The sequence below is a fragment of the Streptomyces sp. NPDC059201 genome (genome assembly GCF_042754585.1).
Classification (GTDB): domain Bacteria; phylum Actinomycetota; class Actinomycetes; order Streptomycetales; family Streptomycetaceae; genus Streptomyces.
Window position 1 is genome coordinate 1 of the sequence record NZ_JBHZBB010000007.1, and the last position, 55,643, is coordinate 55,643.

The window sequence follows — 55,643 nt, forward strand, 5'->3', positions numbered from 1 at the left end:
ATCAATCTCGCCACCGACCTCGACGACCGTACGGTCGCCGCCAGCTCCGGGCACAGTGCGAGTCGACAGGGACAGGTCCACGGATCCTCCAGCACCTTGCTATCGGGCGTTCGCCCCCTCGGATCTCCCGGGCGGAGTCGGAGAACGAATCGCCAGCCGCGATGGCATTCAATCACTTACCTACAGCCATGCACGACGCCTTGGAAGCATTGTCCGTCACGCCGGTGACACACTCGGTGCCGATGGCCAAGAATCACCACACCGCTCGACCCGCCGGGGACACGGGCAGCCGCCCCTCCCCGCACCGGGTCCTCGAACGGCTCACCTCCGGCGAGAGCCGGGCCGCGCGCATCACTCATATGGAGCACATGCCCGCCCGGACGGGCCGCCATGCCGTCTGGCCGGACCGCATCCGGTCCGAGGTGATCGCCGCCGTCCAGGAGGCCGGGATCGAGCACCCGTGGGCCCACCAGGCCGAGGCCGCCGAGCACGCCCTCGACGGCGAGTCCGTGGTGATCGCCACAGGAACCGCCTCGGGCAAGTCGCTCGCCTACCTCGCCCCCGTGCTCTCCACCCTCCTCGACGGCGCGGAGGCCGCGAACGGGCGCGGCGCGACCGCCCTCTACCTCTCCCCCACCAAGGCCCTCGCCGCCGACCAGCGCCGCGCCGTCCGGGAGCTCGCCGCCCCGCTCGGCAACCGGATCCGGCCCGCCGTCTACGACGGCGACACCCCGGTCGAGGAGCGCGAGTGGGTCCGCCAGTACGCGAACTACGTCCTCACCAACCCCGACATGCTGCACCGGGGCATCCTCCCCGCCCACCCCAGGTGGTCCTCCTTCCTGCGCTCCCTGCGCTACGTCGTCATCGACGAGTGCCACACCTACCGGGGCGTCTTCGGCTCCCACGTCGCCCAGGTCCTGCGCCGGCTGCGCCGGGTCTGTGCCCGGTACGGCTCCGATCCGGTCTTCCTCCTCGCCTCCGCCACCTCCGCCGACCCGGCCCGTGCCGCCGGGCGCCTCACCGGCCTGCCCGTCACCGAGGTCTCCGACGACGCCTCCCCGCGCGGCGAACTGGTCTTCGCCCTGTGGGAGCCGCCCCTCACCGAACTCCACGGCGAGCGCGGCGCGCCGGTCCGCCGCACCGCCACCGCCGAGACCGCCGACCTCCTCACCGACCTCACCCGGCAGGGCGTCCGCACGGTCGCCTTCGTCCGCTCCCGGCGCGGCGCCGAGCTGATCTCGGTGATCGCCCAGGAACGGCTCGCCGAGACCGACCGGGCCCTCGCCCGGCGGGTCGCCGCCTACCGGGGCGGCTATCTGCCCGAGGAGCGGCGCGCCCTGGAGCGGGCCCTGCACTCCGGCGAACTCCTCGGCCTCGCCGCCACCACCGCCCTGGAGCTGGGCGTCGACGTCTCCGGCCTCGACGCCGTCCTCATCGCCGGCTACCCCGGCACCCGGGCCTCGCTGTGGCAGCAGGCCGGCCGGGCAGGCCGCTCCGGCGAGGGCGCCCTCGCCGTCCTGATCGCCCGCGACGACCCGCTGGACACCTTCCTCGTCCACCACCCCGAGGCGATCTTCGACCAGCCGGTCGAGTCGACCGTCCTGGACCCCGACAACCCCTACGTCCTCGCCCCCCATCTCTGCGCCGCCGCCTCCGAGCTCCCGCTCACCGAGACCGACCTCGCCCTCTTTGGCCCCGCCGCGCCCGGCCTCATGCCCCAGCTGGAGGCGGCCGGGCTGCTGCGCCGGCGCACCGGCGGCTGGTACTGGACCCGTCGCGAGCGGGCCGCCGACCTCACCGACATCCGGGGCGGCGGCGGCAGCCCGGTCCGGATCGTCGAGGAGGGCACCGGCCGCCTCCTCGGCACGGTCGACGAGGCCGCCTCCCACACCGCCGTCCACCAGGGCGCCGTCCACCTCCACCAGGGCCGCACCTACCTGGTGCGGAAGCTGGACCTGGAGGACTCCGTCGCCCTCGTCGAGGAGGCCGTCCCGCCCTACTCGACCGTCGCCCGCGACACCACCTCCATCCGCGTCCTGGAGACCGACACCGAGATCCCCTGGGGCTCGGGCCGCCTCTGCTACGGCTCCGTCGAGGTCACCAACCAGGTCGTCTCCTTCCTGCGCCGCCGGCTGATCACGGGCGAGGTGCTGGGCGAGACCAAGCTCGACCTGCCGCCCCGCACCCTGCGCACCCGGGCCGTGTGGTGGACGGTCACCGAGGACCAGCTCGACGCCGCCCGGATCACCCCGGAGATCCTCGGCGGCGCCCTGCACGCCGCCGAGCACGCCTCCATCGGCATGCTGCCGCTCTTCGCCACCTGCGACCGCTGGGACATCGGCGGCGTCTCCGTCCCGCTCCACCCGGACACCCTGCTGCCGACCGTCTTCGTGTACGACGGGCACCCGGGCGGCGCCGGGTTCGCCGAGCGCGCCTTCCACACCGCCCGGACCTGGCTCACCGCCACCCGCGAGGCCATCGCCGCCTGCGAGTGCGAGGCCGGCTGCCCCTCCTGCATCCAGTCCCCCAAGTGCGGCAACGGCAACGACCCCCTCCACAAACGAGGCGCCGTCCGCCTCCTCACGGAGCTCCTGCGGGAGGCCCCCCAGGAGGCCGGGCCGGAGGAGGCAGAGGAGCCGGAGGGGGACCGGGCGGGAGGCGCCCAGCCGGGAGGGGAGCCGGCGGGGCGGGTCCCGCCCGGGAGCTGACCGTCGGGGCCCAGGGCCCCCGGACCACCCGGGCCGTCACCTCCGCCTCCGCGCCGGCCACCCCGCAGCGGACCAGTTCGGCGCCCTGCGCGGCGGCGACCCGGGCGGCCGCCGCGCACGCCGCCGCCTCGCCCCACGGGGCCCGGTCGGCCGCGGCGAGGACGGCGAGATCGGCGGCGCCGCCCGCCCGATGCCGGGCGGTCATGGCCTGTCCGAGCGCCAGCACCGCCCCGAAGACCACGCACAGGGCGCAGGCCGCGAAGGCCGTCCACACACTCGCGACGCCCCGGTCGCCCCGCCCGCGCCTCACACCGGCCCACCTCCCCCGACCGTGTCCTCGGCGAGGGCCGCGGCCCCGGCCCGCAGGGTCACGCCCAGGCCGCCCGGCCCGGGCGCGGCGGACTCCACCGTCACCCGCCACAGGTCGCCCTCCCGCGCCACCGCCACCCTGGCCCCCTCGGGCGCGGCGGCCCGGGCGGCGGCCGCCACGGCCTCGGCGGGCTCCGACCTGGCCGCCGCCCGCGCCCCGGCCCTGGCCGCGTCCACGCACCGGATCTGCGCGGCGGACGCGGCCAGCGCCCACACCAGCGCCATCGCGAAGAGCGCCAGCGCCGGCAGCACGACCGCCGCCTCGACGGTCACGGAACCCCGATCGCCCGCGCCCGGCCCCCGCGCGCCGCCCCGTCGCCAAGCCCTGCCCCGAACCCAGCGCCTGTCAGAACGGCGCATCGAGGGCCCTCGTGACCAGTGCCTCCAGGGCGCCCGAGACGGACCCGCCCGTCATGACCTTGTAGAGCACGGCGGCCACGGCGGCCGCCGTCAGCGTGCCCATCGCGTACTCGACGGTGCTCATCCCGCCGTCGGTCCGCAGCGCGGCCCGACGGGCCACCCAGAACGCCCGCAGCGCCTTCCGCGCCCGGCTGTACGTCTTTCCCGACTTCTTTCCCGACAGCTTTCCCAACGTCTTTCCCATCTCCCGTTTCCTTCCAGTCGTCGTACGCATGCGTGTCTCTCAGGGGCCGAGCAGGCCCTTCGCCAGGCCGATCACCACCGGGACCACCCCGACCACGAGGAACGCGGGCAGGAAGCAGAGCCCCACGGGCGCGCTGATCAGCACCTGGGCCCGGCGGGCCCGCGCGACGGCGGTGCGGGCGTCGGCAGCCCGCAGGACCGCCGCGTGGCGGGCCACCGCGTCCGCCGCGGGCGCCCCGGAGGCGCCGGCCCGCTCCATGCAGCGGGCGAGCCCCTCGGCCCCCGGTATCGCGCCGAACCTCCCCCACACCTCCGCTGGTTCGCCGCCGAGCCGCAGCTCGGCGGCGGTCCGCAGCAGCCGCTCCCCGAGCGGGCCGCCCATCGACCGCCCGACGGCCTCCGCCGCCTCGGCCGGCCCGGCCCCGGCCGAGGCACAGGCCGCCAACAGATCGGCCGCCGCCGGGAGTTGCCGTACCGCCTCCCGTTCCACGGCCGCCGCCCGGGAGTCCCCGGCCCGCCTCAGCCACCACCGGGCGCCGAGCACACCGCCCACGCCCGCCAGAAGCGCCGCCACCGCACCGAGGAACACCCCCGCGCAGCACACGCCTCCGACGACCGCGGCCCGCACCGAAACCGGCACCTCCCGCACCCCGTCCGCCAACCGCGCCCCGACCCGCCGCACCCCTCGCCCAGCGGGCGCCCTCCCAAGAGCCCCAGCACCCAGCAGGCCGCCGAGCCGCCGCCGGGCACCCAGCTCCCGCCGCCGCCTCCCCACCAGGCCGAGCGGGATCCGGCCAAGCAGTCGGCAGCCCAGGAGGAGTAACAGCAAGGCTGCCCACAGCAGTTCACTCCGCATCGCCGCTCCCTCCCCGCACGATTCGCGCGGCCCACCACAGTCCGGCGGCTTCCAGCACGCCTCCGAGGAGGAGGCAGGCGCCGCCGGCGGGGGTGTGGAGCATGACCCTCAGGGGTTCGGCACCGAGGGCCGCGCCCATGCCGATCCCGGCCACGGGGAGGGCCGCGAGCACCGCCACCGTGGCCCAGGCCCCGGACAGTTCGGCCCGCAGCGCCTCGCGCCGTTCGTGCTGTTCACGGAGGGCCGCGTCCAGCCGGTCGAGGCCGGCGGCCAGTCCGGCGCCGCTGTCGACGGCCACCTGCCAGCAGGCCGCCAGTCCGGCGAGCCCTTCGGCGCCCTCTCTGCGGGCTGCCTTCCGCAGCGCCTCCGGCACGTCGCCGCCGAAGCCGACGGCGGCGAGCACCCGGGCCGCCTCCGGGCCGAGGGCGTCGCTGCGGCGGGCCGCGTAGGCGAGGGCCTGGCCGGGCTGCCGGCCCGCCCTCAGCTCGCCGCCGGCAGCCTCGCACAGCGCCACCACCCGCCCGGCCAGCGCCTCGCGCGCCTTGCGCCGGGCGGCCGCCTTCAGCCGTCGCCGCACGAGCGGGACGGCCAGGGCCCCGGCGGCCAGCGGCAGCGGCGACTCCCCCAGCAGGGCGATCAGCCCGGCGGCGGGCAGGCACAGCCACTCGGGCCGCGCCCGGGCCGCCGCCCACCGGCGCGCCAGGGCCTCCCGGCCGGCGGCGCCCGTCCCGTACGCGGCTCCCTCCCGGGGGAGCAGGGCCCGTGCCCGCCGGACCGCCCTGCGGTGCCCGGCCGCCTGCCACAGGGCGGGCAGGGCGCCCAGGAGGAGGCAGAGCCCGGTGTACCGGGCGGCCGTCACGGGGCACCTCCGACGAGCGAGCGGAGCCGGGTCCAGCCGCGCTCCCGCTCGAAGCCGGCCGGGTCCCAGCGGAGCGCGGGCACCGTCCGCACCAGCCCGTCCCGGTCCCGCTCCAGGACGTGGACCTCGGCGATCCGGCGCCGCCCGTCGGAGTCCCGCACGAGGTGCAGCACGGCGGACAGGCCGGCGCCCAACTGGCTGTGCAGGGCGGCCCGGTCGAGCCCCGCGGCCGTGCCGAGCGCTTCGAGCCGGGCGGGAACGTCGGAGGCCGTGTTGGCGTGGAGCGTGCCCGAGCCGCCCTCGTGTCCTGTGTTGAGGGCCGCCAGGAGGTCGACGGCCTCGCCGCCGCGGACCTCGCCGACCACCAGCCGGTCGGGCCGCATCCGCAGGGCCTGGCGGACCAGGTCCCGGAGGGTGACGAGTCCGGCGCCCTCCTGGTTCGGCGGGCGGGCCTCCAGGCGCACCACATGGGGGTGGTCCGGGCGCAGCTCGGCCGAGTCCTCGGCGAGGACGATCCGCTCCCGCTCGCCGACCAGGCCGAGCAGGGCGGCGAGGAGTGTCGTCTTGCCCGTGCCGGTGCCTCCGCTGACCAGGTACGACACCCGGGCCTCGATCAGCGCGCGCAGGATCTGGTCGCCGCCGGGCGGCACCGTGCCCGCGGCGGTCAGCTCCTCCAGGGTGAAGGCCCGGGGGCGCAGTACCCGCAGGGAGAGGCAGGTGGAGCCGACGGCGACCGGTGGGAGGACGGCGTGCATGCGGGTGCCGTCGGGCAGCCGCGCGTCCACCCAGGGCCGGGCGTCGTCGAGGCGGCGCCCGGCGACCGCGGCGAGCCGCTGGGCGAGCCTCCGCACGGCGGCGGCGTCGGCGAAGACGACGGGCGCCCGCTCCAGTCCGGCGCCCCGGTCGACCCACACCCGGTCGGGCGCCGAGACCAGGACATCGGTGACGTCGGGGTCGGCCAGCAGGCTCTCCAGAGGCCCTGCGCCGGTCAGTTCGCACCGCAGCTCCTCTGCGGCTCCCAGCACCTCGGCGTCCCCGAGGAGGCGCCCCTGGGCGCGCAGGGCGGCCGCCACGCGGGCCGGGGTCGGCTCGGCGCCGCTCGCCGCGAGCCGCTGCCGGACGGCGTCGAGCAGTCCGGCTCCGCCCGCCCTGGTGGCCGGGCCGCCGTCGCGCGGGGCGGTCGCCGCCCCGGTGTCCACCGTGCCCGTCCCGGTCATGCGGCACCCCCGGCCGGCAGCGCGTGCTGCCAGAAGGCGGCGCAGAAGCGGCCGAGCGGGCCCCGGGGCTCGGCGCCCGGTGGGGTACCCGCGTCCTGGTCCGTCACGATGCCGGGGTCGTAGGGGAGTTCGCCGGCGAGCGGCAGTCGCAGGGCGTCGGCGACCCAGCGCTCGTCGAGCCCCGCCGCGTACGGCCCCCGGACCACGGCCCGCAGGTCGCGGACGACCATGGAGAGGATGCCGGTGATCCGGTGGGCGGCCGCGACCGCCCGCAGTTCGCCGGGGACGACGAGGAGTCCGAGGTCGAGCTGGGCCAGGGCCTCGGCCCCGGCCTCGTCGACGGCGCGCGGCAGGTCGACCACGACGACCCCGCCCCTACGGCGGGCCGCGGCGAGCACGGAGCGGACCGCGTCGGGCGGCACTGTGCCGGTGGGCTCCCGGCCCCAGCTGAGCACCCGCACGCCCCGGGCGGCGGGCAGCGACTCCTCCAGGGCTCCGCCGGCCAGCCGCCCCTTGGAGGCGGCGAAGTCGCCCCACCGCCTGCCCTGTTCCCGCTCGGCGCCGAGGAGGACGTCGAGCCCTCCGCCGAGCGGGTCGGCGTCGACGAGCAGGGTCCGCCGTCCGGTGCGGGCGGCGGCGAGCGCGAGCCCGCAGGCGAGGGTGGAGGCCCCGGCCCCGCCGCGCCCGCCGACGACGCCGACGGTCAGCGCGGTCCGGCCGACCCCTTCGGCGGCGTCGGCGATCCGCTCGACGAGCAGGGACTCGGCGCCCGGCAGCCGGAGCACGCTGTCCGCGCCGAGTTCGACGGCGAGCCGCCACACGTCCGGATCGTCCTGGGAGCGCCCGACGAGGACGACCCCGGGCCGGCGCACGGCGCCCCGGCAGCGGGCCGCCGCGTCCTCCCCGACCAGGACGAGCGGGGGATCGCTCCAGCTCCCCCTGCGCTCGGGCACCCGGTGGTGCACCTCCGGCTCGACGCCGGCCGCGGCGCAGAGCCGCAGCAGGTCGTCGAGGAGGACGAGGTCCTCGGTGACGATCAGCGGGCCGGGCCCGCGCGCTCCTTCCCCGCCCCGTGCCGCGTCCTCGTGGTCCGATCCCCCCGTGCGGGAAGCCGTCGGCTCCTGCATGGCGCACACCCCTCTCGTGATTCCCGTCGGCCGCGAACTTCGCGCCGGGAATCACCGTGAGGCCGTACGGGAAATCGTGCCAAGCCCACCGAAAAACTGTGGACAATCCACCGCCTGTGAATAACTCGACCACCCTCGCGAGGGCTGCCCGGAACGCAGTCCGCCGGTTACGCTGGGTGACGAATCGAGGGATCGCCGTGCCGGAGGCAGCCGGACGAGCGGCGACACGAGAGAGGGGAGCGAGCGATGGCTCAGCGCGCGAAAACGGCTCCGGACATGCGACGACCCCCGCCGGGGGGGAGAGCGGGGGTCGTCTCTCCGGCCGACTCGGGGGGGGGGAGGAGCCGGACCGGGTTAGCACGGTCGCGAACGATCCGTGACTTCCATGGTGTACCCGAGAGCCTTCTCAAGCAAACCCACGCGCCCGAGCGTACGCCGAATGGCGGGCACCTATGCTCAGCGTTGTGGAAAACCACTCCTTGCCGCGCACAGCCGCCTTCTTTGACCTGGACAAGACGGTCATTGCGAAGTCCTCGACGCTGACCTTCAGCAAGTCCTTCTACCGGGGCGGGCTGATCAGCCGCCGCGCCGCCCTGCGGACGGCCTACATCCAGTTCGTGTTCCTCGTCGGCGGTGCCGATCACGACCAGATGGAGCGGATGCGCGAATACCTTTCCGCGCTCTGCAAAGGCTGGAACGTGGCCCAGGTCAGGGAACTCGTCGCCGAGACCCTGCACGACCTGATCGACCCGATCATCTACGACGAGGCCGCCTCGCTCATCGAGGAGCACCACGCCGCCGGCCGCGACGTCGTGATCGTGTCCACCTCCGGTGCCGAGGTGGTCGAGCCGATCGGGGAGATGCTCGGGGCGGACCGAGTCGTCGCCACCCGGATGGTGGTCGGCGAGGACGGGTGCTTCACCGGGGAGGTGGAGTACTACGCCTACGGCCCGACGAAGGCCGAGGCGGTCCGCGAGCTGGCGAAGTCGGAGGGGTACGACCTCTCCCGCTGCTACGCCTACAGCGACTCGGCGACCGACATCCCCATGCTGGAGGCGGTCGGGCACCCGTACGCGGTCAACCCGGACCGGACGCTGCGCCGCGAGGCGGTCGCCCGGGAGTGGCCGGTGCTGGTGTTCGACCGGCCGGTGCGGCTCAAGCAGCGGCTGCCGGCGTTCCGGATGCCTCCCCGTCCGACGCTCATGGCCGCGGCGGCCGTGGGCGCGGCGGCGGCCACCGCCGGGCTGGTCTGGTACGCCACCCGCCGGCGGCACCGGGCCGCCGCGGCGGCCGTCCTCGCCGGGCACTGACGACTCGTCCCGGTTTCAGCCGATCCGGAAAGAGCGCAAAGAAGCGGAGCCACCACTTTCGCTTACCGGCTGACAGGAGTAGAAAGGAATCAGGCCCGCGAGACCTGGGACATCCGAGAGGATCACCTGTTGAGCATCAAGGCCCCACGGACCTGACGCACAAAAACCTGGCACCCACGCGACGTCGACCCGTCGATTACGGGCCAGCCGCACCAGGCGAAGGGCAAAGCAACCCCGCCTGATGGGCACATATCGAGGACGCTTGGTAACTGGGTGGACGTGCCAGCGGCGGTACCGATCATTGGTACCGCCGCAACCCATGTAGGGGGGTGTCCTCAGGCCGCGCCGCGCTGGAGCGCCTCGCAGACCGCCGTCGACTCCCGGACACCGAGTTCCACCGAGCGCCCGCAGTGCGCGATCCACGCGCCGACGCCCTCCGGGGTGCCGGTGAGGTACCCCTCGAAGGCGGCCAGGTAGGCGGCCCGCCCCTGCTCCGCGTGGCCGACCTCGGCCGGGCAGACGCCCTTCGGGTCGAGACCGCTCCCCTCCAGCACGATCCGCTCCGCGGCCCGGGCGACCAGGCCGTTGCGCGAGGTGAAGGGGCGCAGGGCGAGCAGTTCGGCGTGGACCACCGCGGAGACGACCAGCGCGGGGGCCTCGCTGCCCGCGACGACCAGGTCGGCGAGGCCGTCGAGGCGGGCGGCGACCTCGTCGGGGCTCGGCAGCGGGGCCTCGATCAGCGGCTCGGCCACGGTTTCGCCGGCCTGGCGCGGGCGGCCCACCGAGTCCTCCTGCTCGCCCGCGGCGACCAGGTGCAGCCGGGCCAGGACCCGGAGCGGCGACTGGCGCCAGATGGAGAGCAGCTCGCCCGCCTCGGCGCTCAGGCGCAGGGCGGCGCCGACGGTGCGGGCCTCCGGGTCGGCGCTGAAGTCGGTCCGGCGGCGGACCTCCTCCAGGGCCCAGTCGGCACCGGCCAGCGCGGCCGAGCCGCGGGCGCCGCGGAGTGCGGCCTCGTGGGCGATCTCGTTGCTGCGGCGGCGCATCACACGGTGGCCGTAGACCCGGTCGACGGCCTTGCGTACGGAGTCCACCGCGTCGGCGACGCCCGGCAGGGTGGCGAGGGCGGCCAAGGGGTCAGAGGCGTGCGTACTCATAGGTAAGGAGGCTACGCGCCCCACGGACCCGCCCCACGAAGGAGTGGTCTTCTTCATAGACCTTGACCACGGGGCGCGTTCATACCACTACGCTAGGTGAACATGAAGATCGCTTTCGTTGGGAAGGGCGGCAGCGGCAAGACGACGCTGTCCTCGCTCTTCGTCCGTCACCTCGCCGCCACCGAGTCGCCGGTCGTCGCCGTCGACGCGGACATCAACCAGCACCTGGGGCCCGCGCTCGGCCTCACCGAGGCGGAGGCCGCCGCGCTGCCCGCGATGGGGGCACAGCTGCCCCTCATCAAGGAGTACCTGCGCGGCAGCAATCCGCGGATCGTCTCGGCCGAGACGATGATCAAGACGACACCGCCCGGGGAGGGTTCGCGGCTGCTGCGCGTCCGCGAGGAGAACCCGGTGTACGAGGCGTGCGCCCGGCCGGTCCGGCTCGATCCCGGCGAGGTGCGGCTGATGGCGACCGGCCCGTTCACCGAGTCGGACCTCGGCGTGGCCTGCTACCACTCGAAGGTCGGCGCGGTGGAGCTGTGCCTGAACCACCTGGTGGACGGGGCAGGCGAGTACGTGGTCGTCGACATGACGGCGGGCTCGGACTCCTTCGCCTCCGGCATGTTCACCCGCTTCGACATGACCTTCCTGGTCGCCGAGCCCACCCGCAAGGGCGTGTCGGTGTACCGCCAGTACAAGGAGTACGCGCGGGACTTCGGCGTCGCCCTGAAGGTCGTGGGCAACAAGGTGCAGGGCCCGGACGACCTGGACTTCCTGCGCCAGGAGGTCGGCGAGGACCTGCTGGTCAGCGTCGGCCACTCGGACTGGGTCCGCGCGATGGAGAAGGGCCGCCCGCCGCGCTTCGAGCAGCTGGAGCCGGAGAACCTGGGCGCGCTGCGGACCCTGCGGAAGGCGGCGGACGCCGCGTACGCCCGGCGCGACTGGCAGCGCTACACGAGCCAGATGGTCCACTTCCACCTGCGCAACGCGGAGAGCTGGGGGAACGCGAAGACCGGGGCCGACCTGGCGGCGCAGGTCGACCCCGACTTCGTCCTCGGCGAGCCCGCCGCCGCGGTGCGCTAGCCGGCGAACCCGCACGCCCCCGGGACGGCCGGTCCCCGGGGACGACGCGCCCTCGGGGGGCGGGTCGTCCCCGGGTGCCCGCGGCCCGGCGGGGCCGTCAGCTCTGGGCGGCAGGCTTGGGCGCCGCGGCGCCGGGCGCGAGGGCCGGCTGGGGGGCGAGGAACGCGGACCAGCCGCCGGCGGGGGCCTCACCGACCTGGAGGGTGCGCATCTTGGCGATGACGGCGGGGTCCTGGGCGTCGAGCCAGTCCGCGAGCTGGCGGAAGGAGACGCACTTGACGTCCTTCTGGACACAGACGGTGGCGATGGTCTCCTCGATGGCGCGCATGTAGGTGCCGCCGTTCCAGGACTCGAAGTGGTTGCCGATGACGACCGGCGCCCGGTTGCCCTTGTAGGAGCGTTCGAATGCCTGGACGAGGCCGTCGCGCATCTGGTCGCCCCAGTAGCGGTGCATGTTCGGGTCGCCCTGGGTCGTGCCGGGCGACTGGTTGACCATGAAGTTGTAGTCCATGGACAGCGTCTGGAAGGCGCGGCCGGGGACCGGGACCAGGTGCATGGACAGGTCCCAGAGGCCCTGGTCCTTCTTCGGCCAGATCTGGTCGTTGACGCCGCTGGTGTCGTAGCGGAAGCCCAGCTCGGAGGCGGCCTTCACGAAGTTCTCGCGCCCCTCAAGGCAGGGCGTGCGGGCGCCGACGAGCTCCTTGTCGTAGTCGAACGGGAGCGGCTGCTCGGCGCGCAGGCCGGCGTTGGTCTTCCAGTTCTTGACGAAGGACTTGGCCTGCCGGATCTCGCTCTTCCACTCCTCCACGGACCAGGTGCCGACGCCGCCCTCGGCGCCGCAGAAGTGCCCGTTGAAGTGGGTGCCGATCTCGTTGCCCTCCAGCCACGCGCCGCGCAGTTCGCGGACGGTGTCACGGATGCCCTCGGTGTCGTTGAAGCCGATGTCGGAGCGGCCGGCGGAGTGCTGGGGCGGGTCGTACATGGTCCGCTTCTCCTCCGGCAGGAGGTACACCCCGCTGAGGAAGTACGTCATGGTCGCGTCGTACTTCTGGCCGACCTTCCGGAAGTGCGAGAACAGCTTCTGGCTGTCCTCGCCGGCGCCGTCCCAGGAGAAGACCACGAACTGCGGCGGGGCCTCGCCGGGCGCGAGCTTCTTCCAGGTCGGCTGGTGCGGCTGGGCGCCGGTGAAGGCGGTGGAGCCGTCGCCGATCAGCCGGACGGCGCTCTCCGGAGCGGCGGCGGGCCCCTTCTTCTTCGCGGCGCCGGCCCCGGCTCCCGGCGCGCCCTCGGCCGCCGGGCCGGACGGCTCCGAACAGCCCGCCAGCCCGCCGATCAGGGCGACGGCCAGGGCAGCGGCGGCCAGCGCCTTCCTCCGGAACGTACTTCCTCGCGCGGCGGCTGACATCCGCCCACCTCTCTTCTCCGGCTTCCCCGAGTACGGACACGGGCTCTACGACCCGAGCGGCGTCAACCTCGCACCGCGACCGCCGGAGCGATGAAACGACAAGCGGCAAGACGCCATCCATTCACTGGAACCGGTGAACCATTGCCCTGTTTGCCCCGAAAATAATGCCGGAGACTTTACTCTCCATTACGATTCGTTTACTCAGAGTTGAGGTACCCGTTCGGCCCCGGAGGAGACCGGATGACCCTCTGCACCCCCGCCCCCACGCCCAACCGACCACGCGTCCAGCGGCCCCACAGCCCGCCCGGAGGCCGCCGTTTCCGCCTCGCCGGCGCGGACGTCTCCGCGTCGATCGCCGTGTTCCTGATCGCGCTGCCGCTCTCGCTCGGCATCGCCCTCGCCACCGGAGCCCCGCTCCAGGCCGGACTTGTCGCCGCCGCCGTCGGCGGTCTGGTCGCCGGCCGTCTCGGCGGCTCCCCGCTCCAGGTGAGCGGACCCGCCGCCGGCCTCACCGTCGTCACCGCCGAGCTGATCCAGCGGTACGGCTGGCGCACCACCTGCGCCATCACGGTCCTCGCCGGACTCGCCCAACTCGCGCTGTCCGCCCTGCGGGTGGCCCGCTCGGCGCTCATGGTCTCGCCCGCCATCGTGCACGGCATGGTGGCCGGCATCGGCGTCACCATCGCCCTGGCCCAGCTCCACATCGTCCTCGGCGGCATCCCGCAGAGCTCCGCCGTGGCCAACGTCCTCGGCCTGCCCGCCCAGTTGGCGGACGCCGGACCCGCCTCGCTGCTCATCAGCGGTCTGACCGTCGCCGTGCTGCTCGGCTGGCCCCGGCTGCCGGGCCGCGTCGGCGCGTGGGCCCGCAAGGCGCCCGCCGCGCTGGTCGGCGTCGGCGGCGCGACCCTGCTCGCGGTGGCCGCCGGGCTCACCGTGCCCCGCGTCGACCTCCCGTCCTGGAGCAGCCACGCGCTGCCGGGGCTGCCCGACGGGCCGGTGCTCGGCATCGCCGCGGGCGTGCTGACGATCACCCTGGTCACCAGCGTGCAGTCGCTGCTCTCGGCCGTCGCCGTCGACAAGCTCGTCGCCGCCCGCCCGGACCGGGGCCGGGGCATCCCGCGCACCGCCCTCGACCGCGAACTGGCCGGGCAGGGCGCGGCCAACATGGTCTCCGGGGCGCTCGGCGGCCTCCCGGTCGCCGGGGTCGCGGTCCGCAGCGTCGCCAACGTCTCGGCGGGCGCGGTCAGCCGCGCCTCGACCATGCTGCACGGGCTGTGGATCGTGCTGGCCGCGCTGCTGCTGGTGCCCGCCATCGACCTGATCCCGCTGGCCGCGCTGGCCGCGCTCGTCATGGTCGTCGGCATCCAGATGGTGAGCATCACCCACATCCGTACGGTCACCCGCCACCGCGAGGTCGTGGTGTACGCGGTGACCGTGGCCGGGGTCGTGCTGGTCGGCGTCCTGGAGGGCGTCGCCCTCGGCATCGCCGTCGCGGTCGCGGTCGCGATGTCCCGGCTGGCCCGCACCCGGATCACCCGGGAGGACCGCGACGGACGCCAGCTGCTGCGCGTACGCGGGCAGTTGACCTTCCTCGCGGTGCCCCGGCTGAGCCGGGCGCTGCACCAGATCCCCACGGGCTCGGAGGTGACCGTGGAGCTGGACGGCTCGTTCATGGACCACGCCGCGTACGAGGCGCTGAACGACTGGACGTCCAGCCACCGGGCCCATGGCGGCACGGTCGAACTGACCGGCCCCACCGGAGGCCGTATCACCGGCTCCCCCGCCTCCCAGGACCCCGCGGCCCACCCCGGGGCGGGCCCCGCGCCGGACCTCGCCCCGGAGACCTCGCCGCACGCCTGCTGCCGCCCCTGGACCCCCTGGCACAACCACCAGTGCGTCGAGAAGCCCGCACCACCGGTCGCTCCGGCCGAGGAGCCTCCCGTCCGGACGGGGCATCAGCTGGCGAACGGCATCGGCAAGTTCCAGCGGAACACCGCCCCGCTGGTCCGTGACGAGCTGGCCCGGCTCGCCCGGGACGGGCAGACGCCCTCGCAGCTCTTCCTCACCTGCGCCGACTCCCGGCTGGTCACCAGCATGATCACGTCCAGCGGCCCCGGCGACCTCTTCACCGTGCGCAACGTCGGCAATCTCGTGCCACTGCCCGGCGAGGAGAGCGGGGACGACTCGGTGGCGGCGGCGATCGAGTACGCGGTGGACGTGCTGCGCGTGCAGTCGATCACCGTGTGCGGCCACTCCGGCTGCGGCGCCATGCAGGCCCTGCTCGGCGCCGGACCGGACGAGCCGGCGACCCCGCTCCGCCGCTGGCTGCGGCACGGCAGACCGAGCCTGGAGCGGATGGCCAGCCGGCGTCACGCCTGGGCGCGGATCTCCGGACGGCTGCCGGCGGACGCGGTCGAGCAGCTGTGCCTCACCAACGTGGTGCAGCAGCTGGAGCACCTGCGGGCGTACGAGTCGGTGGCGCGGCGGCTCGCGGACGGCAGCCTCACCCTCCACGGGATGTACTTCCACGTGGGCGAGGCGCAGGCGTACCTGCTCTCCGGGGACGAGGTGCGCGGCTACGACGACGTCTTCGACAGCGTCCCGCCCGCGATCCTGGCGGCGGCCAGAGCCTCCTGACCCGGCCGGACCCCCTCCCGGCCGGGCCACGCCCCGGGTCCCACCCCGCGCGTCCTGAACCTTTCCCGGCGCGCGTCCGTGAGAGTGTGTGGCCCCTTCTCCCTCCGCTCGGGACGAAGGGGCCCCCGCCCGTCAAGCCATCGGCAGGCCACCGGCACGCCACTCACAGCACCTCGGACCACCTCACAGGTCTAAACCAATTCCCCGGAGACTCTTGTCACCCGGGGCCTTGGGCTGATGAGCTATGACCCGGGACACATACGCACAGAGGACGCCCTGGGAAAGGGAGATGTCGTGAGCAACGAGAGCCTGGCCAATCTGCTCCGGGAAGAGCGGCGATTCGCGCCGCCCGCCGAGCTGGCCGCGCACGCCAACGTGACGGCGGAGGCGTACGAGCAGGCCGAGACGGACAGGCTGGGCTTCTGGGCCGAGCAGGCCAAGCGCCTGACCTGGGCCACCGAGCCGACCGAGACCCTCGACTGGTCGAACCCGCCGTTCGCCAAGTGGTTCGCCGACGGCGAGCTCAACGTGGCGTACAACTGCGTCGACCGGCACGTCGAGGCCGGCCACGGCGACCGCGTCGCCATCCACTTCGAGGGCGAGCCGGGCGACAGCCGCGCGATCACCTACGCCGAGCTCAAGGACGAGGTCTCCAAGGCCGCCAACGCCCTGACCGAGCTGGGCGTCCAGAAGGGCGACCGGGTCGCGGTCTACCTGCCGATGATCCCCGAGGCCGCGATCACGATGCTGGCCTGCGCCCGCGTCGGCGCCGCCCACTCGGTCGTCTTCGGCGGCTTCTCCGCCGACGCCGTGGCCTCCCGCATCCAGGACGCCGACGCCAAGGTGGTCGTGACCGCCGACGGCGGCTACCGCCGCGGCAAGCCGTCCGCGCTCAAGCCGGCCATCGACGAGGCCGTCGCCAAGTGCCCGACGGTCGAGCACGTCCTGGTGGTCCGCCGCACCGGTCAGGACACCGCCTTCACCGAGGGCCGGGACGTGTGGTGGCACGACGTCGTCGAGCGCCAGTCCGCCGAGCACACCCCCGAGGCGTTCCCGGCCGAGCAGCCGCTCTTCATCCTGTACACGTCGGGCACGACGGGTAAGCCGAAGGGCATCCTGCACACCTCCGGCGGCTACCTCACCCAGGCCGCGTACACCCACCACGCCGTTTTCGACCTCAAGCCGGAGACCGACGTCTACTGGTGCACGGCCGACATCGGCTGGGTGACCGGCCACTCGTACATCGTCTACGGCCCGCTGGCCAACGGCGCGACGCAGGTCATGTACGAGGGCACCCCGGACACCCCCCACCAGGGCCGGGTCTTCGAGATCGTGCAGAAGTACGGCGTCACCATCCTCTACACGGCGCCGACGCTGATCCGCACGTTCATGAAGTGGGGCGACGACATCCCCGCCAAGTTCGACCTGACCAGCCTGCGCGTACTGGGCTCGGTCGGCGAGCCGATCAACCCCGAGGCGTGGATCTGGTACCGCAAGCACATCGGCGCCGACAAGTGCCCCATCGTGGACACCTGGTGGCAGACCGAGACCGGCGCCATGATGATCTCACCGCTCCCCGGCGTCACCGAGACCAAGCCGGGCTCCGCCCAGCGCCCGCTGCCGGGCATCTCCGCCACCGTCGTCGACGACGAGGCGCACGAGGTGCCGAACGGCGGCGGTGGCTACCTGGTGCTCACCGAGCCGTGGCCGTCGATGCTCCGCACCATCTGGGGCGACGACCAGCGCTTCATCGACACCTACTGGTCCCGCTTCGAGGGCCAGTACTTCGCCGGTGACGGCGCCAAGAAGGACGACGACGGCGACATCTGGCTGCTCGGCCGGGTCGACGACGTCATGCTCGTCTCCGGCCACAACATCTCGACCACCGAGGTCGAGTCGGCGCTCGTCTCCCACCCGTCGGTGGCCGAGGCGGCCGTCGTCGGCGCCGCCGACGAGACCACCGGCCAGGCGATCGTCGCCTTCGTGATCCTGCGCGGCACGGCGAGCGAGGACGAGTCCCTCGTCGCCGACCTGCGCAACCACGTGGGCGCCACGCTCGGCCCGATCGCCAAGCCCAAGCGGATCCTCCCGGTGGCCGAGCTGCCGAAGACCCGCTCCGGCAAGATCATGCGCCGCCTGCTGCGGGACGTGGCGGAGAACCGGGAGCTGGGTGACGTCACCACCCTGACCGATTCGTCTGTTATGTCGCTCATCCAGACGCAGCTGCCGGCCGCCTCCAGCGAGGACTGACAGCACCGGTCGACACGGAAAGGCCCGCCCCGAGGCCCTGGGGCGGGCCTTTCCGCGCGCCCGCCCACACGCCCACTCCCGCGCGACGAAAGCCCCATACCTCCATAAAATGATCCTCGCCGGACACGCCTCCGCACACCTCGGGCTCGTTAGGTAAAGTAAAGACCGCGTCAGGAACGCGACAGAAAGACCTAGGTGCGCCGGGAAGTCTGGTCGGCATGTGCTGTGTGCTGCCCGCCCGACCGGAGGCTTCCTCGTGTCCACCGACCGCAAGTTCCTCGGACGGCTCTCCCTCCCGGAGCGCCGCTACCTCACCGACGCCCTGCGCACCGAGACCGTCGGCGGTGTCCTGCTGCTCATCGCCGCCGTCACCGCGCTCGTCTGGGCCAACACCGCGCACGGCAGCTACGAGGCGGTCGCCGGCTTCCACATAGGCCCCGCCTCGCTCGGCCTGGACCTCTCGATCGCGCACTGGGCCGCCGACGGCCTCCTGGCGATCTTCTTCTTCGTCGCCGGCATCGAGCTCAAGCGCGAACTCGTCGCCGGCGAGCTGCGCGACCCCCGGGCCGCCGCCCTCCCCGTCATCGCGGCGATCTGCGGCATGGCCGTCCCGGCCCTCGTCTACGTCCTGGTCAACGCCGTCGGCGGCGGCTCCATGGACGGCTGGGCCGTGCCCACGGCCACCGACATCGCCTTCGCGCTCGCCGTCCTCGCCGTCATCGGCACCTCGCTGCCCTCCTCGCTGCGCGCCTTCCTCCTCACCCTCGCCGTCGTCGACGACCTCTTCGCGATCCTGATCATCGCGGTCTTCTTCACCAGCGACCTGAACTTCGTGGCCCTCGGCGGCGCCTTCGCGGGCCTCGCCCTCTTCTGGTTCCTGCTCCGCAAGGAGGTCCGCGGCTGGTACGTGTACGTCCCGCTGGCCCTGGTCGTCTGGGCGCTGATGTACAACAGCGGCGTCCACGCCACCATCGCCGGCGTCGCCATGGGCCTCATGCTCCGCTGCACCGCCCGCGAGGGCGAGGAGCACTCCCCCGGCGAGCACATCGAGCACCTGGTCCGGCCGCTCTCCGCCGGACTCGCCGTCCCCCTCTTCGCGCTCTTCTCGGCCGGCGTGGCGATGACCAGCGAGGCGCTCCGCGAGGTCTTCACCCAGCCCGTCACCCTCGGCATCGTCCTCGGCCTGGTCGTCGGCAAGGCGCTCGGCATCTTCGGCGGCACCTGGCTCGCCGCCCGCTTCACGAGGGCGGAGCTCAACCCCGAGCTGTCCTGGCCGGACGTCTTCGCCGTCGCCTCCCTCGCCGGGATCGGCTTCACCGTCTCCCTCCTCATCGGCGAACTCGCCTTCGAGGGGGACGCTGACCTCACCGCCGAGGTGAAGGCCGCCGTCCTCATGGGCTCGCTCATCGCCGCCGCGTGCGCCACCCTCCTGCTCAAGCTGCGCGTCCGGAAGTACCAGCTCCTGGTCGCCGAGGAGGACCGCGACGAGGACCAGGACGGCATCCCGGACGTGTACGAGGAGGGCACCGAGGCGTACCACCTCCGGATGGCGGAGATCCTGGAGCGGAAGGCCGCGGAACACAGGGAGCGCGCCCGACTGGCGGGGGCATCGCGCGACGGGGCCGACCGTCCGGCATGATCTGACTGGACCGTACAAGAGGAGAGGGAGAGCGATGAGCGACCCGTTCGACGGAACCGAGCGCAGCCTCGGCCAGCTGGTCGCCTCGGCGACCGCCGAGATGTCCGCACTGGTGCACGACGAGATCGCCCTGGCCAAGGCCGAGCTCCGGCAGGACGTGAAGCGCGGGGCGATCGGCGGCGGCGCCGGCATCGCCGCCATCGTGGTGCTGCTGTTCTCGCTGCCGATGCTGAGCTTCGCGCTCGCGTACGCCATCAACACCTGGACCGGCGGGCACAACGGCAACGGCGGCTGGAACCTCGTCTGGTGCTTCCTGCTGTCCTTCGCCTTCAACGTGCTGGTCGCGGGCCTCCTCGGCTTCATCGCGGTCCAGAAGTTCAAGAAGGTCAAGCCGCCGGAGAAGTCCATCGCCTCGGCCAAGCAGACGGCTGCCGTCATCCAGAACGTGAAGCCGCACCCCCGTCCGGAGGGTGTCCCCGCCGCTGAGGTGACGATGGCGAAGGCCCAGTCTGTGGCACGCTCGTCCGTATGACCCTCCCCGAGAGCAGCACCCCCGGCGGCGGGCCCGTACGCCTCGACGGTCCGTGGACCCACCGTGACGTCGCGGCCAACGGCGCCCGCTTCCACATCGCCGAGATGGGCGACGGCCCCCTCGTGCTGCTGCTGCACGGCTTCCCGCAGTTCTGGTGGACCTGGCGCCACCAGCTGCCGGCGCTCGCCGACGCGGGCTTCCGGGCCGTCGCGATGGACCTGCGCGGGGTCGGCGGCAGCGACCGCACCCCCCGGGGTTACGACCCCGCCAACCTGGCCCTCGACATCACCGGCGTGATCCGCTCGCTCGGCGAGCCGGACGCCGCGCTCGTCGGCCACGACCTGGGCGGCTACCTCGCCTGGACCGCCGCGGTCATGCGCCCCAAGCTGGTCCGCCGGCTCGTGGTCTCCTCGATGCCGCACCCGCGCCGCTGGCGCTCGGCGATGCTCTCCGACTTCGCCCAGTCCCGGGCCGGCTCGCACATCTGGGGCTTCCAGCGGCCGTGGCTGCCGGAGCGTCAGCTGGTCGCGGACGACGCCGAGCTGGTGGGGCGTCTGATCCAGGAGTGGTCGGGCCCGCGCCCCGCGGACGACGAGGCGGTCGAGGTGTACCGGCGGGCGATGCTCGTCCCGTCCACGGCGCACTGCTCGATCGAGCCGTACCGCTGGCTGGTCCGCTCGCTGGCCCGCCCCGACGGCATCCAGTTCAACCGGCGCATGAAGCGGCCGGTCCGGGTGCCGACGCTGCATCTGCACGGCTCGATGGACCCGGTGATGCGGACCCGCAGCGCCGCCGGATCGGGCGAGTACGTGGAGGCGCCGTACCGCTGGCGGCTCTTCGACGGCCTCGGGCACTTCCCGCACGAGGAGGACCCGGCCGTCTTCACGACGGAACTCGTCAACTGGCTGAAGGACCCCGAGCCCGACCGCTGATGCCGTTACGGGCTCCGCCCGCACGGGTTTGCGTCGAACGGCCATGTGCCCCGCGCATACTCCGATTGGCGGGCCCCGGAACGGTTACCGAGCCCGGACCCCGGGCACACGTCCCCGTATGGGCTGGACGCACGACTACGGTGACACGGCACGCGACCGCCGCTCCGCCTCCGGGCCGGGCTCCCGTGAGCGGGGAGGCCCGCCGGACCAGGGACGCGCTCCCGGCGGCGGCCAGGTCGGGATCTCACGCATCCTCAGGCGGCGCGCCCGCTGGGTCTCGGCCCGGCTCCGCCACCCGCGCGACACGCCCTAGGCGCCCCTCCCCGGACGGGGCCCCTCTCAAGGACGGGGCTCTCCCCGGACGGGGTCAGAGGGCGCAGCCGTCGGTGTCCACCTGCTGGTTGGCGGTGCGGCCGAGTTCGATGTCCTCGCGGATCTCCTCGACCGTCAGCGCGTACCCCGTGTTGGCGTCGTCGCGGGAGCGGGCGAAGATCACGCCCGAGACCGTGCCGTCCTCGGTGAGCAGCGGGCCGCCGGAGTTGCCCTGGCGGACCGTCGTGTACAGCGAGTAGACCTCCCTGCGCACCTCGCCCCGGCGGTAGATGTCGGGCCCGTCGGCGCTGATCCGGCCGCGGACGCGGGCGGAGCGGACGTCGTACGAGCCGTTCTCGGGGAAGCCGGCGACGATCGCGTCGTCGCCGCTGCGGGCCTCCCGCTCGGTGAAGCGCAGCGGGGTGGCCTGGAGGTCGGGCACGTCGAGGACGGCGATGTCGCGGCGCCAGTCGTAGAGCACGACCTTGGCGTCGTACAGCCGGCCCTCGCCGCCGATCTGCACGGTGGGTTCGTCGACGCCGCCGACGACGTGCGCGTTGGTCATCACCCGGCGTTCGGAGAAGACGAAGCCGGTGCCCTCCAGGACCTTGCCGCAGCTCGGGGCCGTACCGACGACCTTGACGATGGAGCGCTGGGCGAGGGTGGCGACGGGGCTGCCGGCGAGCGCCGGGTCGGGCGGCAGGACCTCGGTGATGGGCTCGTTGGCGAAGGGGCTGAAGACCTGCGGGAAGCCGCTGCGGGCGAGGGTGGAGCTGAAGTCGGCGAACCAGACGCCGACCTGATCGGGCATCACCCGGGAGACGCCCTGGAGCACCTTGGAGCCGCGTACCTCCTTGCCCAGGGTGGGCATCGAGGTGCCGCCGAGCGCCGAGCCGATCAGCCAGGCGACGAGGAGCATGGCGACCACGTTGACCAGCGCGCCGCCGGTGGCGTCGAGGGCGCGGACCGGGGACCGGACGATATGGCGGCGGAGCTTGTTGCCGAGGTGGGTGGTGAACGCCTGGCCGATCGAGGCGCAGACGATGACCGCCATCACGAAGATCACGGTGACCGTGGTGGAGACCTCGCTCTTGTCGGTGAGCTGGTCCCACAGGATCGGCAGCAGCCACATGGCGGCGAGCCCGCCGCCGAGGAAGCCGATCACCGAGAGGATGCCGACCACGAAGCCCTGGCGGTAACCGATGATCGCGAACCACACGGCCGCGAGCAGCAGCAGGATGTCCAGCACGTTCACGGTCGTCAGCCTCGCAGATTCGGTTCCGGTCGCCGATTCGTCTCCGGTCGCCCGGGGGGTCAGCCTGTCATGACCGCCAGTCGAGCGGGACCTGTCGCGAGGCGTCCCAGGGGCGCTCCCAGCCCGCGAAATGCATCAGTCTGTCGATCACTCCGGCGGTGAAACCCCAGACCAGAGCGGATGCGACGAGGAACGCGGGGCCCGCGTGGCCCGCCGGATGGACGGCGGTGGCGCGATTGGCCGGGTCCGTGAGATCCGCCACGGGGACCGTGAAGACCCGGGCGGTCTCGGCGGGGTCGACGGCGCCGACCGGGCTGGGCTCGCGCCACCAGCCGAGCACGGGCGTGACGACGAAGCCGCTGACCGGGATGTAGAGCCGCGGCAGCACGCCGAAGAGCTGGACGCCGGCCGGGTCGAGGCCGGTCTCCTCCTCGGCCTCGCGCAGGGCGGCGCGCAGCAGCCCCCCGTCGGCCGGGTCGCCGTCCTCGGGGTCGAGGGCGCCGCCGGGGAAGGAGGGCTGTCCGGCGTGCGAGCGGAGGCTGCCGGCCCGCTCCATGAGGAGCAGCTCGGGTCCGCGCTCGCCCTCGCCGAAGAGGACGAGCACGGCGGACTGGCGTCCGGCGCCGCTCTCGGGCGGCAGGAAGCGGCTCAGCTGCTCGGGCGCGACGGTGCGCGCGGCGTGGTCGACCGGCGCGAGCCAGCCGGGCAGGCCGTCCCGGTCCAGCAGGCCGCCGGTGCCGGGGCCGTAGATCTCTTCGTCCGTGCGCGTCATGGGCACCCCCGTGTCGTCCAACGCCGTCGCCGTGTCCCTTCGTTCCCGAGTTCCCGAGCGGGACCTGCCGCGCTCACTGGGCCCCTGAGGGCCGCTGTACGGCCCCGGGGGCCACGCCGGGCGCGGGCGGGGCCGGGCGGCCGGGGTAGTCGGCGGGTGGGTTGAGCCGCTGGCCGGGGAAGCCCCCCTTCTCGTACTTGAGCAGCTTCCGGGCCTTCTCCGGGTCGGTCTCGCCCTCGCCGTAGGCGGGGCAGAGGTGGGTGATGGGGCAGGCGCCGCAGGCGGGCTTGCGGGCGTGGCAGATGCGGCGGCCGTGGAAGATCACCCGGTGCGAGAGCATCGTCCAGTCGCTCTTCGGGAAGATCTCCGCGATCTCGGCCTCGATCTTGACCGGGTCGTCGGACCCGGTCCACTGGAAGCGGCGGGCGAGGCGCATGAAGTGGGTGTCGACGGTGATGCCGGGGACGCCGAAGGCGTTGCCGAGGACGACGAAGGCGGTCTTGCGGCCGACGCCGGGGAGTTTGACCAGGTCCTCCAGGCGGCCGGGGACCTCGCCGCCGTGCTCGTCCCTGAGGGCGGCGGCCAGGCCCATGATCGACTTGGTCTTGGCGCGGAAGAAGCCGGTGGGGCGGATCAGCTCCTCGACCTCCTCGGGGACGGCCGCGGCCAGGTCCTCGGGGGTCGGGTACTGGGCGAAGAGCGCGGGGGTCGTCTGGTTCACCCGCAGGTCGGTGGTCTGCGCGGAGAGAACCGTGGCGACCAGCAGCTCGAACGGGTTGCGGAAGTCGAGCTCAGGATGGGCGTACGGGTACACCTCCGCCAGCTCCCGATTGATCCTCCGAGCCCGCCGCACCATCCCAAGCCGCGACTCGGCCTTACCGGCGGGGAGCTGGGCGGGACCGGGCTTGGCGGGAGCGGCCTTCTTGGGCGCGGCCGACTTCGAGGCTGCGGGCTTCGCGGCAGCGGGCTTCGAGGCTGCGGGCTTGGTGGCTGCCTTCTTGGGCGCGGCCGACTTCGAGGCTGCGGGCTTCGAGGCTGCGGGCGTTGCGGCAGCCCGCTTCGCGGTGGCCGACTTCGTGGCTGCCTGCTGCGCGGCAGCGGGCCTCGCGGCGGCACTCTTCTGGGCAACCTGCTTCGAAGCGGCGGGCTTCGCGGCCGTCTGCTTCGCGGCTGCCTGCTTCGCGGCGGTGGGCTTCGCGGCGGTGGGCTTCGGGGCGGGCTTCTTCGAAGCGGCGGGCTTCGCGGCTGTCTGCTTCGGCGCAGCCGACCTCGCGGGGGTCGGCTTCGACGCCTCCTGCGCCGGAGGCGGATTGTTCCGATTCGCGGCTTTCGAGTGCTTCGACACGCCGTGTTCGCCCACGGCGGAATTACCTTCGGCCGACACTCTTCCAGCCCCCTTGGCCTGCGTTCTCACCGGTGAGTTGGACACCCGGCCAGCCTAGGGGCCGGGGGCGACATCCGCCCCGCCCACCGCCGATCGGGCCCCGATCGGGCCCCTGACGTTCGGCAAAGGCGTCCGGTGCGTCAAACTTGTTGTGATTGATCGCACTGTTTGGCACGTCCGGCATCATGGGAGCCAGGTTCCCGTGAGCAGGTCGACAGTAGGAGTGAACTCGTGGACGACGTTCTGCGGCGCGCCCCGCTCTTCGCGGCGCTCGATGACGAGCAGGCCGCCGAGCTGCGCGCCTCGATGAGTGAGGTGACGCTCGCCCGTGGCGACGCGCTCTTCCACGAGGGCGACCCCGGCGACCGCCTGTACGTGGTCACCGAGGGCAAGGTGAAGCTGCACCGCACCTCCCCCGACGGGCGGGAGAACATGCTGGCGGTCCTCGGCCCCGGCGAGCTCATCGGCGAGCTGTCCCTCTTCGACCCGGGCCCGCGCACCGCGACCGCGACGGCGCTGACCGAGGTCAAGCTGCTCGGTCTCGGTCACGGCGACCTCCAGCCCTGGCTGAACGCCCGGCCCGAGGTGGCCGGCGCCCTGCTGCGGGCCGTCGCCCGCCGGCTGCGCAAGACCAACGACCAGATGTCCGACCTGGTCTTCTCCGACGTGCCGGGCCGTGTCGCCCGCGCGCTCCTCGACCTGTCGCGCCGCTTCGGCGTGCAGTCGGAGGAGGGCATCCACGTCGTCCACGACCTCACCCAGGAGGAGCTGGCCCAGCTGGTCGGCGCCTCCCGCGAGACCGTGAACAAGGCGCTCGCCGACTTCGCCCAGCGCGGCTGGCTGCGCCTGGAGGCCCGCGCCGTGATCCTGCTGGACGTGGAGCGCCTCGCGAAGCGTTCGCGGTAACCACGCGCGCGTACCCACGCGGACGCGTACGTACGGCGAAGGGGGCCGCCCGGTCGAACCGGGCGGCCCCCTTCCGTACGGGTCGCGTCAGCGCTTGGAGCCGTCCACGATGACCGGCGTCGAGCCGCCGCCGGAGGCGCAGGGCACCGCGTAGACCGGATTCTTGGCCGCCGCCTCCTTGAAGGCGTCGATGCACTGGTTCGCCAGGACCTTGTCGGTCAGCGAGTCGTTGAGGATCTTGTTGGCGCGGGCGATGCCCTCCGCCTCGATCCGGCGGCGGTCGGAGTCCGCCTTGGCCGTACGAGCCGCCTCCAGGGCCCGCTCCGTGGCCTGCTGCTGCTGGATCTTGCGGTCGATCTGGCCCTGGAGCGCGTCCGAGGGCTTCACGTTGCGCAGGTTGACCGTGGTGACGACGATGCCGCGCGGCTCCAGGCGCTCCGTGATGAGCCGGGCGATCTCGGCGTTGATCTTCTCGCGGTCGGAGGCATACCCCTGCTCGCTGCTGTAGCGGGCGAAGACGTTCCGGACGATCTCCCGGCTGTCCGGGTAGACCAGCCGCTGCTGGATCGCGTCCTCGCTGCCCGCGAGCTTGTACAGCTCGACGGCCTTCGACGGGACCACGGCCCACTTCACCGTGACCTCGGCGTACATGACACCGCCCTGCGAGGAGCGGACCTCGACCACGTCCTTGTCGGAGAGGTTGAGGTCGACCGGGCGGGTGGAGAAGGTGGTGACGTCGGTGAACGGCGACTTCACGTGCATGCCGGAGGTCATCGGCGTCCCGACCTTGCCGAACGCGACCGGCACGCCGACCTCGTACGCGCTGATCACGTACGTCATGCTCACGATCAGCGAGAAGACGCCGGCCACCAGCGCGCCGCCGGAGCCCAGCTTCCAGCCGGTCGAGTCCTGCGACCGGCCGACGAACCAGAGCACCACCGCGGCGATGACCAGCAAAATGGCTATGACGAACATGGGCATTCCCCCGAGAGCTACGGCCTGATGTAGGCGGAGCGTAAGACATCGGGGGGCGCTCTCGGGTTCCCGGGGTGCCCGGGTCAGATCAGGCCGCGCTCCCTCAGGTACTCCAGCTGCGCCCGTACGGAGAGCTCCGCCGCCGGCCACAGCGAGCGGTGCACGTCCGCGTACACGTGCGCCACGACCTCGGGGGCCGTACGGTGCCCCGCCTCGACCGCCGCCTCCACCTGCGCCAGCCGGCCCGCCCGGTGGGCCAGGTAGAAGTCCACGGCCCCCTGCGCGTCCTCCAGGACCGGCCCGTGGCCCGGCAGGACGGTGTGCACGCCGTCGTCGACGGTCAGCGAGCGCAGCCGCCGCAGCGAGTCCAGGTAGTCGCCGAGGCGCCCGTCGGGGTGCGCCACCATCGTCGTGCCGCGCCCCAGGATCGTGTCGCCGGTGAGCACCGCGCGGTCGGCGGGGAGGTGGAAGGAGAGCGAGTCGGAGGTGTGGCCGGGCGTCGGCACCACCCGCAGCTCCAGTCCGCCGACGGTGAGCACGTCGCCCTCCCCCAGGCCCTCGTCGCCGAGGCGGAGCGCCGGGTCGAGCGCGCGGACGGACGTCCCGGTGAGCTCGGCGAAGCGGCCCGCGCCCTCGGCGTGGTCCGGGTGACCGTGCGTCAGCAGGGTGAGCGCGATCCGCTTGCCCAGCTTCCCGGCCGTGTCGATCACGTGCCGGAGGTGGCCCTCGTCGAGCGGGCCCGGGTCGACGGCGACGGCCAGGTCGGAGCCGGGCTCGGAGAGCAGCCAGGTGTTGGTGCCGTCCAGGGTCATCGCGGACGGGTTGGGCGCGAGCACGTTCACGGCCCGCTCGGTCGCGGGCCCGGAGGTGACGAGCCCGCGCGGCTGGCCCGGCAGGGCGGCGGCGTCGGTCACGAGGTGCCTCCCCCGACCCGCTTGGTGAACTCGTCGTGGCCGGGCCAGGTCAGCACCAGCTGATCGCCCTCCACGCGCGCGTGGGCAAGCACCGGGGTCATGGACTGCTTCCCGGCCGCCGCGAGGGCCTCCGCGGCCGTGGAGCAGGGCTGGAGGGACCGCAGGGTCGCGATGGTCGGCGGCATCATCGTCAGCTCGCCCCGGTCGTAGCCGTCGGCGGCCTCGGCCGGGCTGGTCCACACGGTGCGGTCGGCCTCGCCGGAGACGTCCCGGGTGCGCTGCCCGGCCGGCAGGACGGCCACGAAGAACCAGGTGTCGTACCGGCGCTGCTCGAACTCGGGGGTGATCCAGCGGGCCCACGCGCCGAGCAGGTCGGAGCGGAGCGCGAGGCCCCGCCGGTCCAGGAAGTCGGCGAAGGACAGCTCGTGGGCGACCAGCGCCGCCCGGTCGCGCTCCCAGTCCTCGCCGGTGGTGTCGCCGACGACGGTGTCCGCGGTCTCGCCGGCGAGCAGCACGCCCGCCTCCTCGAAGGTCTCGCGGACGGCCGCGCAGACCACGGCCTGGGCCTGCGCGGGGTCGTCGAGCCCGAGCCGGTCCGCCCACTCCTCCAGGGAGGGCCCGGCCCAGCGCACCGGGTGCTCGTCGCGCGGGTCGACACCGCCGCCGGGGTAGGCGTACGCGCCTCCGGCGAAGGCCATGGAGGTGCGGCGGCGCAGCATGTGGACCTCGGGCCCGCCGTCGGCGTCCCGCAGCAGGAGCACGGTGGCGGCGCGCCTGGGCGTCACCGGCACCAGCTCGCCGGCGGCGAGGGCGCGGATGCGGTCGGGCCATTCCGGCGGGTACCACTGACCATTCGACATGGCCGGATGCTATGCGCAACGAACGGAATGCACGAGGGCCGGTGGAGCGCGCGAGGGCCGCCGGAACGCGCGGGAGCCGGCCGCCCCGGGAAGGGGGCGGCCGGCTCTCGGTACGGGCTACGCGCGCGCGTGGCGGGCGGGATCAGGCTTCGGTGAGCTCGACCTGGACCTCGACCTCGACGGGGGCGTCGAGCGGGAGGACGGCGACGCCGACGGCGCTGCGGGCGTGCACGCCCTTGTCGCCGAGGATCTCGCCGAGCAGCTCGCTGGCGCCGTTGATGACGCCGGGCTGGCCGGTGAAGTCCGCGGCGGAGGCGACGAAGCCGACGACCTTCACGACGCGCTTGACGCGGTCGAGGTCACCGGCGACCGACTTCACGGCCGCGAGGGCGTTCAGCGCGCAGGTGGCGGCGAGCTCCTTGGCCTCCTCGGCGGTCACCTCGGCGCCGACCTTGCCGGTCACCGGAAGCTTGCCCTCCACCATCGGGAGCTGGCCCGAGGTGTAGACGTACACGCCGGACTGCACGGCCGGCTGGTAGGCGGCGAGCGGCGGGACGACCTCGGGCAGCTTCAGGCCCAGCTCGGCGATCCGTGCCTCGACGGCCCCGCTCACGACTGCGGCCGCTTCATGTAGGCCACGAGCTGCTCCGGGTTGGGCCCGGGCACGACCTGGACGAGCTCCCAGCCGTCCTGGCCCCAGTTGTCGAGAATCTGCTTGGTCGCGTGCACCAGAAGCGGCACCGTGACGTACTCCCACTTGGTCATGGAGGCGACTGTAGCCGCTGCGGCGGGGTGCTCCGCCGAGGCTCCCCCTAGGGTCCGGGCTCCGGGGCTTCTCCGGGGCGGTCCGCTGATTGCGCGGGCCCGCCAGTGGTTAGGCTCGACAGCGTGAGCAGGCTCCAGGTCGTCAGCGGCAAGGGCGGTACCGGTAAGACGACGGTCGCCGCCGCCCTCGCCCTCGCCCTCGCGACGGAGGGGAAGCGCACACTCCTCGTCGAGGTCGAAGGCAGACAGGGCATCGCACAGCTCTTCGAGACGGAGGCGCTTCCCTACGAGGAGCGCAAGATCGCCGTGGCTCCGGGCGGCGGCGAGGTGTACGCGCTGGCGATCGACGCCGAGCGCGCCCTCCTCGACTACCTCCAGATGTTCTACAAACTGGGCGGCGCGGGCCGGGCCCTGAAGAAGCTCGGGGCGATCGACTTCGCGACGACGATAGCGCCGGGGGTGCGGGACGTCCTGCTCACCGGCAAGGCGTGCGAGGCGGTCCGCCGGCGGGAGAAGGACGGCCGCCCGGTCTACGACCACGTGGTGATGGACGCGCCGCCGACCGGCCGCATCACCCGCTTCCTCAATGTGAACGACGAGGTGGCGGGGCTGGCCAGGATCGGCCCGATACACAACCAGGCGCAGGCGGTGATGAAGGTCCTCAAGTCCCCCGACACGGCGGTGCACTTGGTGACCCTCCTGGAGGAGATGCCGGTCCAGGAGACGGCGGACGGCGTCGCCGAGCTGCGCGCGGCGGGGCTTCCGGTGGGCCGGGTGGTGGTGAACATGGTCCGCCCGCACGTGCTGGACGAGGCGGCGGTACGGGCCGCCTCCGGCGACCACCGCGAGGCGATCGCGCGGTCGCTGGCCTCCGCCGGGGTGGCGGGCGGCGCCGCGCTGGTGGAGCCGCTGCTCGACCAGGCGGCCGAGCACGCGCGCCGGGTGGAGCTGGAGCGGGACCAGCGGGAGGTCCTGGACGGCCTCGGCCTGCCCGCGTACGAGCTGCCGTACCTGGGCGACGGGGCGGACATCGCGGGCCTCTACCGCCTGGCGAAGGAACTGCGGAAGCAAGGGGTGGGTGCGGCGTGACGGAGAAGACCCCGACGACCGCCACGGGCGGGCTGGACGCCGTGCCCGCCTTGGCGATCGACCCGATCCTCGACGACCGGGGCACCCGGATCATCGTCTGCTGCGGCGCGGGCGGCGTCGGCAAGACGACCACGGCGGCGGCGCTGGGCGTGCGGGCGGCGGAGCGGGGGCGGCGGGTGGTCGTCCTCACCATCGACCCGGCGCGCCGGCTCGCGCAGTCGATGGGGATCGACGCGCTGGACAACACGCCTCGCAAGGTGGACGGGATCAAGGGGTCCGACGGCGGCGAACTGCACGCGATGATGCTGGACATGAAGCGGACCTTCGACGAGATCGTCGAGGCGCACGCCGATCCGGCGCGGGCGCGGGCGATCCTGGAGAACCCCTTCTACCAGTCCCTGTCGGCCGGTTTCGCCGGTACGCAGGAGTACATGGCGATGGAGAAGCTGGGCCAGCTCCGGGCCCGGGACGAGTGGGACCTGATCGTCGTCGACACCCCGCCGTCCCGGTCGGCGCTGGACTTCCTGGACGCGCCGAAGCGGCTGGGGTCCTTCCTGGACGGGAAGTTCATCAAGCTGCTGATGGCGCCGGCGAAGGTGGGCGGCCGGGCCGGGATGAAGTTCCTCAACGTCGGCATGTCGATGATGTCGGGGACGCTGGGGAAGCTGCTCGGCGGTCAGTTCCTGGGGGACGTGCAGACCTTCGTCGCCGCGATGGACACGATGTTCGGCGGCTTCCGGACGCGGGCGGACGCCACGTACCGGCTGCTCCAGGCTCCGGGCACGGCCTTCCTGGTCGTCGCGGCCCCGGAGCGGGACGCGCTGCGGGAGGCGGCGTACTTCGTGGAGCGGCTGGCCGCGGAGGGCATGCCGCTGGCCGGTCTCGTCCTCAACCGGGTCCACGGCAGCGGTGCGGCGCGGCTCTCGGCGGAGCGGGCGCGGGCGGCCGCGGAAAATCTTGACGAGGGCCGCATTGTGGATCAGGGGCCCGGGAAGACTGGACTGCGTGGCGCCCCGGCCACGTCGTCCGAGCCGTCGCACCCCGCCACCGCCGCCGACTCCCCCGTACGCCCTCCTGCCGCACCCGAGGCTGCCCCCACAGCCGACGTGCCCGAAGAGCACCGCAGCACGGACACCGATCCCGGGTCCGATCCGGACATCGCGCGGCTCACCGCGGGTCTGCTCCGGCTCCACGCCGAGCGGATGCGGGTACTCGCGCGCGAGCAGCGCACGCGGGACCGCTTCACGGCCCTCCACCCGGAGGTGGCGGTGACCGAGGTGGCCGCCCTGCCCGGCGATGTGCACGACCTCGCCGGGCTGCGGGCCATCGGTGAGCGCCTCTCCTCCCCGCGCGACCGGTCCTGACGGGACCTCACGGGGCGGGCGGGGACTAGCCGACCGCGGCGTACTCCTCGTACGTCGCGTCGTCCTCCATGGCCACGGGCAGCAGGCCCGCGCCGCGCTCGTACTCGGTGCGGGCGGTCTCCAGGAGCCGCCGCCACGAGGTGACCGTGGGGCGCCGGCGCAGCAGGGCACGGCGCTCGCGCTCCGTCATGCCGCCCCACACGCCGAACTCCACACGGTTGTCCAGGGCGTCGGCGAGGCACTCGGTGCGCACCGGGCAGCCGGTGCACACCGCCTTTGCCCTGTTCTGTGCCGCTCCCTGCACGAAAAGTTCATCCGGATCGGTAGTGCGGCAGGCCGCCTGCGCACTCCAGTCAGCTACCCAGCCCATACCGGCGCCGTCCTCTCCCGAATCGAGGCTCCCCCACGGCGGCAGCGGCATATTCACCGCTGCCAGTTGGGACGTTACGGAAGGCGGGCACAGCGCAACACCCCCTTCGGGCCCAATCTTGAATGGCCCGAACGGACTATGCGTGCGCGTCAGATCACCCAGGGGAGTGAGCGAAGGACATGCGTGTGTTATAGGACACCCCCCGGCACACACCCCGAAATCGGGCGGCGCACGCACCTGAACCGGGCACACGATGACCCGCGTATTCGGGGACGCGGGAACTCGTGCCGGAAATCAGGCGGATGTCACGCACGGGGGTTGATGCCTGACCGCACTCCTGTGACAGTTGTGAGCAGCTTAGGCCAAGGCATATACGTGTGTCCGGCGATTGAGAACGTAGGCTGCCCCCATGGCAAAGAAGCGCTCGGGCGGTGGTCTGACCGGGACCCAGCAGGCCGCCAAGTTCCTCGGTGTCAGTGTGCTCTCCGGAGCCGTGCTGGCGGGCATCGCCCTGCCCGCGGCCGGCGCACTGGGTCTGGCGGCGAAGGGCACGGTGGAGGGGTTCGACGAGATCCCCTCCAATCTGAAGACCCCGCCCCTCAGCCAGCGCACCACCATCCTGGACTCCAAGGGCGGGCTGATCGCCACCGTCTACTCCCGGGACCGCAAGGTGGTGCCGCTGGAGAAGATCTCCCCCTACATGCAGAAGGCGATCGTCGCGATCGAGGACTCGCGCTTCTACGAGCACGGCGCGATCGACCTCAAGGGCGTGCTCCGCGCGATCAACAAGAACGCGCAGTCGGGCGGGGTCTCGGAGGGCGCCTCCACGCTCACCCAGCAGTACGTGAAGAACGTCTTCGTCGAGGAGGCCGGTGACGACCCGGAGAAGGTCGCGCAGGCCACCCAGCAGACGATCGGCCGCAAGGTCCGCGAGCTGAAGTACGCGATCCAGGTCGAGGAGGAGCTGGGCAAGAAGAAGATCCTGGAGAACTACCTCAACATCACGTTCTTCGGGCAGCAGGCGTACGGCATCGAGGCCGCCTCGCAGCGCTACTTCTCCAAGCCCGCGGCCAAGCTGGAGCTGGGCGAGGCCGCGATGATGGCCGGCCTGGTGCAGTCGCCGAGCCGCTTCGACCCGATCAACGACCTCCAGGAAGCGACCAAGCGGCGCAACATCGTCCTCCAGCGGATGGCGGACGTCGGCGACATCACCCAGGCCGAGTTCGAGAAGGCCAAGGCCGCGCCGATCAAGCTGAAGGTGAAGACGCCGAGGAACGGCTGCATCACCGCCGTCGACGGCGCCGGCTTCTTCTGCGACTACGTCCGCAAGACCATCCTCAGCGACCCGGTCTTCGGCAAGACCTCCGAGGACCGGCAGAAGCTGTGGAACCTGGGCGGCCTGACCGTCCGGACCACGCTCGACCCGAAGGCGCAGGCGGCGGCGAACGAGGCCGCCGTGGCCAAGATCAACAAGGACGACGGGGTCGCGACCGCCGTCGTCCAGGTCCAGCCCGGCACCGGCAAGGTCCTGTCGATGAGCCAGTCCCGTCCGTACGGCCTGGACCAGAAGCAGCACCAGACGACGCTCAACCTCGCCGTCGGCAGCAAGATGGGCGGCACCACGTACGGCTTCCCGGTCGGCTCGACCTTCAAGCCGATCACGGCCGCCGCCGCCCTGGAGAAGGGTCTGAGCCCGGCGCAGAGCTTCGACACGCCGTGGAAGATCACGCTGAAGGAGAGCGACTACACGCGCTGCGACGGCAAGCCGTCCGGCTACGCGGACTGGTCGGTCCAGAACGAGCTCAAGTCCGAGAAGGGGGCGTACGACATGACCAGCGCCCTCGGCAAGTCCATCAACACCTACTTCGCCAAGCTGGAGCAGATGGCCGGCCTCTGCGAGACGCTGACGATGGCGAAGAAGGTCGGCTACGAGCGCGAGCTGGGCAAGCCGATCCGGCAGAGCCCGTCCGCCACCCTCGGCTCCCTGGAGAGCACCCCGCTCGACATGGCGAACGTCTACGCGACCTTCGCCAACCGCGGCATCTACTGCGCGCCGGTGGTCATCGACTCCATCAAGGCCGCCAACGGCGACAAGCTGAACGTGCCGCAGACCAAGTGCACGCGGGCGATGTCCGACCGCACCGCCGACACGATCAACCAGATGCTCAAGGGCGTCGTCGAGGACGGCACCGGTACGCGGGCCGGTCTGAGCGACCGGGACAACGCGGGCAAGACCGGTACCACCGACGGCCGCAAGGACGCCTGGTTCGTCGGCTACACCCCGAACCTGTCCACCGCCGTCTGGGTCGGCGACGACGTCGGCAAGCGCGACGAGATGTTCGACCTCACCATCGGTGGCGTCTACTACGAGAAGGTCTGCGGTGGCTGCCTCCCGGGCCCGATCTGGCGGATCGCGATGACCGGCGCGCTCGACGACGAGAGGCCCACCTTCGTCGGCATCAAGGTCCCCCGGGCCGAGAAGCCGAAGGAGAAGAAGCCGGAGGACGGCAAGCCGGGCGACAAGAAGCCGGGCGCCCGGCCGGACAACCGCCTCCCGAACATCCCGCTCCCGGGCCTGGGCCGGGGCGGCGACGGCCGCGGCGACCGCTGACCGTCGAGTGAACGACGAAGGGCTCCCTCTCCGCATCGGATGCGGCGAGGGAGCCCTTTTCTCGTAGGCGTACGCCACGTACGCCCACCGCTCAGCCGGCGAGCAGCTTCTTCACCGAGGCGGCGACGCGGCCGCCCTCGGCCTGGCCCGCGACCTTCGGGTTCACGATCTTCATGACGGCGCCCATCGCGCGCGGGCCCTCGGCTCCGGCGGCCTTCGCCTCCTCGACCGCGGCGGCCACGATGCCGTCCAGCTCCTCGTCGGAGAGCTGCTTCGGGAGGTACGCGTCGAGGAGGACGCCCTCCGCCCGCTCGCGCTCGGCCGACTCGGCACGACCGCCCTGCTCGAAGGCGTCCGCGGCCTCGCGGCGCTTCTTCGCCTCCTTGGCGATCACCTTCTGCACCTCGTCCTCGGAGAGCTCGCGCTTGGTCTTGCCCGCGACCTCCTCCTTGGTGATCGCGGCGATGGTCAGCCGCAGGGTCGAGGAGCGCAGTTCGTCGCGGTCCTTGATCGCGGCGTTGAGGTCGTCCTTCAGTCGTGCCTTGAGCGTGGTCATGGCCCAAGTGTGGCAGGTGCTCCCGGCACACCGCCCGTCCATTTCCACCCCGCGGGTCTGGAACGATGGGGGGATGCGCGCACGGTACGGGATCCCCCTGAAGATCACGGCAGGCGTCGCGGCCACGGCCGCGGCCGGACTCGTCTACGCGGCGGGCTTCGAGGCCCGCTCCTTCCGGCTCCGCCGGATCACCGTCCCCGTCCTGCCGCCGGGCATGGACGACCTGCGGGTCCTCCAGGTCTCCGACGTGCACATGGTGTGCGGCCAGGACAAGAAGCGGGCCTGGTTGCAGAAGCTCGCCGGACTCCGCCCCGACTTCGTCGTGAACACCGGCGACAACCTCTCCGACACCGAGGCCGTGCCGGAGCTGCTCGACGCGCTCGGCCCGCTGATGCAGTTCCCCGGCGTGTACGTCTTCGGCTCCAACGACTACTACGGCCCCCGGCTGCGCAACCCCGCCCTCTACCTCCTGGAGAAGGCGCAGGGCCGGCACGGGCTCAACGGCAACAAGCCGGTCGTCGGGGCCGTGCACAACCCGTGGGAGGGGATCAAGGACGCCTTCGACGCGGCCGGATGGGTGGACCTCACCAACACCCGCGGCGGGCTCAAGCTGCCCCAGGGCGACCTGGGCTTCACCGGTCTGGACGACCCGCACATCAAGCGGGACCGGTACGAGCGGGTGGCCGGCGGCCCCGAGGCGTCGGCGGACTTCTCCCTGGGCATCGTCCACGCCCCGTACCTGCGCGCCCTCGACGCCTTCACCGCCGACGGCTACGAGCTGATCCTCGCCGGGCACACCCACGGCGGACAGCTGTGCGTCCCCTTCTACGGCGCCCTCGTCACCAACTGCGACCTCGACACCGGCCGGGTGAAGGGCCTCTCCACCCACACCGCCGGCGGCCACACCTCCTACCTGCACGTCTCGGCGGGCTGCGGCACCAACCGGTTCACCCCGGTCCGCTTCGCCTGCCCGCCCGAGGCGACCCTGCTCACCCTGACGGCGCGCCCCTGAACTCCGTACGGGGACACGCCCGTCCCCGTACCGTTCACCCCATGCCGAACCGTTTCACCGCCGTCGTCCGCGCGCTGATCGCCCTGGCCGCGGCGACCGGCATCCTGATCGAATGCGCCGAGGGCGACCCCCTGGTCGTCTTCAGCTTCTTCACGATCTGGACCAACACCGCCGTCGCCTTCGTCCTCGGCCTGGGCGCCACCCGCGCCTGGACCGGACGCCCGCCGCTGCCCGCCGTCTGGACCGGCGGGGTGCTGCTCTGCATCACGATCGTCGGGCTCGTCTTCCACCTGGTCCTCGACAACCCGTCGAGCTCCTTCAACCAGGCCGCCGACATCGCCCGCCTCACCGGCGCCCGCGCCCTCGCCAACCAGCTCCTGCACACCGTCACCCCGCTCGGCGTCGTCCTGGAGTGGCTGCTCCTCACCCCGCCCGGCGCGCTCCGCCCCCGCCACGCCGTGCTGTGGCTCGCCGCGCCCGGCGCCTACCTGGCCTTCGCCCTCGTCCGCGGCGCGCTGCTCCCGGCCGGCGCCCGGACCCGCTACACGTACCCCTTCCTCGACGTCGCCGCCCACGGCTACGCCGGAGTCCTGGTCAACGCCCTCGCCCTGGGTCTCGCCTTCTGCGCCCTCGGCCTGCTCCTCGTCACGGCGGACCGCTTCCGACCTGCGGTGGCGGGGCGCCGTAACCGGATTTCGTCTCTGGGCGCGGGTGGGCTAAAGTAATCGATGTCGCCGCGACGTGAAGAACAGAACAGCGACATCGGGGTGTAGCGCAGCTTGGCAGCGCGCTTCGTTCGGGACGAAGAGGTCGTGGGTTCAAATCCCGCCACCCCGACAGCCAAAGGTTCAGGGCCTGATCCGCGCAAGCGGGTCGGGCCCTGAGTCGTTTCCCGGGGGGATCTCGCAGAGGGAAGGGCCGTGACGGAGCAGAGGGTGTACGAGGGGTACGGGGCGTATCTCGACTGGTATGCCGGGATTCTGGCTGGGGTGTGTGCCACCGGGCGGCGGCTGAGCCGTGAGGAGCTGGAGGGGCTGCGGGAGCGGGGGGAGCGGGCGGCCGAGGCCGGGATCGGGTTGCGGGCGCTCGTGCGGGCCCATCTCGCCGCCGCGCGGGCCGTGCGGGGCGAGCTGCCCCGGGGGACCGATCCAGATCTCCTGCTGGGCGTGGTGGAGCAGGCCGTCGACGCCTTCGCCGAGGGGCACGAGCGGGCGCAGAAGCTGGCGGTCCGGCAGGAGGAGGCCGCGCGGCGGGAGTTCGTCGACGACCTGCTGTACGGCGGCAGCGACCTGGGGCGGCTGGCCGAGCGGGCCGAGCGGTTCGGGCTGCTGCTCTCGCACGCCCACGCGGTGGCGGTGGCGCAGGCGCCCGAGCCGTTCGGGGACGGGTATCCCGTCTCGCGGAGCGTCGAGTCCTCGCTGCTGGCCCGCTTCGGCACCCGGCGGATCCTGCTCACCACCAAGGACGGGCGGCTGATCTGCATCGCCCCGGCCGACGAGCCCGAGGTCCTCGCCCACTTCGCCAAGCAGACGTACGCGACCGCCGACGGCAGTCTGGTCGCGATCGGGCGGCCGCACCCGGGCGCCGGCGGCGTCGTCCACTCGTACGAGGAGGCGCTCGGCGCCCTCGACCTGGCCGGGCGCATCGGGCTGGACGGGCCCGTGCTGTACGCCGCCGACCTGCTCGTCTACCCCGTCCTCGGGCGGGACCGGCAGGCCATGGCCGACCTCGTCGGGACGGTGCTCGGGCCGCTCACCACCGCCCGGGGCGGGGCGGTGCCGCTCCTCGACACCCTGCACGCCTACTTCGACGCGGGCTGCGTCACCACCGAGGCGGCCCGGCGGCTCGCGCTGAGCGTGCGGGCCGTCACGTACCGGCTCGACCGGATCCACCGGCTCACCGGCTGCGACCCCGGCGACCCGACCCAGCGGTACACGCTCCAGACCGCGGCGATCGGGGCGCGGCTGCTCGGCTGGCCGGGCGAGGAGCTGTGACGCGTACGGCATTCCGTCCGTTTCGGGACGGCATCAAGGAAGCGTAAAGATTGCCGGGCACCGGCAGTGCGGGTGAAGCCTGTGTGATGAAACGATCCTCTGGACGGCGGGCAGGACACGACGACCGGAGGAGCGGGGACATGGTCTGGTTTCTCGGTCTCGGCATCGGCGGTCTGCTGCTGCTCGTCCTGAGCCTGGTCTTCGACGGGGTCCTGGAAGGACTCTTCGACGGCCTCGGCGGGCTGGACGGACTCCTTTCGCTGCCGGTGGTCGCCGGATTCCTCTCGGCCCTCGGCTTCACGGGGGCGCTCGTGCTCGGCACGACCGGCGCGGGCGCGGGGGTCGCCACCGGCGCGGGCGCGGTCGCCGGCCTCGGCGTCGGCTGGCTGACCTGGAAGTTCAGCCGGGCCCTGCTGCGCGACACCACCGCGGCCGCCCCGCGCGGCGAGGACCTGACCGGCAGCTCCGGCTCCGTGGTCACCGCCGTCCCGGCGGACGGCTACGGCGAGGTGCTGCTCTATCTGAACGGCCAGCCCGTGAAGTACGCGGCCAGGGCCTCCCGGGCCGTCCCGCGCGGCGCCGAGGTGTGGGTCGAGTCGGTCCTCTCCGCCACCTCCGTCCACGTGCGCCCCGTCGAACGCTGACCGCCGTCCTCTCCGCCGTACCCGATCGAAGGGGGTTTCGTCATGAGCCCTGTCCTCACCGCCGTGGTGGGCATCGTCGTCCTCGTCGTCCTGCTCGCCCTCGCCGTCGTCACCCGCTACAAGGTCGCGGGACCGAGCGAGGCGTTCATCATCACCGGCCGCCGCGGCCAGAAGGCCACCGATCCGACGACCGGCCGCGTCTACACGGACAACAGCGGCCAGAAGGTCGTCGTCGGCGGCGGGGTCTTCGTCGTGCCGTTCGTGCAGCAGAAGTTCACCCTGGACCTCTCCAGCCGGCACATCCCGATCTCCGTCCGCGGCGCCGTCACCCTGCGCGGTGTGAAGGCCAACCTGGAGGGCGTCGCCATCGTCAAGGTCGGCGGCACCGAGGACTCCATCCGCGCCGCCGCCCAGCGCTTCCTGATGCAGCAGGACGGCATCGTCGGCTTCACCCAGGAGGTGCTCTCCGGCGCGCTGCGGTCCATCGTCGGCCGGATGTCCGTCGAGGACATCATCCGCGACCGGGCCGCCTTCGCCGGGCAGGTCGCCGAGGAGGCCGAGGCGAGCCTCTCCGGGCAGGGCCTCGTCCTCGACGCCTTCCAGATCCAGGACATCACCACCGAGGGCTCCTACCTGGAGGACCTCGGCCGGCCCGAGGCCGCCCGCGCCAAGCAGGAGGCCGACATCGCCGAGGCCGAGGCCCGGCGCGCCGCCGAGCAGGCCCGGCTGAAGGCCGAGGAGGAGATCGCGGTCGCCCAGCGGACGCTGTACCTGAAGCAGGCCGAGATCAAGGCGCAGACCGACGAGGCCGCCGCCCAGGCCAACGCCGCGGGCCCGCTCGCCGAGGCCGCCCGCCAGCAGGACATCCTCGCCGAGCAGGAGAAGGTCGCCGCCCGGCAGGCCGCGCTGACCGACCGCCAGCTCGACACCCAGGTCCGCAAGCCCGCCGACGCCAAGCGCTACGAGGCCGAGCAGCAGGCGGAGGCGCAGCGCACCGCCCGCGTGAAGCAGGCCGAGGCCGAGCGGATGGCCGCCATCGCGGCGGCCGAGGCCGAGGCCGAGCGGGCCCGGCTCACCGGTGAGGGCGAGAAGCAGCGCCGCCAGGCCCTGGCGGAGGCCGAGGCCATCGAGGGCGCCAAGCGCGGTGAGGCCGAGCGGGCCCGTCGTGCCGCCATCGCGGAGGCCGTCCGGCTGGAGGGCGACGCGGACGCCGGTGCCATCGCGGCGAAGGGCGCCGCGGAGGCGGAGGCCATGCACAAGCGGGCCGACGCGTTCGAGCGGTACGGCGACGCGGCCGTGCTCCAGATGCTGGTGGAGGCGCTGCCGCAGGTGGTCGCCAAGGCCGCGGAGCCCCTGTCGGCCATCGACAAGATGACCGTCATCTCCACGGACGGCGCCGCCAAGCTGCCCCGGACGGTCGCCGACAACGTCGCCCAGGGCATGGAACTCCTCAGCTCCACCACGGGAGTCGACCTGGCCGCGCTCCTCCAGGGCTTCACCGCCAAGGCGGTTCCGCCGGCGCAGGCGGCCCCGCAGGCGAGCGTGGTCCCGCAGGTGAACGGGAAGGTCGAGATCACCGACTAGGCACCCTGTACCGCGCTGGCCCCGTCCCTGCCGTGATAGGCAGGGGCGGGGTCAAGTCGTTGCGAGGGGTGGAGGGTTGGTGTGGACGGTCTGCTGCTGATACACGGCGCCGGAGGAACCGTCGACGGGCACTTCGGGTGGCTGCGGCGACGGCTCGGGGACCGGTTCCCCACCGTACGGGGGGAGTTGCCCGCGCGGGACGGACTCGGGGTCGACGCGGTGGTGGACGGGTACGTGGCCGCCGCCGACGCCGCCGGGCTCGGGACCTTCGCCGTCTGCGGGTACTCGCTCGGCGCCCCGCTGGCCGTACGGCTCGCGGCCCGGCACCCGGAGCGGGTCGCCGCCCTGGTGCTGACCGCGCCGTTCGCGTACGCCGACCACCGGATACGCCTGGGCCTCGCCGTCTGGCGGGGGCTGTACGAGAGCGGGCGGCACCGGCTGCTCGCCGAGCACCTGGCGCTGACGGGGCTCGGCGGGACCTTCCTGGACGCGACCGACCCGGGCAGGCTGCGGGCCATGCTGATGCTCGCGCCCGCCCCGCCGGCCGGGACCCCGGCCCATCTGGAGCTCGCCGAGCGGATCGACGTACGGGAGGAGCTGGGGCGGCTCGCGGTGCCGGCGCTCGTCGTCGTCACCGCCGAGGACCCGCTCGTCTCCCCCGCCCGCCAGCGGGCGCTCGCCGCGGCGGTCCCGGGCGCGGCGACCGCCGAACTCGCCACCGGGCACCTGCCGTTCTGGGAGGACCCGGAGGGGTGGGGGGACGCGGTGGAGAAGTTCCTGACGGCTGGCGTCGGTTGAACAGACGCGGCAGATGACCGGCGGGCGTCAGATGATCGGCGGGCGGCCCAGCTTCGTCATGCGGAGCACCGTGGACCAGCGCATCGGGCGGCGCTGCCCTGCCGGGGCCCGCAGGCCCTCCGCGAAGCCGGCGAACCAGGAGCGCAGGCCCCGGACCGAGCGGGTGCGGGCGACCGTCAGGAGGACCCAGACCACCAGGTAGAGCGGGACCAGCGGGGCCGGGAGGTTCCGCTTCGCCAGCCACACGCGGTTGCGGGCGGTCATCCGGTAGTAGACGTCGTGCCGGGCCGGGCTGGTCTTCGGGTGCTGGAGGAGCAGCTCGGGCGCGTACCGGATCCGCCAGCCCGCGTCGAGCGCCCGCCAGGCGAGGTCGGTCTCCTCGTGCGCGAAGAAGAAGTCCTCCGGCCAGCCGCCGATCCGGTCGAGCATCGGCATCGACAGGCCGTGGCCGCCGCCGAGGAAGGTGGTGACCTCGCCGCCGCGCATCGGGTCCTTCGCGCCGAGCCGGGGGATGTGGCGGCGCTGGGTCTCGCCCGTCTCGTCGGCGATCCGGAAGGAGACGACGCCCAGCTTCGGCTCGGTCTCGTAGAGGTCGACGAGGCGGCGGAAGACGTCCGTGTCGACCAGCAGGCCGTCGTCGTCGAGGTCGACCAGGACGTCCACGTCGCCGAAGGAGCGGAGGGTGTCGATGGCCACGTTCCGGCCGCCGGTGACCCCGCGGTTCTCGGCCAGCTCCACGCCGGTCACGCCGTCCGGGAGCGCGGGCAGCGAACCCGTGCCGTTGCCGACCACGACGACCCGGGCGGCGGGCTCGTCCTGCCTCGCCACCGAGTCGAGCAGCGCGCCCAGCTCGGCGGGGCGGGTGCCCATCGTCAGTACCGCCACGCCCACTCGCGGTCGCGCCACGGTCCACTCCGTTTCCAGGTCGGGGTCGGGTCTCGTGTACGGGCCGGCCGGGCCGGCCCCACGGCACCCATTGTTCACCCTCCGGGAACCCTGAAGGAACCCGGAAGGAACCCGGGGCGGCCGGACCGCCGTCGCCGGAACCCCGGAGGGCCTCCCGGACGTCCGTGCGTACGACGGTGGTTCCTCCTCGGTTCCGCTTCGGGGGGAGCGCGGCGAGAGAGCGCGGGCTGCGGCTCTACCCTGGTGCTCTGCCGTCAAGTGATCGATTGTCGAAAGGGCGTCTCCTGGTGCTGGTCGCGGACCGATATCGGCTTCACGGGTGTATCGGCCGTGGCGGCATGGGCGAGGTGTGGCAGGCCACCGACGAGGTCCTCGGCCGGCCCGTCGCCGTGAAGCTGATGCTGGCGCAGTCCACCGACCCGTCGGGCGCCGACCGCTTCCGGCTGGAGGCGCAGACCGCGGCCCGGCTCAGCCACCCGCACGTCGTCGGCGTCTTCGACTTCGGCACCTGGGACGGCAAGCTCTTCCTGGTGATGGAGCTGGTGGAGGGCGACAGCCTCGGCTCCTCCCCCTCCCACCCCCTGGTCCTGCCCGCCGAGCGGGTCGCCGTGGTCGCCGCGCACGCCGCCGCCGGCCTCGCCGCCGCCCACCGGCAGGGCGTGGTCCACCGCGACATCAAGCCCGGCAACCTGCTGATGGACACCGAGGGCACGGTCAAGCTGGCCGACTTCGGCATCGCCCGCTTCGTCGACGACCCCTCGGCCGGGCTGACCACGACCGGGCAGATCGTCGGCACCGGCCTCTACCTGGCGCCGGAGCGGGCCCTCGGCAAGCCTGCCTCGCCCGCCTCGGACGTCTACTCGCTGGGCTGCGTCCTCTACCAGCTGCTCACCGGGCACCCGCCGTTCCGCGCGGACACCGCGACCGCCCTGCTGTACCAGCACATCGACAGCGCCCCGACCCCGCCGAGCCGGCTCGGCGTGGTCCTCACGCCCGCCTTCGAGGCGTACCTGCTGAGCCTGCTGGCCAAGCAGCCCGAGCAGCGCCCGCCGGCGCAGGCCATCGCCGACTGGTTCGGCTCCGGCGCCTGGCGGGAGTACGCCCCCCGGCCCGCGGCGGCCGCCCTGCCCGGAGCCGTCCACACGCCTCCGGCCCACCATCCCCCGGCGCACAACCCGCCCGTGCACGCCCCGCCCGCGCGGGCCGCGGGCACCGCGCCCGGACCGGCCGCCATGCCCGCCTCGCGCGGCCCCTCCGGCCCCTCCGGCCGCTCCCCCGGCCCCGCGTCCGTGCCCACGTCCGTGTCCGCCCCGGCGGGGGGCGGGTCCCGGCGGCGGGCGCCCGAGCGGTCCGGGAGCTCCGGCTCCGCCGGGGGCGCGCTCGCCGAGCTGTCCCGCCGCAGACCCCGCAAGACGGCCGCCGTCGCCGGGATCGTCGCCTTCGTCGTCTTCCTCTTCATCGGCATGGCCTGGCTCTCCTGACCCGGCCACGCCGCCCGTCCCGCCTCAGTACAGCCGCGGCGCCATGACGTGCGGATCCGCGTCGTCCTCCGCGAGGAGGAGACAGCGGGGCACGCCCGGCCCCGGGGTGGCGCGCACGGTCGCCGGCGTCGGCGGGTCCGTGGGCAGCTCGATCGGGACGGCCACCGGGCGGTCGTCCCGGGTCGTCGCGTACCCGGTCTCCTTGCCGTCGACGAGGACCTCGACCACCGCCCGCAGGCCGGTCTCCACGGTCGCCGAGACCGAATGGCCCCGGTAGTCGATGTGGAAGTGGTGGCGTCGCCTCATGGGGTCACCTCCGCGGAGCGGTCCGGGCACCTCGACCGGCACCCGCGGACACCTCCGTCCCTCCAGCGTAGGTCCTGTCCCCCGGACCGGCCCCGAGAGCGCCCGGACCCGGGTTGCCCGGCCCGTCACCCCGTGGCCACGAGCCCCAGGCAGCCGATGGCCACCAGGAACGCGCAGACCGACAGGTTGACCTTCCGGTACTCCAGGAAGACGGCGGCGAACTCGCGGATGGTGGCGCTCGGCCAGAAGTACGCGGCGGTCGGGGAGCCGACCACCTGACCGTCCACGCCCGCCTTGCGGGCCATCAGCGCGGCCCGGAAGGCGTGGAAGTTGTTGGTCACGATCACGCAGCCCGCGCCGGGGCGCTCCGCCTCCATCAGCTCCTTGCTGAACAGCAGGTTCTCCTCGGTGCTGCGGGAGCGGTCCTCGCGGACGATCCGGTCCTCGGGGAAGCCCCGCTTCACCAGGTAGTCGGCCATGGCGTGGGACTCCGGCAGCTCCTCGTCCGGGCCCTGGCCGCCGGAGGTGACGAGGAGCGGCGGCCCGTCCCCGCCGCGCGCGGCCAGCCGCTCGTACACCTCCCGGCCCCGGTCGAGGCGGCTCGCGAGGAGCGGCGGCACCCGCCGGCCGCCGATCAGGCCGGAGCCGAGGACCACCACGAAGCCGGCGTCCCTGCGCAGTCCGGTCCGGCCGTACAGGAACGCGTACCCGACGAAGCAGAGGAAGAGGAAGGAGACGTATCCGAGGACGAGGAGCAGGGTGACGGCGACGACGCCGAGCACTCTGGAGCGGGTGAGGACCGCGCCCGCCATCAGCCCGAACACCCCGAGGATGCCGAGGCCGGCGAGGAGGGAGAGCAGGTTGGCCGGGCGTCTGCCCTCCTTGCGGACCATCTTGACGCCGTTGGCGCAGAGCAGGCCCGCGAGGACCACCGGGCCCAGGCAGAGGACCAGCAGGAGCAGGACGAGGACCGTCTCCGTCAGGCCGTGCGGCAGGTCGTCGACGGCCGAGAGCAGGCCGAGGCCGAGGAAGGTGACGGCGAGACCGAGGTACACCGCGTTCCCGAAGCGGCGGCGGTCGCGCAGCACACCGACCCCGAAAAGGAGGAGGAACAGGGCGGACACCGCGAAAGCGATCATGCCGTCATCGTAGGCACCGCGCCCGACGCGGGAGCGGATCGCGCACGAAACTGTGGACAACTCCCCGCCGCCCCGCCCGTCCCCACCCCGTACGGGTGGCGCGCCTCACCACGCGCCCACCGCGCACGTCACCTCTCCCGGGAAAGCGCGAACAGCCCCCTCCGCGCGCCCTCTTCGTACGCCTTCCGCAGCTCCGGGTCGTCGAGCAGCGCCCGCAGGGCGTCGTCGCTGCGGGCCCGCGCCACCGTGCAGTAACGGCCGGGCCGGTAGGCGGTGTCGAAGACGGAGGTGCGCAACAGGTCGACGGCGCCGAGGAGATGGGCCGCCCGGTCGGGGTGCCCGTCGAGCAGCCGCATCTGCGCGAGGAGTTCGGCCGCGCAGGCGGCGCCGACGGCGGAGCCGAGCCGCAGGTGCTCGCGGAGCGCCCGCCGGGCGTGCTCGGCGGCCCGGGTCCGCTCCCCGTCCCAGGCGAGGAGTTCGGCACGGGCGTGGTGGGCCCAGGCATCGGCGAAGAGGTCGCGGCCGGCCCAGGTCCGCCGCCCCGCCCCGTCCAGCTCCAGCTGGTCCAGCGCCTCCTGTGCGGCCTCCGGGTCGGTGCGGCTCCAGCAGAGCGCGAGCGACGCCCAGCACGCCTCCCGGGTCGGTCCAAACTCGGGTACGTCCCCGATCTGCTCCAGCGCGTCCCGGAACTCGCCCGCCGCCGCCCGCGTGCGGCCCTGGTAGAGGGCGATGGCGCCCCGCAGATGGGCCAGCAGCCCCAGACAGCGCCCGTCCCCGTCCCGTACCGCGCTCGCCCACGCCAGGACGAGCAGCGGGTCGGCGTCCTCGGGGCGGCCCGACTCCAGCTCCAGGAAGGCGCCCAGCCACAGCGCGCGGGCGGACGGAGGGCCCTCGTGCAGCGACAGCACGTGCCGCAGCCGCGTCCGCCCCTCGGTGACCCGCCCGCAGGCCACCCACAGGAACCACAGCGAGACCACGATCTCCAGCGCCGCACCGGCCTCCTCGCCGGGCGACAGCGGCGCCGTCGTCGGGTCCATCGCGGCGGCCAGGTCCGGGAGTTCGCGCAGCGCCAGGTCGCGGGCGTCCAGCTGCCGGCCCCGCTGCCACCACTCGGCGGCCCGCCGGGCGACCTTCACGCACCACCTCCGGTGGTGCAGGACGACCAGCCCGCGGTCGCCCCGGGCGGTGAGCCGCCGGGCGCCGACGGCCCGCATCGCGTGCGGCATCCAGTGGCGCGGCCCGCCGTCCTCCCCGTCGAACAGGTCGTCCACCGGCAGCAGCGCCAGCGGCGCCAGCCGGTCGAGGACCGCCCCGACATCGGTGGCGGCCAGCGCCCCGTATCCGCAGACCTCCTCCACCGCCCGCCGGTCGAAGGCGCCCTCGAAGACCGAGAGCCGCTCCCACAGCAGCCGCTCGGCGGGGCCGGCGGCCGCGTATCCCTCCTCGGCGGCGGCGAGTTGGCCGGATCCGACCGGCTCGCCCCACAGCACCTCGAACTCGGGAGGTTCTCCCGCCACTCGCCCCATGGTCCTCATCCCCCTTGCGTGTCCCCGTTCGTCCGGATTCGGCCCGGTGCCGGATGTCGCCGCTGTGACTTCTGATCGATTGCGTGGCCTTCGAGCGTCGGGGCGGCTTGAATGCATATGCCCCGGTCCACATCCTGGGGTGCTCGCGGAGCCACGACCAAGGTTTTCCGGGGATCGGCCAAGGAGGAAAATGCGTACCGGGGAATCCGTCCTGGGGGAGGCGGACATGTCGCTGATCCACGCTCTCCAGATCCTGCCACGGGCGAGCTGGACCCAGCTCTCCACCGTCCTCGGCGCCGGGCCCGACACCCTCGCGCGCCGGTGGGAACACCTCAGCGCCGGCGGCTACGCCTGGGCCTCGCTGCTCATCGGCCGGCGCGGGGGCGAGTCCGCGCTGTACGCCTGGGTCGAGCTGGAGTGCGCCGCCGACACCAGCGAGGCGACCGCGATCGAGCTGGCCGGCGACCCCGGCACCCTCGGCGTGCACGCGGTGACCGGCGGCGCCGACCTGATCCTGCTGCTGATCGCGCCGGACCTGCCCGCCCTCGACGCGTACGTCACCGGCCGGGTGCGCCGGCTGCACGGGGTGCTCCGGGCCCACACCCAGGTCGTCACCCGCCTGCACAACCGCCCCTACCGCTCCCGGATCGAGCACCTCACCCCCACGCAGGCCCGGCTCCTCGCCGACGTCACCGCCCTGGAGCGGCGGGACGGGCCACGCGCGCGCGTGGCGCCCCAGGTGACGGACCTGGACCGGCGGATCGTCGCGGAGCTGGCCGGCGACGCCCGCCGGAGCGCCGCCGAGCTGGCCCGCCAGTGCGGCACGAGCGAGTCGACGGTACGCCGCAGGCTGGACGTCCTGTCGGCGGGCGGCGCGCTCCACCACCACTGTCAGCCGGCGCCGCGCTTCTCCGGGCGCCCGGTGTGGGTCATGGTGACGGCGCAGGTGGCGCCGCTGGACGAGGCGGGGACGGTGGCGGCGCTGACCCGGGTGCGCCGCACCCAGGTCATCACCTCGGTGACCGGGCCGCACAACCTGGCGCTGGCGATGTGGCTGGGCTCGGTCGAGGAGCTGCACGAGGTCACGGCGGGGCTCGTCCGGGCCGCCCCGGCGCTGCGGATCACCGGGACGGCGGTCAGCCTGCGCACGTACAAGATCGGGGCGCAGGTGCTCGACACGGACGGCCGCCGGATGCACCACATACGCCCGGAGGCGTAGGCCCGGGAGCTGGCCCTCCCGCACCCCACGCCCTCCGTCCGTCCCTTCCGGCGGGGCGGGTCGGCGTGGTCTTCTGGGGCGCATGGGGTTCGCCGTGTTCGTGACGCTGCCGGGTCTGGTCATCCTGCTGACCGTGATCGCCTTCGCCGACCAGTTCCTGCGCATGACCGGCCGAGGGAAGCGCCGGGGCACGGTTTCGTCGACCGGCTTCGAGCAGCTGCACGCCACCTTCTCGCCGGGCAAGCAGAGCGAGCTGAAGGAGCGGCAGAGCGCCCTGCTGATGCGCGACGACGAGGAGGACGGCGCGCCGCCGCGCCGGACCACGGTGGACCTGACCTCCGGGCGCGCGGTGATCCGGCTCCGGCGGGACACCGTCTAGGGCGGGCGTTCGGGTGCCCTCCTGGAAGGGCCGCGGGCCCGCCCCCGTACCGTGGGGGGCGTGTACCGGTTCCTGAGGACCCCCCGCTGGTGGGGGATCAATCTCTTCGTCGTGCTGGCCATCCCGTTCTGCGTCTTCATGGGGACCTGGCAGCTGGGCAAGTTCGAGGATCGCGTCGACTCCCACCAGGAGGCCGAGCGCAAGCCCGACGCGAGCACGCAGCGGGCCGAGCCGCTGGCGTCGCTGCTGCCGGTGGACAAGGAGACCTCCGGCCGCGTCGCCGAGGCCACCGGCCGGTACGGGGAGCAGTTCCTGGTCCCGGACCGCGTGCTGGACGGGAGGTCCGGCGCGTACGTGCTGACGCTGCTGCGGACGGACGAGGGCCGGTCGCTGCCGGTCGTCCGGGGCTGGCTGCCGGCGGGCGCGGAGGTCCCGGCCCCGCCGTCCGGCGAGGTCACGGCCGTGGGGGCGCTCCAGGCGTCCGAGAACCAGGGCACGAAGGGCGTACGGACGGCCGGCGGGCTGCCCGAGGGGCAGCTGGGCATGATCAGCGCGGCCTCGCTGGTGAACGTGGTCGACGACGACGTGTACGACGCCTGGGTCACCCTCACCGACTCGCCCGCCGGTCTCACGCCGGTGCCGGCGGCCGCGGCGGCGGGCACGGGGCTGGACGCGAAGGCGTTCCAGAACCTCGGCTACACCGCCGAGTGGTTCGTCTTCGGCGGCTTCGTCGTCTTCATGTGGTTCCGGCTGGTGCGCCGCGAGGCGGAGGCCGCCCGCGACGAGGCGCTGGGCCTGGCGGCCGAGCACTGACGGGGTCGCGTACGGAACGGCACACAGCTCACGGCATCGCACGGTGGTGCGGTGCCGTGAGCTGTTCCGTACCTGTACAGGCGCTCAGCCGGTGAGCAGGCCCGTCCGGTAGACCGTGCCCGCGCAGGCGTCGGTGAGGACGGTGGTGACGGTCGGGTCGCCGGGCTCCGCGGTGTGGCTGACGGAGACGCTGCCCTGCGCCGGTTCGGCGCGCAGGAGCTGGGTGGAGACGTTCGACTCGGTCCCGGTGCCGGTCTCGGTCCCGGTGCCCGTGCCGCCGCCGGGGCCGGTGCCCGTACCGCCCGCGTCGGCCCCGCCCGGGTCGGTGCCCTCGCCGCCCCCGGTGGGGGTGGCCGTCACCTCGCTCGGGGTGGGCGTCGGCTCGGTGGGCGTCGGCGTCGGCTCGCTCGGGGTGGGCGGCGTCGGCTCGGTCGGCGTCGGGGTGACCTCGCCGCCCTCGGTGGTGGTGGGACAGGTCTCGCTCGGCACCCAGGCGAACTTCACCTGGTACGAGCCGCCGGGCTCCAGCAGCACCGAGGCGACCTCCGACGACGGCGAGGGCAGGCCGCTCGCGGGGTCGCCGTCGCTGTGCCGGACGACGGCGACGCGGCCCGGGTCGGCGGAGCCGCTGGTCGAGACGCCGACAAGGCCGTCGCCCTCGACCAGGCAGGCGCTGCCGGAGGCGTTGACGACGGTGAAGCCGCCGTAGACGACGCCGGTGGCGTCGGGGCCGCTGTTGTAGGCGCCCGCGGACTGGAGCGTGCCGCGTTCGCAGCGCCGCGCCGAGGACAGGCCGCCGGTGGGGCCCGACTCGGTCCTGCCGGCCTTGGGGTCGGGGCGGTGTTCGCCCTTGTCGGTGGCGCCCTGGGTGGGGCCGGTGGTGGGCGAGACCTTGACGGAGGGCGCCTTGGTGGCGGCCGGGTCGTCGGTCTCGGCCTCGGAGCCGGTGCCGCCCTGGGCCTGCTCGCCGTGGCCGGCGAGGGCCGGGTTGGCGGCGGTGAGCCCCGGGGAGCCGGCGACGTGGACGAGGGCGGGGACGGCGGTGCCGGCGAGGACCACGGCGGCGGCGGCGCCGACGAGGGCCTGCCGCTTGCGGGCGCGGCGGGCGGGGACGGCGCGGCGCAGGTGGTCGAGGGCCGCGGTGGACGGTTCGAGGCCCGAGACGGCGCCGTGGAGCAACTGCCGCAGCGCGAGCTCGTCCTCGCCGTCGTCCTCGCCGCGGCCGGGCTCGAAGTCCATCATCAGTCGTCCACTCAGCTCGTCACGTCCGACGCGTCCCTGCTCCGCGCCGCGTCCGCCGCGTTCGTCGGGGTCGTGGCGCTCCTCGCCCGCCCTCTCCTCGCCCTCGGCACGCTCGTCCCGCTCCTCGCCCTCGGCCCGCTCCCGGCTCATGCCTTCGCCTCCATGACGACGCGCAGGGCCGCGATGCCCCGGGAACCGTACGCCTTCACCGAGCCGAGCGAGATCCCGAGGGTCTCGGCGACCTGGGCCTCCGTCATGTCGGCGAAGTAGCGCAGGACGAGGACCTCGCGCTGGCGGCGCTGGAGGCCCTTCATCGCCTTGATGAGGGCGTCGCGCTCCAGCTGGTCGTACGCCCCCTCCTCGGCGCTGGCCATGTCCGGCATCGGCTTGGACAGCAGCTTGAGGCCGAGTATGCGGCGGCGCAGCGCGGACCGGGAGAGGTTGACCACGGTCTGGCGCAGGTAGGCCAGGGTCTTCTCGGGGTCGCGGACGCGCCGGCGGGCCGAGTGGACGCGGATGAACGCCTCCTGGACGACGTCCTCGCAGGAGGCCGTGTCGTCGAGGAGGAGGGCGGCGAGGCCGAGCAGCGACCGGTAGTGGGCGCGGTAGGTCTCGGTGAGGTGGCCGACGGTGGTGCCGGCGCCCGCGGCCGTGGCCGCGCCGTCGGCGGCCTTGCGGGGCGCGGGGATGCCGCTGACGCCGCTCGCGCGGGATTCGGTGGGCACGGCGGTGGTCACCGGAGGGCCGTCGAAGGAGCGCGGACGTCCGAGCGGACGGGCCGCGGCGCCCCGTCCGGGCACGGCGACGGCACCGGGGCTCCGCAGGGGGAGCACGGCCGTGCGTACCCCGCGGAGCGGGGAGAGCGCGGGGATGTCGAGTACGTCTGCCACGCGTGTTGGACTCGTGTTCCCCCGGAATGGTTGTACGCGGACACCGCCGTTCTCAGCGGTGAGCTGATCGTCCTCATGCGTACCCGTTCTCCCCCATTGCCCCGTTCCCATCGCGTCCTCCGCGCCACGTTCGTGGGTGAACGCGGAGACGCGCCCCGCCCAACTACTAGTTGCAGCAAGGGGGAAGAGCATCGTCCGACACTGCATCACCGCAGTTCAAGGGGGTTCCGCCGCCGATTTGCTCACAGGATGTTCACAGATCCTCCGAAGCCACCACAATCGGATACGACGACCGCGCCCGGCCGCTGGGAAGCGGCCGGGCGCGGTCGGTGCGACGGGTCGGGCGGGGGCGGGTCAGCGCCCGGTGCCGCCGTAGACGACGGCCTCGTCCGAGTCGCTGTCCAGGCCGAAGGCGCTGTGGACGGCGCGGACGGCCTCGTTGACGTCGTCGGCGCGGGTGACGACCGAGATGCGGATCTCGGAGGTCGAGATGAGCTCGATGTTGACGCCCGCGTCGGACAGGGCGCGGAAGAAGTCCGCGGTCACGCCCGGGTTGGTCTTCATGCCGGCGCCGACGAGGGAGATCTTGCCGATCTGGTCGTCGTAGCGGAGCGAGTCGAAGCCGATCGCGCCCTTCGCCTTCTCCAGGGCGTCGATGGCCTTGCGGCCCTCGGCCTTGGGGAGGGTGAAGGAGATGTCGGTGAGACCGGTGGAGGCCGCCGACACGTTCTGCACGATCATGTCGATGTTGATCTCGGCGTCCGCGACGGCCCGGAAGATGGCCGCGGCCTCGCCCGGCTTGTCCGGCACGCCGACCACGGTGATCTTCGCCTCGGAGGTGTCGTGGGCGACACCGGAGATGATGGCCTGCTCCACCTTGTTCCCTGTCGGTTCGTTGCTGACCCACGTGCCCTGGAGTCCGGAGAAGGACGAGCGGACGTGGATCGGGATGTTGTAGCGGCGTGCGTACTCGACGCAGCGGTGCAGCAGCACCTTGGAGCCGGAGGCGGCGAGCTCCAGCATGTCCTCGAAGGAGATCCAGTCGATCTTCTTCGCCTTCTTCACCACGCGCGGGTCGGCGGTGAAGACGCCGTCCACGTCGGTGTAGATCTCGCACACCTCGGCGTCGAGCGCGGCGGCGAGCGCCACGGCCGTGGTGTCCGAGCCGCCGCGGCCCAGGGTGGTGATGTCCTTCTTGTCCTGGGACACGCCCTGGAAGCCGGCGACGATGGCGATGTTGCCCTCGTCGAGTGCGGTGCGGATCCGGCCCGGCGTGACATCGATGATGCGCGCTTTGTTGTGGACCGAGTCGGTGATGACACCCGCCTGGCTGCCGGTGAACGACTGGGCCTCGTGGCCCAGGTTTTTGATCGCCATCGCCAGCAGGGCCATGGAGATCCGCTCTCCGGCGGTCAGCAGCATGTCGAACTCACGCCCGGCAGGGATCGGGGATACCTGCTCGGCGAGATCGATCAGCTCGTCCGTCGTGTCGCCCATCGCGGAAACCACGACGACCACCTGGTGGCCGTTCTTCTTGGCGTCCACGATCCGCTGGGCGACGCGCTTGATGCCCTCGGCATCGGCAACGGAGGAGCCTCCGTACTTCTGCACGACAAGGCCCACGTGCGCTCCTCGCTCGGTCGGTGCCACAGCCTGTCGCTGCGGTCGGCTCAGTCTAACGAGCGACCGAAAAACACCCGCCCGCTATCACATCCTGAGACACCGTGCTCAAGAAGTGATCACATCGCCGTCTAGAGCGCCTTCATCCCCAGCGGACCCGCGATCTCCTGGACCATCACCCGGCCCGCCTCCTCGGCCAGGTCGTCCTCGGTCAGGTCCTCGTCGGTGTCGAGCCCGTCCAGCGCGGCGAGCGGCTGGTCGAGGCGGACGTGGGCGACCAGGGACTGGAGGGCGCGCAGGGTGGCCGAGGCGGTGGGACCCCAGTTGGAGAAGTAGGAGAACTGCCACCACCACAGCGCCTCGGAGGTGCGCCCGGCGCGGTAGTGGGCGAGACCGTGCCGCAGGTCCGCGACGATGTCCGCCAGGTTGTCCGAGATACGGGCCGGGACCGGCGCCTTGCGGGGCTCGTACGGGTCGAAGACCTCGGAGAAGACGTCCACCGGGTCCAGCATGGCCGCGAACCGCTCCCGCAGCTCGTCCACGTCCGGCTCCGGGCCCGTGTCCGGCTCGTACCGCTCGTCCGGGAGGATGTCCTCGTGCGCCCCGAGCCGGCCGCCCGCGAGCAGCAGCTGGGAGATCTCCAGGAGCAGGAAGGGCACCGCGCTGTCCGGCTCGTCGCCCTTGGCGACCTCGGTCGTGGCGACGATGAAGCTCTCGACGGAGTCGGCGATCTGGACCGCGAAGTCGTCGGGACTCTGCGTGATGGAGTGGAGCGTGGGGTCAGACATCGAGGAGCCTCCCTGAGAGCTCACCGGCACCGGCCCGGTCCTCCCGCGCCCGGTCGTCATACATCTAGCAGCCTCCGCCCCTCGAAGGCACGGCCGAGCGTGACCTCGTCGGCGTACTCCAGGTCGCCGCCGACGGGAAGTCCGCTCGCGAGCCGGGTGACCTTCAGCCCCATGGGCTTGATCATCCGGGCCAGGTACGTGGCGGTGGCCTCGCCCTCCAGATTGGGGTCGGTCGCCAGGATCAGCTCGGTGACCGCGCCGTCCGCCAGGCGGGAGAGCAGCTCCCGGATCCGCAGGTCGTCAGGACCGACGCCCTCGATCGGGCTGATCGCGCCGCCGAGGACGTGGTACCGCCCCCGGAACTCGCGGGTCCGCTCGATCGCGACGACGTCCTTCGGCTCCTCGACCACACAGATCACCGTCTGGTCCCGGCGCGGGTCGCGGCAGATGTTGCACAGCTCCTGCTGCGCCACGTTCCCGCAGACCGCGCAGAACCGGACCTTGTCCTTGACCTCCAGGAGAGCGTGCGCGAGCCGGCGCACGTCCGTCGGCTCGGCCTGGAGGATGTGGAAGGCGATCCGCTGCGCGCTCTTGGGACCGACGCCGGGCAGCCTGCCCAGCTCGTCGATCAGGTCCTGGACCACGCCTTCGTACAACGGAACGCCCTTTCCGGGTGTGCTCTTGCCTTCTTACGGTAGTGGCTGGAAGTGTCCGCTAGAAGCCCAGGCCCGGCATTCCGCCGAGACCCTGCGCCAGCGGGCCCAGCTTGGCCTGCTGGAGCTGCTGCGCGTTGTCGTTCGCGGCCTTCACCGCGGCGACCACCAGGTCCGCCAGGGTCTCCGTGTCCTCCGGGTCGACCGCCTTCGGGTCGATGACCAGGCCGCGCAGCTCGCCGGAGCCGGTCACGGTCGCCTTCACCAGACCGCCGCCCGCCTGGCCCTCGACCTCGGTCGCGGCGAGCTCCTCCTGGGCGCGCGCGAGGTCCTGCTGCATCTTCTGCGCCTGCTGGAGGATCTGCTGCATGTTGGGCTGGCCGCCACCGGGGATCACGGTCACTCCTCGTCTTCGAAGCTCGGCCGGTCACGTCTGGTACCGGTGATCCGAGCCTACGCGGTCACGGACCGCCCTGCCGCGACAACTCTTTCGAGTGAGAAACTGCGGGCTCCTCTACCTGATCAAGACCCTCTTGTGGGCGGAAATCCCGGGATTCCGGGCCCGCCGCCCACCATTCGGCGGTAGGAAGGGCAGGCACCACGTGCACCGCACGTCACAGAAGGACACGAGCGACACGAGCGCTGGGCTGAACAGAGGAGTCCCCCGGTGAGCCACCAGCCGGAGATGCAGCCGCCGGGGCAGCCCGGGGAAGACGTCCACAGAGATCTGACGGGGAAGCCCTTCCCCCTGGGCGACTGGGGCGAGCCCGCGGAGCGCCTCGACGAGCTCTACCGGTGGGTCGAGGCAGGCGCCCTGCGCACCGCCGAGTGGTACCTCTCGGACCGGGTCTGGAAGCGCCGCTGCGCCCGCGCGCTGCGGGTCGGCACCGCGCTCGGCGTGACCGCCGGGGCCGCGCTGCCGCTGCTCGACCTGACCGGGGTCGCCGCGGGCCTGGCCGGCTGGGGCTACCTCTCGCTGCTGCTCGGCGCGGCCTGCATGGCCTGCGACCGGTACTTCGGGCTGACCTCCGGCTGGATAAGGGACGTGGCGACCGCCCAGGCCGTGCAGCGCCGGCTCCAGGCCCTCCAGTTCGACTGGGCCTCGGAGAGCGTGCGGGAGGTCCTCGGGCCCACGGAGGGGACCGCCAGCGAGGCCGCCGAGCGATGTCTCGGGGTGCTGCGCCGCTTCTCGGAGGACGTCACGGAGCTGGTACGGGCGGAGACCGCGGACTGGATGATCGAGTTCCGCTCGGGCCCGGCGCCGCTGGCGCTCCAGTCGGTCGGGGTCGTACCGGCCAGGCCGGAGGCGGCGTACCCGTCCGGCCGCTTCCCGCTGCCGCCGGGCACCCGGCCGAACATGCCGCGCCAGCGGCCCCCGGAGGCCCGCTGAGGGCGCCTCCGGGGCGCCCGCCGAGCCGGCGGGCACCGGGGGGCACCGGGGGGCACGGCGGGCACCGGGGGCTCAGCTGAGCATGATCATCGAGCCCTGGGCGAGGCTTCGGGTCGCCGCCGCGTGCAGCCCCAGCCAGACGTGCCGCTCCCGGGCGAAGGGGCCGTCGTCGTACGGCAGGGAGGCGGCGGGCTCCTCCAGTTCGGTGGGCCGGGCGGGCGGGGCCGGGGCGGCCGGCGGGTTCGCCGGGTCGATGCCGAGGGCCGGGGCGACGAACTCCAGTTCCCGCAGCAGCCCGTACGAGGAGCCGAGCGGGCCGCCGCCCTCCAGGAGCTGGTCGCTGGAGAGCGGGACCGGGAAGTCGACCGGCACGTAGGCGCCCGCGTGGTCGTAGTGCCAGACCAGGTGGGACTGCTGGGCGGTGGCCTCGAACATCTCCAGGAGC

Annotated in this window: 53 protein-coding genes, 1 tRNA gene and 2 pseudogenes (1 of these 56 running past the window's edge); 25 read left to right on the forward strand and 31 right to left on the reverse strand. The window is 73.3% G+C overall.

Going from position 1 to position 55,643, the window contains the following annotated elements; genetic code table 11:
- Positions 1-81: pseudogene (locus ACFXMG_RS22270) on the reverse strand (anti-sigma B factor antagonist); the annotation flags it as partial.
- An 80-nt stretch (positions 82-161) separates the two neighbouring features.
- On the opposite strand from ACFXMG_RS22270, the gene ACFXMG_RS22275 reads away from it, so the two are divergent.
- The gene (locus ACFXMG_RS22275) at positions 162-2,708 is read left to right on the forward strand and encodes a DEAD/DEAH box helicase (protein ID WP_383830945.1); all 2,547 of its coding nucleotides are present in this window, start codon (positions 162-164) and stop codon (positions 2,706-2,708) included.
- Between the two features lie 40 nt (positions 2,709-2,748).
- On the opposite strand, the pseudogene ACFXMG_RS22280 reads toward ACFXMG_RS22275, so the two are convergent.
- The 7 genes and pseudogenes from ACFXMG_RS22280 to ssd all read right to left on the reverse strand — a co-directional run.
- Positions 2,749-3,129 (reverse strand): annotated as a pseudogene (locus ACFXMG_RS22280) (Rv3654c family TadE-like protein); the annotation flags it as partial.
- Complete coding sequence (locus ACFXMG_RS22285) at positions 3,015-3,437, reverse strand: TadE family type IV pilus minor pilin (RefSeq protein ID WP_383830948.1); 423 nt, start codon at positions 3,435-3,437, stop codon at positions 3,015-3,017. The pseudogene ACFXMG_RS22280 and the gene ACFXMG_RS22285, both read right to left, overlap by 115 nt.
- Positions 3,424-3,681 (reverse strand): DUF4244 domain-containing protein, encoded by a 258-nt coding sequence (locus ACFXMG_RS22290; protein WP_383830951.1) that lies wholly within the window; start codon positions 3,679-3,681, stop codon positions 3,424-3,426. Before ACFXMG_RS22290 ends, ACFXMG_RS22285 begins: the two co-directional genes overlap by 14 nt.
- A gap of 39 nt (positions 3,682-3,720) precedes the next feature.
- Complete coding sequence (locus tag ACFXMG_RS22295) at positions 3,721-4,320, reverse strand: type II secretion system F family protein (RefSeq protein WP_384120062.1); 600 nt, start codon at positions 4,318-4,320, stop codon at positions 3,721-3,723.
- 205 nt (positions 4,321-4,525) lie between these two features.
- Positions 4,526-5,395 (reverse strand): type II secretion system F family protein, encoded by an 870-nt coding sequence (locus ACFXMG_RS22300; protein WP_383826779.1) that lies wholly within the window; start codon positions 5,393-5,395, stop codon positions 4,526-4,528.
- A complete protein-coding gene (locus ACFXMG_RS22305) occupies positions 5,392-6,612 on the reverse strand; it encodes a TadA family conjugal transfer-associated ATPase (protein ID WP_383826782.1) in 1,221 nt (406 codons plus the stop codon). The genes ACFXMG_RS22300 and ACFXMG_RS22305 overlap by 4 nt, the downstream gene beginning before the upstream one ends.
- The gene (gene ssd / locus ACFXMG_RS22310) at positions 6,609-7,739 is read right to left on the reverse strand and encodes a septum site-determining protein Ssd (protein WP_383826785.1); all 1,131 of its coding nucleotides are present in this window, start codon (positions 7,737-7,739) and stop codon (positions 6,609-6,611) included. The genes ACFXMG_RS22305 and ssd overlap by 4 nt, the downstream gene beginning before the upstream one ends.
- Before the next feature lie 452 nt (positions 7,740-8,191).
- Here ssd and ACFXMG_RS22315 point away from each other — a divergent pair, with 452 nt between their 5' ends.
- Positions 8,192-9,049, forward strand: coding sequence for an HAD family hydrolase (locus ACFXMG_RS22315; RefSeq protein WP_383826788.1), 858 nt, complete (start codon positions 8,192-8,194; stop codon positions 9,047-9,049).
- A gap of 335 nt (positions 9,050-9,384) precedes the next feature.
- On the opposite strand, the gene ACFXMG_RS22320 is transcribed toward ACFXMG_RS22315, so the two are convergent.
- Positions 9,385-10,203 carry an oxidoreductase gene (locus ACFXMG_RS22320; RefSeq protein ID WP_383826791.1) on the reverse strand — a complete coding sequence of 273 codons (819 nt, stop codon included), beginning with the start codon at positions 10,201-10,203 and terminating at the stop codon, positions 9,385-9,387.
- 102 nt (positions 10,204-10,305) lie between these two features.
- On the opposite strand from ACFXMG_RS22320, the gene ACFXMG_RS22325 reads away from it, so the two are divergent.
- Entirely contained in the window at positions 10,306-11,286 is a 981-nt protein-coding gene (locus ACFXMG_RS22325; protein ID WP_383826794.1) for an ATP-binding protein, read from the forward strand.
- 97 nt (positions 11,287-11,383) lie between these two features.
- Here the strand turns inward: ACFXMG_RS22325 and ACFXMG_RS22330 are convergent, their stop codons facing one another.
- On the reverse strand, positions 11,384-12,691 hold the full coding sequence (locus ACFXMG_RS22330) for a hypothetical protein (RefSeq protein WP_383826797.1): 1,308 nt from the start codon (positions 12,689-12,691) through the stop codon (positions 11,384-11,386).
- A gap of 240 nt (positions 12,692-12,931) precedes the next feature.
- On the opposite strand from ACFXMG_RS22330, the gene ACFXMG_RS22335 reads away from it, so the two are divergent.
- The 6 genes from ACFXMG_RS22335 to ACFXMG_RS22360 all read left to right on the forward strand — a co-directional run bounded on the left by ACFXMG_RS22335 (position 12,932) and on the right by ACFXMG_RS22360 (position 20,994).
- The gene (locus ACFXMG_RS22335; protein WP_383826800.1) at positions 12,932-15,328 is read left to right on the forward strand and encodes a SulP family inorganic anion transporter; all 2,397 of its coding nucleotides are present in this window, start codon (positions 12,932-12,934) and stop codon (positions 15,326-15,328) included.
- A gap of 237 nt (positions 15,329-15,565) precedes the next feature.
- The gene (gene acs / locus ACFXMG_RS22340) at positions 15,566-17,578 is read left to right on the forward strand and encodes an acetate--CoA ligase (protein ID WP_383826802.1); all 2,013 of its coding nucleotides are present in this window, start codon (positions 15,566-15,568) and stop codon (positions 17,576-17,578) included.
- Positions 17,579-17,801: 223 nt separating this feature from the next.
- Positions 17,802-19,217 (forward strand): Na+/H+ antiporter NhaA, encoded by a 1,416-nt coding sequence (gene nhaA, locus ACFXMG_RS22345; RefSeq protein ID WP_383826885.1) that lies wholly within the window; start codon positions 17,802-17,804, stop codon positions 19,215-19,217.
- A gap of 34 nt (positions 19,218-19,251) precedes the next feature.
- Positions 19,252-19,749 (forward strand): phage holin family protein, encoded by a 498-nt coding sequence (locus ACFXMG_RS22350; protein ID WP_383826805.1) that lies wholly within the window; start codon positions 19,252-19,254, stop codon positions 19,747-19,749.
- On the forward strand, positions 19,746-20,681 hold the full coding sequence (locus ACFXMG_RS22355; RefSeq protein WP_383826808.1) for an alpha/beta fold hydrolase: 936 nt from the start codon (positions 19,746-19,748) through the stop codon (positions 20,679-20,681). Before ACFXMG_RS22350 ends, ACFXMG_RS22355 begins: the two co-directional genes overlap by 4 nt.
- A 118-nt stretch (positions 20,682-20,799) precedes the next feature.
- On the forward strand, positions 20,800-20,994 hold the full coding sequence (locus ACFXMG_RS22360; protein ID WP_383826811.1) for a hypothetical protein: 195 nt from the start codon (positions 20,800-20,802) through the stop codon (positions 20,992-20,994).
- Positions 20,995-21,048: 54 nt separating this feature from the next.
- Here ACFXMG_RS22360 and ACFXMG_RS22365 read toward each other — a convergent pair whose 3' ends face one another.
- The 3 genes from ACFXMG_RS22365 to nth form a co-directional block, all read right to left on the reverse strand.
- Complete coding sequence (locus ACFXMG_RS22365) at positions 21,049-22,248, reverse strand: MarP family serine protease (protein WP_383826813.1); 1,200 nt, start codon at positions 22,246-22,248, stop codon at positions 21,049-21,051.
- 67 nt (positions 22,249-22,315) lie between these two features.
- Positions 22,316-23,020, reverse strand: a complete 705-nt coding sequence (locus tag ACFXMG_RS22370) for an NUDIX hydrolase (RefSeq protein ID WP_383826816.1) — start codon at positions 23,018-23,020, stop codon at positions 22,316-22,318.
- 73 nt (positions 23,021-23,093) lie between these two features.
- On the reverse strand, positions 23,094-24,365 hold the full coding sequence (gene nth / locus ACFXMG_RS22375; protein ID WP_383826888.1) for an endonuclease III: 1,272 nt from the start codon (positions 24,363-24,365) through the stop codon (positions 23,094-23,096).
- Between the two features lie 270 nt (positions 24,366-24,635).
- Between nth and ACFXMG_RS22380 the strand changes: the two genes are divergently transcribed.
- Positions 24,636-25,310, forward strand: coding sequence for a Crp/Fnr family transcriptional regulator (locus ACFXMG_RS22380; RefSeq protein ID WP_030495802.1), 675 nt, complete (start codon positions 24,636-24,638; stop codon positions 25,308-25,310).
- 87 nt (positions 25,311-25,397) lie between these two features.
- On the opposite strand, the gene ACFXMG_RS22385 is transcribed toward ACFXMG_RS22380, so the two are convergent.
- The 5 genes from ACFXMG_RS22385 to ACFXMG_RS22405 form a co-directional block, all read right to left on the reverse strand.
- Positions 25,398-26,285 carry a prohibitin family protein gene (locus tag ACFXMG_RS22385; protein WP_383826819.1) on the reverse strand — a complete coding sequence of 296 codons (888 nt, stop codon included), beginning with the start codon at positions 26,283-26,285 and terminating at the stop codon, positions 25,398-25,400.
- An 83-nt stretch (positions 26,286-26,368) separates the two neighbouring features.
- On the reverse strand, positions 26,369-27,199 hold the full coding sequence (locus ACFXMG_RS22390; RefSeq protein ID WP_383826822.1) for an MBL fold metallo-hydrolase: 831 nt from the start codon (positions 27,197-27,199) through the stop codon (positions 26,369-26,371).
- Complete coding sequence (locus tag ACFXMG_RS22395) at positions 27,196-28,059, reverse strand: NUDIX hydrolase (protein ID WP_383826826.1); 864 nt, start codon at positions 28,057-28,059, stop codon at positions 27,196-27,198. Before ACFXMG_RS22395 ends, ACFXMG_RS22390 begins: the two co-directional genes overlap by 4 nt.
- 142 nt (positions 28,060-28,201) lie before the next feature.
- The gene (locus ACFXMG_RS22400; protein WP_383826829.1) at positions 28,202-28,672 is read right to left on the reverse strand and encodes a RidA family protein; all 471 of its coding nucleotides are present in this window, start codon (positions 28,670-28,672) and stop codon (positions 28,202-28,204) included.
- On the reverse strand, positions 28,669-28,824 hold the full coding sequence (locus ACFXMG_RS22405; RefSeq protein ID WP_158821993.1) for a DUF4177 domain-containing protein: 156 nt from the start codon (positions 28,822-28,824) through the stop codon (positions 28,669-28,671). The genes ACFXMG_RS22400 and ACFXMG_RS22405 overlap by 4 nt, the downstream gene beginning before the upstream one ends.
- 123 nt (positions 28,825-28,947) lie before the next feature.
- On the opposite strand from ACFXMG_RS22405, the gene ACFXMG_RS22410 reads away from it, so the two are divergent.
- Together ACFXMG_RS22410 and ACFXMG_RS22415 are read left to right on the forward strand one after the other, a co-directional pair.
- A complete protein-coding gene (locus ACFXMG_RS22410; RefSeq protein WP_383826832.1) occupies positions 28,948-29,913 on the forward strand; it encodes an ArsA family ATPase in 966 nt (321 codons plus the stop codon).
- Positions 29,910-31,277, forward strand: coding sequence for an ArsA family ATPase (locus ACFXMG_RS22415; protein ID WP_383826835.1), 1,368 nt, complete (start codon positions 29,910-29,912; stop codon positions 31,275-31,277). The genes ACFXMG_RS22410 and ACFXMG_RS22415 overlap by 4 nt, the downstream gene beginning before the upstream one ends.
- Positions 31,278-31,302: 25 nt before the next feature.
- Here the strand turns inward: ACFXMG_RS22415 and ACFXMG_RS22420 are convergent, their stop codons facing one another.
- Complete coding sequence (locus ACFXMG_RS22420) at positions 31,303-31,647, reverse strand: WhiB family transcriptional regulator (RefSeq protein ID WP_030495795.1); 345 nt, start codon at positions 31,645-31,647, stop codon at positions 31,303-31,305.
- Between the two features lie 409 nt (positions 31,648-32,056).
- On the opposite strand from ACFXMG_RS22420, the gene ACFXMG_RS22425 reads away from it, so the two are divergent.
- Positions 32,057-34,258, forward strand: coding sequence for a transglycosylase domain-containing protein (locus ACFXMG_RS22425; RefSeq protein ID WP_383826838.1), 2,202 nt, complete (start codon positions 32,057-32,059; stop codon positions 34,256-34,258).
- Positions 34,259-34,349: 91 nt separating this feature from the next.
- Here the strand turns inward: ACFXMG_RS22425 and ACFXMG_RS22430 are convergent, their stop codons facing one another.
- On the reverse strand, positions 34,350-34,814 hold the full coding sequence (locus ACFXMG_RS22430) for a GatB/YqeY domain-containing protein (RefSeq protein WP_043221167.1): 465 nt from the start codon (positions 34,812-34,814) through the stop codon (positions 34,350-34,352).
- 73 nt (positions 34,815-34,887) lie between these two features.
- Between ACFXMG_RS22430 and ACFXMG_RS22435 the strand changes: the two genes are divergently transcribed.
- The 7 genes from ACFXMG_RS22435 to ACFXMG_RS22465 all read left to right on the forward strand — a co-directional run bounded on the left by ACFXMG_RS22435 (position 34,888) and on the right by ACFXMG_RS22465 (position 40,846).
- A complete protein-coding gene (locus ACFXMG_RS22435; protein ID WP_383826842.1) occupies positions 34,888-35,826 on the forward strand; it encodes a metallophosphoesterase in 939 nt (312 codons plus the stop codon).
- 41 nt (positions 35,827-35,867) lie between these two features.
- The gene (locus ACFXMG_RS22440) at positions 35,868-36,551 is read left to right on the forward strand and encodes a Pr6Pr family membrane protein (RefSeq protein ID WP_383826845.1); all 684 of its coding nucleotides are present in this window, start codon (positions 35,868-35,870) and stop codon (positions 36,549-36,551) included.
- Positions 36,552-36,589: 38 nt separating this feature from the next.
- Positions 36,590-36,663 (forward strand) — tRNA-Pro (locus ACFXMG_RS22445).
- An 83-nt stretch (positions 36,664-36,746) separates the two neighbouring features.
- Entirely contained in the window at positions 36,747-37,820 is a 1,074-nt protein-coding gene (locus ACFXMG_RS22450) for a PucR family transcriptional regulator (RefSeq protein WP_383826848.1), read from the forward strand.
- Positions 37,821-37,960: 140 nt separating this feature from the next.
- Positions 37,961-38,464, forward strand: a complete 504-nt coding sequence (locus tag ACFXMG_RS22455) for a hypothetical protein (protein ID WP_383826851.1) — start codon at positions 37,961-37,963, stop codon at positions 38,462-38,464.
- Between the two features lie 42 nt (positions 38,465-38,506).
- Positions 38,507-40,048 carry an SPFH domain-containing protein gene (locus ACFXMG_RS22460; protein WP_383826854.1) on the forward strand — a complete coding sequence of 514 codons (1,542 nt, stop codon included), beginning with the start codon at positions 38,507-38,509 and terminating at the stop codon, positions 40,046-40,048.
- Positions 40,049-40,129: 81 nt separating this feature from the next.
- Positions 40,130-40,846 (forward strand): alpha/beta fold hydrolase, encoded by a 717-nt coding sequence (locus tag ACFXMG_RS22465; protein ID WP_383826856.1) that lies wholly within the window; start codon positions 40,130-40,132, stop codon positions 40,844-40,846.
- Positions 40,847-40,873: 27 nt separating this feature from the next.
- Here the strand turns inward: ACFXMG_RS22465 and ACFXMG_RS22470 are convergent, their stop codons facing one another.
- Positions 40,874-41,752 carry a glycosyltransferase family 2 protein gene (locus ACFXMG_RS22470; RefSeq protein ID WP_383826859.1) on the reverse strand — a complete coding sequence of 293 codons (879 nt, stop codon included), beginning with the start codon at positions 41,750-41,752 and terminating at the stop codon, positions 40,874-40,876.
- Between the two features lie 338 nt (positions 41,753-42,090).
- Here ACFXMG_RS22470 and ACFXMG_RS22475 point away from each other — a divergent pair, with 338 nt between their 5' ends.
- A complete protein-coding gene (locus ACFXMG_RS22475; protein ID WP_383826861.1) occupies positions 42,091-43,233 on the forward strand; it encodes a serine/threonine-protein kinase in 1,143 nt (380 codons plus the stop codon).
- Positions 43,234-43,257: 24 nt separating this feature from the next.
- Here the strand turns inward: ACFXMG_RS22475 and ACFXMG_RS22480 are convergent, their stop codons facing one another.
- The 3 genes from ACFXMG_RS22480 to ACFXMG_RS22490 form a co-directional block, all read right to left on the reverse strand.
- On the reverse strand, positions 43,258-43,539 hold the full coding sequence (locus ACFXMG_RS22480; protein ID WP_383826864.1) for a hypothetical protein: 282 nt from the start codon (positions 43,537-43,539) through the stop codon (positions 43,258-43,260).
- A 125-nt stretch (positions 43,540-43,664) separates the two neighbouring features.
- A complete protein-coding gene (locus tag ACFXMG_RS22485; RefSeq protein ID WP_383826866.1) occupies positions 43,665-44,678 on the reverse strand; it encodes a YdcF family protein in 1,014 nt (337 codons plus the stop codon).
- A 128-nt stretch (positions 44,679-44,806) separates the two neighbouring features.
- Entirely contained in the window at positions 44,807-46,195 is a 1,389-nt protein-coding gene (locus ACFXMG_RS22490) for a tetratricopeptide repeat protein (protein ID WP_383826868.1), read from the reverse strand.
- A 199-nt stretch (positions 46,196-46,394) separates the two neighbouring features.
- Between ACFXMG_RS22490 and ACFXMG_RS22495 the strand changes: the two genes are divergently transcribed.
- From ACFXMG_RS22495 to ACFXMG_RS22505, 3 genes are all read left to right on the forward strand, one after another.
- Positions 46,395-47,423, forward strand: coding sequence for an Lrp/AsnC family transcriptional regulator (locus ACFXMG_RS22495; RefSeq protein WP_383826871.1), 1,029 nt, complete (start codon positions 46,395-46,397; stop codon positions 47,421-47,423).
- A gap of 82 nt (positions 47,424-47,505) precedes the next feature.
- Positions 47,506-47,802 carry a DUF6191 domain-containing protein gene (locus ACFXMG_RS22500; RefSeq protein ID WP_383826874.1) on the forward strand — a complete coding sequence of 99 codons (297 nt, stop codon included), beginning with the start codon at positions 47,506-47,508 and terminating at the stop codon, positions 47,800-47,802.
- Between the two features lie 60 nt (positions 47,803-47,862).
- Complete coding sequence (locus ACFXMG_RS22505) at positions 47,863-48,615, forward strand: SURF1 family protein (protein WP_383826877.1); 753 nt, start codon at positions 47,863-47,865, stop codon at positions 48,613-48,615.
- An 84-nt stretch (positions 48,616-48,699) separates the two neighbouring features.
- Here ACFXMG_RS22505 and ACFXMG_RS22510 read toward each other — a convergent pair whose 3' ends face one another.
- From ACFXMG_RS22510 to ACFXMG_RS22535, 6 genes are all read right to left on the reverse strand, one after another.
- Positions 48,700-50,007, reverse strand: coding sequence for a hypothetical protein (locus ACFXMG_RS22510; RefSeq protein ID WP_383826879.1), 1,308 nt, complete (start codon positions 50,005-50,007; stop codon positions 48,700-48,702).
- Complete coding sequence (locus tag ACFXMG_RS22515; protein WP_383826882.1) at positions 50,004-50,747, reverse strand: SigE family RNA polymerase sigma factor; 744 nt, start codon at positions 50,745-50,747, stop codon at positions 50,004-50,006. The genes ACFXMG_RS22510 and ACFXMG_RS22515 overlap by 4 nt, the downstream gene beginning before the upstream one ends.
- 354 nt (positions 50,748-51,101) lie before the next feature.
- Entirely contained in the window at positions 51,102-52,370 is a 1,269-nt protein-coding gene (locus tag ACFXMG_RS22520; protein WP_383816075.1) for an aspartate kinase, read from the reverse strand.
- Positions 52,371-52,498: 128 nt separating this feature from the next.
- Positions 52,499-53,155 carry a DUF5063 domain-containing protein gene (locus ACFXMG_RS22525; RefSeq protein WP_383816072.1) on the reverse strand — a complete coding sequence of 219 codons (657 nt, stop codon included), beginning with the start codon at positions 53,153-53,155 and terminating at the stop codon, positions 52,499-52,501.
- A 56-nt stretch (positions 53,156-53,211) separates the two neighbouring features.
- The gene (gene recR / locus ACFXMG_RS22530) at positions 53,212-53,811 is read right to left on the reverse strand and encodes a recombination mediator RecR (RefSeq protein ID WP_383816069.1); all 600 of its coding nucleotides are present in this window, start codon (positions 53,809-53,811) and stop codon (positions 53,212-53,214) included.
- A gap of 58 nt (positions 53,812-53,869) precedes the next feature.
- The gene (locus ACFXMG_RS22535) at positions 53,870-54,205 is read right to left on the reverse strand and encodes a YbaB/EbfC family nucleoid-associated protein (protein WP_383816066.1); all 336 of its coding nucleotides are present in this window, start codon (positions 54,203-54,205) and stop codon (positions 53,870-53,872) included.
- Positions 54,206-54,493: 288 nt separating this feature from the next.
- On the opposite strand from ACFXMG_RS22535, the gene ACFXMG_RS22540 reads away from it, so the two are divergent.
- Positions 54,494-55,198 carry an SLATT domain-containing protein gene (locus tag ACFXMG_RS22540; RefSeq protein ID WP_383816099.1) on the forward strand — a complete coding sequence of 235 codons (705 nt, stop codon included), beginning with the start codon at positions 54,494-54,496 and terminating at the stop codon, positions 55,196-55,198.
- Positions 55,199-55,270: 72 nt separating this feature from the next.
- On the opposite strand, the gene ACFXMG_RS22545 is transcribed toward ACFXMG_RS22540, so the two are convergent.
- Positions 55,271-55,643, reverse strand: partial view of a hypothetical protein gene (locus tag ACFXMG_RS22545; protein WP_383816063.1) — the 3' portion only. Its footprint extends 278 nt past the window's final position; only the last 373 of its 651 coding nucleotides appear in the window; the start codon falls outside the window, past its right edge; its stop codon occupies positions 55,271-55,273.

Bases quoted from the DNA above. Each gene is read 5' to 3' on its own strand.
- ACFXMG_RS22275 (WP_383830945.1), top strand. From the start codon at position 162: ATGGCATTCAATCACTTACCTACAGCCATGCACGACGCCTTGGAAGCA.
- ACFXMG_RS22285 (WP_383830948.1), bottom strand. From the start codon at position 3,437: ATGCGCCGTTCTGACAGGCGCTGGGTTCGGGGCAGGGCTTGGCGACGG.
- ACFXMG_RS22290 (WP_383830951.1), bottom strand. From the start codon at position 3,681: ATGGGAAAGACGTTGGGAAAGCTGTCGGGAAAGAAGTCGGGAAAGACG.
- ACFXMG_RS22305 (WP_383826782.1), bottom strand. From the start codon at position 6,612: ATGACCGGGACGGGCACGGTGGACACCGGGGCGGCGACCGCCCCGCGC.
- ssd (WP_383826785.1), bottom strand. From the start codon at position 7,739: ATGCAGGAGCCGACGGCTTCCCGCACGGGGGGATCGGACCACGAGGAC.
- ACFXMG_RS22315 (WP_383826788.1), top strand. From the start codon at position 8,192: ATGCTCAGCGTTGTGGAAAACCACTCCTTGCCGCGCACAGCCGCCTTC.
- ACFXMG_RS22320 (WP_383826791.1), bottom strand. From the start codon at position 10,203: ATGAGTACGCACGCCTCTGACCCCTTGGCCGCCCTCGCCACCCTGCCG.
- ACFXMG_RS22325 (WP_383826794.1), top strand. From the start codon at position 10,306: ATGAAGATCGCTTTCGTTGGGAAGGGCGGCAGCGGCAAGACGACGCTG.
- ACFXMG_RS22330 (WP_383826797.1), bottom strand. From the start codon at position 12,691: ATGTCAGCCGCCGCGCGAGGAAGTACGTTCCGGAGGAAGGCGCTGGCC.
- ACFXMG_RS22335 (WP_383826800.1), top strand. From the start codon at position 12,932: ATGACCCTCTGCACCCCCGCCCCCACGCCCAACCGACCACGCGTCCAG.
- acs (WP_383826802.1), top strand. From the start codon at position 15,566: ATGAGCTATGACCCGGGACACATACGCACAGAGGACGCCCTGGGAAAG.
- ACFXMG_RS22350 (WP_383826805.1), top strand. From the start codon at position 19,252: ATGAGCGACCCGTTCGACGGAACCGAGCGCAGCCTCGGCCAGCTGGTC.
- ACFXMG_RS22355 (WP_383826808.1), top strand. From the start codon at position 19,746: ATGACCCTCCCCGAGAGCAGCACCCCCGGCGGCGGGCCCGTACGCCTC.
- ACFXMG_RS22360 (WP_383826811.1), top strand. From the start codon at position 20,800: ATGGGCTGGACGCACGACTACGGTGACACGGCACGCGACCGCCGCTCC.
- ACFXMG_RS22370 (WP_383826816.1), bottom strand. From the start codon at position 23,020: ATGACGCGCACGGACGAAGAGATCTACGGCCCCGGCACCGGCGGCCTG.
- ACFXMG_RS22385 (WP_383826819.1), bottom strand. From the start codon at position 26,285: ATGTTCGTCATAGCCATTTTGCTGGTCATCGCCGCGGTGGTGCTCTGG.
- ACFXMG_RS22395 (WP_383826826.1), bottom strand. From the start codon at position 28,059: ATGTCGAATGGTCAGTGGTACCCGCCGGAATGGCCCGACCGCATCCGC.
- ACFXMG_RS22405 (WP_158821993.1), bottom strand. From the start codon at position 28,824: ATGACCAAGTGGGAGTACGTCACGGTGCCGCTTCTGGTGCACGCGACC.
- ACFXMG_RS22420 (WP_030495795.1), bottom strand. From the start codon at position 31,647: ATGGGCTGGGTAGCTGACTGGAGTGCGCAGGCGGCCTGCCGCACTACC.
- ACFXMG_RS22425 (WP_383826838.1), top strand. From the start codon at position 32,057: ATGGCAAAGAAGCGCTCGGGCGGTGGTCTGACCGGGACCCAGCAGGCC.
- ACFXMG_RS22430 (WP_043221167.1), bottom strand. From the start codon at position 34,814: ATGACCACGCTCAAGGCACGACTGAAGGACGACCTCAACGCCGCGATC.
- ACFXMG_RS22435 (WP_383826842.1), top strand. From the start codon at position 34,888: ATGCGCGCACGGTACGGGATCCCCCTGAAGATCACGGCAGGCGTCGCG.
- ACFXMG_RS22440 (WP_383826845.1), top strand. From the start codon at position 35,868: ATGCCGAACCGTTTCACCGCCGTCGTCCGCGCGCTGATCGCCCTGGCC.
- ACFXMG_RS22455 (WP_383826851.1), top strand. From the start codon at position 37,961: ATGGTCTGGTTTCTCGGTCTCGGCATCGGCGGTCTGCTGCTGCTCGTC.
- ACFXMG_RS22460 (WP_383826854.1), top strand. From the start codon at position 38,507: ATGAGCCCTGTCCTCACCGCCGTGGTGGGCATCGTCGTCCTCGTCGTC.
- ACFXMG_RS22475 (WP_383826861.1), top strand. From the start codon at position 42,091: ATGGGCGAGGTGTGGCAGGCCACCGACGAGGTCCTCGGCCGGCCCGTC.
- ACFXMG_RS22480 (WP_383826864.1), bottom strand. From the start codon at position 43,539: ATGAGGCGACGCCACCACTTCCACATCGACTACCGGGGCCATTCGGTC.
- ACFXMG_RS22485 (WP_383826866.1), bottom strand. From the start codon at position 44,678: ATGATCGCTTTCGCGGTGTCCGCCCTGTTCCTCCTCCTTTTCGGGGTC.
- ACFXMG_RS22495 (WP_383826871.1), top strand. From the start codon at position 46,395: ATGCGTACCGGGGAATCCGTCCTGGGGGAGGCGGACATGTCGCTGATC.
- ACFXMG_RS22500 (WP_383826874.1), top strand. From the start codon at position 47,506: ATGGGGTTCGCCGTGTTCGTGACGCTGCCGGGTCTGGTCATCCTGCTG.
- ACFXMG_RS22510 (WP_383826879.1), bottom strand. From the start codon at position 50,007: ATGAGCCGGGAGCGGGCCGAGGGCGAGGAGCGGGACGAGCGTGCCGAG.
- ACFXMG_RS22525 (WP_383816072.1), bottom strand. From the start codon at position 53,155: ATGTCTGACCCCACGCTCCACTCCATCACGCAGAGTCCCGACGACTTC.
- ACFXMG_RS22540 (WP_383816099.1), top strand. From the start codon at position 54,494: ATGCAGCCGCCGGGGCAGCCCGGGGAAGACGTCCACAGAGATCTGACG.